Origin of the sequence: Rhodococcoides corynebacterioides NBRC 14404 (assembly GCF_001894765.1) — a bacterium.
In the GTDB taxonomy this organism is placed as follows: domain Bacteria; phylum Actinomycetota; class Actinomycetes; order Mycobacteriales; family Mycobacteriaceae; genus Rhodococcoides; species Rhodococcoides corynebacterioides.
On the sequence record NZ_BCWV01000006.1, the window covers coordinates 230,686 to 282,629 of the forward strand.

The 51,944-nt window shown below is 70.1% G+C and carries 46 protein-coding genes (1 of these 46 running past the window's edge); 20 read left to right on the forward strand and 26 right to left on the reverse strand.

The genetic code is table 11. From position 1 onward, the window contains the following. Nucleotides 1-521: the 5' portion of a CPBP family intramembrane glutamic endopeptidase gene (locus RC2_RS15365; RefSeq protein WP_068148653.1), read on the reverse strand. Its footprint begins 190 nt before the window's first position; 521 of the gene's 711 nt are visible here — the first part of the coding sequence; it begins with the start codon at nt 519-521; its stop codon lies off the left edge, out of view. A 25-nt stretch (nt 522-546) separates the two neighbouring features. Continuing rightward, the gene (locus RC2_RS15370) at nt 547-1,713 is read right to left on the reverse strand and encodes an NAD(P)H-binding protein (RefSeq protein WP_068148650.1); all 1,167 of its coding nucleotides are present in this window, start codon (nt 1,711-1,713) and stop codon (nt 547-549) included. A gap of 99 nt (nt 1,714-1,812) precedes the next feature. On the opposite strand from RC2_RS15370, the gene RC2_RS15375 reads away from it, so the two are divergent. Genes RC2_RS15375 through RC2_RS18730 form a run of 4 tightly spaced genes read left to right on the forward strand, consistent with a single transcriptional unit; the run spans nt 1,813 to nt 8,803 of the window. Further along, on the forward strand, nt 1,813-2,397 hold the full coding sequence (locus RC2_RS15375) for a hypothetical protein (protein WP_082895519.1): 585 nt from the start codon (nt 1,813-1,815) through the stop codon (nt 2,395-2,397). Between the two features lie 36 nt (nt 2,398-2,433). Then, entirely contained in the window at nt 2,434-6,993 is a 4,560-nt protein-coding gene (locus RC2_RS15380; protein WP_218017971.1) for an ATP-dependent helicase, read from the forward strand. Continuing rightward, on the forward strand, nt 6,994-7,788 hold the full coding sequence (locus tag RC2_RS15385; RefSeq protein WP_068153553.1) for a DNA-formamidopyrimidine glycosylase family protein: 795 nt from the start codon (nt 6,994-6,996) through the stop codon (nt 7,786-7,788). Nucleotides 7,789-7,798: 10 nt separating this feature from the next. Next, a complete protein-coding gene (locus RC2_RS18730; RefSeq protein WP_072681584.1) occupies nt 7,799-8,803 on the forward strand; it encodes an AfsR/SARP family transcriptional regulator in 1,005 nt (334 codons plus the stop codon). Here the strand turns inward: RC2_RS18730 and RC2_RS15395 are convergent. Further along, on the reverse strand, nt 8,770-9,624 hold the full coding sequence (locus tag RC2_RS15395) for an IS3 family transposase (protein ID WP_245811137.1): 855 nt from the start codon (nt 9,622-9,624) through the stop codon (nt 8,770-8,772). The two genes, RC2_RS18730 and RC2_RS15395, sit on opposite strands and share 34 nt — an antisense overlap. A gap of 20 nt (nt 9,625-9,644) precedes the next feature. Then, on the reverse strand, nt 9,645-9,932 hold the full coding sequence (locus RC2_RS15400) for a transposase (RefSeq protein ID WP_068151775.1): 288 nt from the start codon (nt 9,930-9,932) through the stop codon (nt 9,645-9,647). 90 nt (nt 9,933-10,022) lie between these two features. On the opposite strand from RC2_RS15400, the gene RC2_RS18735 reads away from it, so the two are divergent. Continuing rightward, the gene (locus RC2_RS18735) at nt 10,023-10,310 is read left to right on the forward strand and encodes a hypothetical protein (RefSeq protein WP_139277421.1); all 288 of its coding nucleotides are present in this window, start codon (nt 10,023-10,025) and stop codon (nt 10,308-10,310) included. Between the two features lie 581 nt (nt 10,311-10,891). Here RC2_RS18735 and RC2_RS18740 read toward each other — a convergent pair. The 3 genes from RC2_RS18740 to RC2_RS15410 form a co-directional block, all read right to left on the reverse strand. Next, entirely contained in the window at nt 10,892-11,596 is a 705-nt protein-coding gene (locus RC2_RS18740) for an AMIN-like domain-containing (lipo)protein (protein ID WP_139277422.1), read from the reverse strand. A gap of 411 nt (nt 11,597-12,007) precedes the next feature. Beyond that, nucleotides 12,008-12,451, reverse strand: a complete 444-nt coding sequence (locus RC2_RS15405) for a DnaB-like helicase N-terminal domain-containing protein (protein ID WP_068144349.1) — start codon at nt 12,449-12,451, stop codon at nt 12,008-12,010. Between the two features lie 47 nt (nt 12,452-12,498). After that, a complete protein-coding gene (locus RC2_RS15410) occupies nt 12,499-12,942 on the reverse strand; it encodes a hemerythrin domain-containing protein (RefSeq protein ID WP_068144353.1) in 444 nt (147 codons plus the stop codon). Between the two features lie 148 nt (nt 12,943-13,090). On the opposite strand from RC2_RS15410, the gene RC2_RS15415 reads away from it, so the two are divergent. Continuing rightward, complete coding sequence (locus tag RC2_RS15415) at nt 13,091-14,161, forward strand: spore photoproduct lyase family protein (RefSeq protein WP_068144356.1); 1,071 nt, start codon at nt 13,091-13,093, stop codon at nt 14,159-14,161. A gap of 18 nt (nt 14,162-14,179) precedes the next feature. Here the strand turns inward: RC2_RS15415 and RC2_RS15420 are convergent, their stop codons facing one another. Next, entirely contained in the window at nt 14,180-15,544 is a 1,365-nt protein-coding gene (locus RC2_RS15420) for a dihydrolipoamide acetyltransferase family protein (RefSeq protein ID WP_068144359.1), read from the reverse strand. A gap of 224 nt (nt 15,545-15,768) precedes the next feature. Here RC2_RS15420 and RC2_RS15425 point away from each other — a divergent pair, with 224 nt between their 5' ends. Beyond that, nucleotides 15,769-16,380, forward strand: a complete 612-nt coding sequence (locus tag RC2_RS15425; RefSeq protein WP_139277423.1) for a GyrI-like domain-containing protein — start codon at nt 15,769-15,771, stop codon at nt 16,378-16,380. 5 nt (nt 16,381-16,385) lie between these two features. Here the strand turns inward: RC2_RS15425 and RC2_RS15430 are convergent, their stop codons facing one another. After that, nucleotides 16,386-17,789, reverse strand: a complete 1,404-nt coding sequence (locus RC2_RS15430; RefSeq protein WP_068144366.1) for an NAD(P)H-quinone dehydrogenase — start codon at nt 17,787-17,789, stop codon at nt 16,386-16,388. Nucleotides 17,790-17,921: 132 nt separating this feature from the next. On the opposite strand from RC2_RS15430, the gene RC2_RS15435 reads away from it, so the two are divergent. Beyond that, entirely contained in the window at nt 17,922-18,386 is a 465-nt protein-coding gene (locus RC2_RS15435; RefSeq protein WP_068144369.1) for a gamma-glutamylcyclotransferase family protein, read from the forward strand. Between the two features lie 24 nt (nt 18,387-18,410). On the opposite strand, the gene RC2_RS15440 is transcribed toward RC2_RS15435, so the two are convergent. The 3 genes from RC2_RS15440 to RC2_RS15450 are packed head-to-tail and all read right to left on the reverse strand — an operon-like array spanning nt 18,411 to nt 21,494. Further along, nucleotides 18,411-19,577, reverse strand: coding sequence for a M20 family metallopeptidase (locus RC2_RS15440; RefSeq protein WP_068144372.1), 1,167 nt, complete (start codon nt 19,575-19,577; stop codon nt 18,411-18,413). Next, complete coding sequence (locus RC2_RS15445) at nt 19,574-20,758, reverse strand: M20 family metallopeptidase (protein WP_068144373.1); 1,185 nt, start codon at nt 20,756-20,758, stop codon at nt 19,574-19,576. The genes RC2_RS15440 and RC2_RS15445 overlap by 4 nt, the downstream gene beginning before the upstream one ends. 34 nt (nt 20,759-20,792) lie before the next feature. Beyond that, a complete protein-coding gene (locus RC2_RS15450; RefSeq protein ID WP_068144376.1) occupies nt 20,793-21,494 on the reverse strand; it encodes an enoyl-CoA hydratase/isomerase family protein in 702 nt (233 codons plus the stop codon). A gap of 67 nt (nt 21,495-21,561) precedes the next feature. Here RC2_RS15450 and RC2_RS18975 point away from each other — a divergent pair, with 67 nt between their 5' ends. Genes RC2_RS18975 through RC2_RS15460 form a run of 3 tightly spaced genes read left to right on the forward strand, consistent with a single transcriptional unit; the run spans nt 21,562 to nt 24,173 of the window. After that, entirely contained in the window at nt 21,562-21,717 is a 156-nt protein-coding gene (locus RC2_RS18975; RefSeq protein WP_156509716.1) for a hypothetical protein, read from the forward strand. A 27-nt stretch (nt 21,718-21,744) separates the two neighbouring features. Continuing rightward, a complete protein-coding gene (locus RC2_RS15455) occupies nt 21,745-22,569 on the forward strand; it encodes a purine-nucleoside phosphorylase (protein WP_068144378.1) in 825 nt (274 codons plus the stop codon). Further along, a complete protein-coding gene (locus tag RC2_RS15460) occupies nt 22,566-24,173 on the forward strand; it encodes a phospho-sugar mutase (protein WP_068144381.1) in 1,608 nt (535 codons plus the stop codon). The genes RC2_RS15455 and RC2_RS15460 overlap by 4 nt, the downstream gene beginning before the upstream one ends. Before the next feature lie 3 nt (nt 24,174-24,176). Here the strand turns inward: RC2_RS15460 and upp are convergent, their stop codons facing one another. Further along, nucleotides 24,177-24,800 (reverse strand): uracil phosphoribosyltransferase, encoded by a 624-nt coding sequence (gene upp, locus RC2_RS15465; RefSeq protein ID WP_068144383.1) that lies wholly within the window; start codon nt 24,798-24,800, stop codon nt 24,177-24,179. Between the two features lie 127 nt (nt 24,801-24,927). Here upp and RC2_RS15470 point away from each other — a divergent pair, with 127 nt between their 5' ends. From RC2_RS15470 to RC2_RS15480, 3 genes are read left to right on the forward strand one after another with little or no spacing between them, the layout of a single operon-like run. Then, nucleotides 24,928-25,230: a type VII secretion target gene (locus RC2_RS15470; RefSeq protein ID WP_068144386.1), complete on the forward strand. Its 303-nt coding sequence runs from the start codon at nt 24,928-24,930 to the stop codon at nt 25,228-25,230. Beyond that, nucleotides 25,227-26,384: a C40 family peptidase gene (locus RC2_RS15475; RefSeq protein ID WP_082895316.1), complete on the forward strand. Its 1,158-nt coding sequence runs from the start codon at nt 25,227-25,229 to the stop codon at nt 26,382-26,384. Before RC2_RS15470 ends, RC2_RS15475 begins: the two co-directional genes overlap by 4 nt. Nucleotides 26,385-26,436: 52 nt before the next feature. Then, nucleotides 26,437-27,747: a SatS C-terminal domain-containing protein gene (locus tag RC2_RS15480; RefSeq protein ID WP_068144391.1), complete on the forward strand. Its 1,311-nt coding sequence runs from the start codon at nt 26,437-26,439 to the stop codon at nt 27,745-27,747. A gap of 88 nt (nt 27,748-27,835) precedes the next feature. Here RC2_RS15480 and RC2_RS15485 read toward each other — a convergent pair whose 3' ends face one another. Together RC2_RS15485 and RC2_RS15490 are read right to left on the reverse strand one after the other, a co-directional pair. Beyond that, the gene (locus RC2_RS15485) at nt 27,836-29,062 is read right to left on the reverse strand and encodes a lipase family protein (RefSeq protein ID WP_068144393.1); all 1,227 of its coding nucleotides are present in this window, start codon (nt 29,060-29,062) and stop codon (nt 27,836-27,838) included. 25 nt (nt 29,063-29,087) lie between these two features. Continuing rightward, nucleotides 29,088-29,429 carry a DUF2200 domain-containing protein gene (locus RC2_RS15490; RefSeq protein WP_068144397.1) on the reverse strand — a complete coding sequence of 114 codons (342 nt, stop codon included), beginning with the start codon at nt 29,427-29,429 and terminating at the stop codon, nt 29,088-29,090. Nucleotides 29,430-29,655: 226 nt separating this feature from the next. Between RC2_RS15490 and RC2_RS15495 the strand changes: the two genes are divergently transcribed. After that, entirely contained in the window at nt 29,656-31,011 is a 1,356-nt protein-coding gene (locus tag RC2_RS15495; RefSeq protein WP_068144400.1) for a flavin monoamine oxidase family protein, read from the forward strand. A 32-nt stretch (nt 31,012-31,043) separates the two neighbouring features. Here RC2_RS15495 and RC2_RS15500 read toward each other — a convergent pair whose 3' ends face one another. Beyond that, nucleotides 31,044-31,970, reverse strand: a complete 927-nt coding sequence (locus RC2_RS15500) for an acyl-CoA thioesterase (protein WP_245811138.1) — start codon at nt 31,968-31,970, stop codon at nt 31,044-31,046. 133 nt (nt 31,971-32,103) lie between these two features. Between RC2_RS15500 and RC2_RS15505 the strand changes: the two genes are divergently transcribed. Beyond that, entirely contained in the window at nt 32,104-34,266 is a 2,163-nt protein-coding gene (locus tag RC2_RS15505) for an acetate--CoA ligase family protein (protein WP_082895317.1), read from the forward strand. Nucleotides 34,267-34,334: 68 nt separating this feature from the next. Here RC2_RS15505 and RC2_RS15510 read toward each other — a convergent pair whose 3' ends face one another. The 8 genes from RC2_RS15510 to RC2_RS15545 all read right to left on the reverse strand — a co-directional run bounded on the left by RC2_RS15510 (nt 34,335) and on the right by RC2_RS15545 (nt 44,560). After that, entirely contained in the window at nt 34,335-35,135 is an 801-nt protein-coding gene (locus tag RC2_RS15510) for an SDR family NAD(P)-dependent oxidoreductase (protein WP_068144405.1), read from the reverse strand. After that, on the reverse strand, nt 35,132-35,704 hold the full coding sequence (locus RC2_RS15515; RefSeq protein WP_245811139.1) for a carboxymuconolactone decarboxylase family protein: 573 nt from the start codon (nt 35,702-35,704) through the stop codon (nt 35,132-35,134). Before RC2_RS15515 ends, RC2_RS15510 begins: the two co-directional genes overlap by 4 nt. Then, complete coding sequence (locus RC2_RS15520; protein WP_068144407.1) at nt 35,701-37,761, reverse strand: 3-hydroxyacyl-CoA dehydrogenase NAD-binding domain-containing protein; 2,061 nt, start codon at nt 37,759-37,761, stop codon at nt 35,701-35,703. Before RC2_RS15520 ends, RC2_RS15515 begins: the two co-directional genes overlap by 4 nt. After that, on the reverse strand, nt 37,758-38,921 hold the full coding sequence (locus RC2_RS15525; protein ID WP_068144410.1) for an acyl-CoA dehydrogenase family protein: 1,164 nt from the start codon (nt 38,919-38,921) through the stop codon (nt 37,758-37,760). Before RC2_RS15525 ends, RC2_RS15520 begins: the two co-directional genes overlap by 4 nt. Before the next feature lie 85 nt (nt 38,922-39,006). Beyond that, complete coding sequence (locus RC2_RS15530; protein ID WP_068144413.1) at nt 39,007-40,161, reverse strand: ABC transporter substrate-binding protein; 1,155 nt, start codon at nt 40,159-40,161, stop codon at nt 39,007-39,009. A gap of 49 nt (nt 40,162-40,210) precedes the next feature. Further along, complete coding sequence (locus tag RC2_RS15535; RefSeq protein WP_082895319.1) at nt 40,211-41,980, reverse strand: ABC transporter permease; 1,770 nt, start codon at nt 41,978-41,980, stop codon at nt 40,211-40,213. Continuing rightward, the gene (locus RC2_RS15540; protein ID WP_068144417.1) at nt 41,977-43,116 is read right to left on the reverse strand and encodes an ABC transporter ATP-binding protein; all 1,140 of its coding nucleotides are present in this window, start codon (nt 43,114-43,116) and stop codon (nt 41,977-41,979) included. The genes RC2_RS15535 and RC2_RS15540 overlap by 4 nt, the downstream gene beginning before the upstream one ends. Nucleotides 43,117-43,171: 55 nt before the next feature. Beyond that, complete coding sequence (locus RC2_RS15545; RefSeq protein WP_072681604.1) at nt 43,172-44,560, reverse strand: MmgE/PrpD family protein; 1,389 nt, start codon at nt 44,558-44,560, stop codon at nt 43,172-43,174. Nucleotides 44,561-44,827: 267 nt separating this feature from the next. Here RC2_RS15545 and RC2_RS15550 point away from each other — a divergent pair, with 267 nt between their 5' ends. Together RC2_RS15550 and RC2_RS15555 are read left to right on the forward strand one after the other, a co-directional pair. Beyond that, nucleotides 44,828-45,529, forward strand: a complete 702-nt coding sequence (locus RC2_RS15550) for a GntR family transcriptional regulator (RefSeq protein WP_068144420.1) — start codon at nt 44,828-44,830, stop codon at nt 45,527-45,529. Nucleotides 45,530-45,574: 45 nt separating this feature from the next. Next, nucleotides 45,575-46,750, forward strand: a complete 1,176-nt coding sequence (locus tag RC2_RS15555) for an MFS transporter (RefSeq protein ID WP_068144423.1) — start codon at nt 45,575-45,577, stop codon at nt 46,748-46,750. A 46-nt stretch (nt 46,751-46,796) separates the two neighbouring features. Here RC2_RS15555 and RC2_RS15560 read toward each other — a convergent pair whose 3' ends face one another. Both RC2_RS15560 and RC2_RS15565 read right to left on the reverse strand, forming a co-directional pair. Beyond that, a complete protein-coding gene (locus tag RC2_RS15560; RefSeq protein WP_068144426.1) occupies nt 46,797-48,218 on the reverse strand; it encodes a sensor histidine kinase in 1,422 nt (473 codons plus the stop codon). After that, entirely contained in the window at nt 48,215-48,949 is a 735-nt protein-coding gene (locus RC2_RS15565; RefSeq protein ID WP_068144512.1) for a response regulator transcription factor, read from the reverse strand. The genes RC2_RS15560 and RC2_RS15565 overlap by 4 nt, the downstream gene beginning before the upstream one ends. Before the next feature lie 135 nt (nt 48,950-49,084). Here RC2_RS15565 and RC2_RS15570 point away from each other — a divergent pair, with 135 nt between their 5' ends. Together RC2_RS15570 and RC2_RS15575 are read left to right on the forward strand one after the other, a co-directional pair. Further along, nucleotides 49,085-50,341 carry a glycosyltransferase gene (locus RC2_RS15570; protein ID WP_068144431.1) on the forward strand — a complete coding sequence of 419 codons (1,257 nt, stop codon included), beginning with the start codon at nt 49,085-49,087 and terminating at the stop codon, nt 50,339-50,341. Then, nucleotides 50,338-51,944, forward strand: a 1,607-nt coding sequence (locus tag RC2_RS15575; RefSeq protein WP_072681588.1) for a glycosyltransferase family 39 protein, incomplete at its 3' end; no start/stop codon positions are given. The genes RC2_RS15570 and RC2_RS15575, both read left to right, overlap by 4 nt.

A 51,944-nucleotide genomic window follows, 5' to 3' on the forward strand; every position in this document is an offset into this window, starting at 1 on the left:
AGCACCGGGCGTCCCCGGCCGATCGCGGCGAACAGCGCGCCGCGGAAGAAGATCTCCTCGGCCAGGCCGTTGAACAACGTGATGAACACGATCAGGGCGAACGGTCCGACGCGCGCGTGATCGAGGACGTTCGCGGTGAAGTCCCGCAGGGGCGGGATCTCCCGGACGATCAGTGCGCCCAGGACGAAGACCGCGCCTGCCGCCAGTCCGATCGCGATGGGGGTCAGGATGGGCCGACGCAGATGGCCGCGGAACGGGATCCGTCCGAGGTGCAGCGGCCCGGACAGGAACCCGCCGACGATCCACACCAGGGCGAGCGCGATCGTCAGCGTGTAGAACAGCGGGTCGCCCGGCTTTACCGACAGCGAGATTCCGAGGAGCGTCGCCCCCACCACCAGCACGATGCCGACGACGATGCGACGGCGCAGGAACGCACGATCGGTCTCGGTGTGGTCGCGGTCGACCTTGTCGACCAGGGCGGATCGGACGACGCTCTCCATTCGGGTCTGCCAGGACACCATGGACAAACCTCACCGTCCTTTCGGGTCAGCGGTGCAGGAGGGACCGTACCCGTGCGGAGACGGTGCCAACCACGCTCGCGGCCACGTCGAGGTTGGTCCGCACCACCGGCGCGATCGGCCACGAGTAGAGGACGGCACCGGCGCCGAGCGCCTCGACCAGCTTCCACCCGTCCTCGCCGAGAAGCTCGGCGCCGTAGCGACGAATGGTCCGGACGTCGCCGCCGGTCCACTCGGCGTCGGAATCGGCCAGCCGCAGCGCATCGGGATTCCGGCTCACCGATCGCGGGTGACCCGCACCCAGAAGACTGCGGCGCATCGCGTCGTCGACGCCGGTGAGTCCGCCGTCCGGATCGGGAACGTAGCGCTCGATGCGCTTCTCCGACGCCGTCATCGAGTTGACCAACGACTGGACCAGGTCGTCGGCGAGCAGTCCCGGAACGGGGATCAGGCGACCGATGACGAACCCCGCCAGGGCGGTGGGCACCGGCGGCGTCGGAACACCGAGCCGGTGGAGCCGCGCCGCGCGCACGTACGCGAAGACGAGGTCGCGGTACGGCAGCACCTCGGGACCGGCGATGTCGTACGCCCCGGCCGGCACCGACTCGTCGGCCGTCGCCCGCAGGTAGTACACGACGTCGTCGACGGCGATGGGCTGCACGGGCTTGTTCAGCCACGTCGGCAGCGGGAGGACCGGCAGACGGTCCGCGAGGTAGCGCATCATCTCGAACGACGTCGAGCCGGCACCGATCACGATGGCGGCGCGCAGCCACACCACCTCGATGCCGTCGACCTGCAACGCCTCCCCGACCTCGGCCCGGCTGGCGAGGTGCTCGGACAGCTCCTCGCCCTCGGGTACGAATCCGCCCAGGTAGACGATGCGACCGATGCCGGCGTCGCGTGCCGCCTCCGCGAAGTGCCGGGCCGAGTCGAGGTCCGTGCGGCGGTACCCGGACTCGCCGATGGCATGGACCAGGTAGTAGGCGACGTCGACGGAGGACTCGCCGAGTGCGTCCCGGCAGGAGTCGGCGTCGGTGACGTCGAGTCGAACGGCGTCGACCGTGTCGTACCAGTCGAACGAGCGCAGGCGTTCCGGTGTCCGCGATCCCACCACGACGTCGACGCCGTCTGCGACCAGGGAGGCGACGAGCCGAGAACCGATGTAGCCGCTGGCGCCGGTGACGAAGACCTTCATGGAACCGAGATTACGGACGTCGCGCGCCAGGGCTCGATCCTGTGACCCCCCTCACGCGTCCTCGCCGATCCCGGGGACGGGAGGTGACATAGTTGGGCGATGGCGTCGGACCGAGAAGTCGAGGTACAGACCGTGCGACTGCCGGTGCCGTCCGTGGGCACCGCGGTCGCGCTGATGCGGGCGACGGTGTCCTGGTCGGTGGACACCGTGGTGCTCGTCGCCGCCCTGCCCTCGCGGATCGACGACTTGTTCTCCCGCGTCGATGCCCTGATCGCGTCCATCGAGGAGATCACCGCGCGCGCCGGCGGCGTGATCGAGGCGGCCGCGCGCACCACCGACGACGCGGCGGAGGTGATCGTCGGGGCCGGTGACGCGTCGGAGCGCGCGCGGACCATGATCGCCGACATCCAGCCGATCGCGGACCGGGGCATCCCGCTCGGGCGACGGTTCGTGGACAACTTCTCCGAGCACGAGCTCGACGCGTCCATCCGCATGGTCGACCATCTCCCCGAGCTCATGGAGCGGATGGAGGCGATCATGCCCATCCTGGCCACCATGGACACCGTCGCGCCGGAGATCCACCAGCTGCTCGAGGTGACCAAGGACGTGCGCAAGGCCGTCATCGGCATCCCCGGGTTCAAGTTCTTTCGCAACCGCGGCGAGGAGAAGCTCGAGGACATCTGACGCCGCCGTGTCGGTGGGTCGGTGCACTATGGACCGGTGAGCACTCCCCCGTCCGACGAGGTTCTGGCCCGGTTCTCCGCGCCCACCCGCGCGTGGTTCGAGGGTGCGTTCCCCGCACCCACCGGAGCCCAGCTCGGCGCGTGGGACTCCATCTCGAGCGGGGCCCACACGCTGGTCGTGGCCCCCACGGGGTCGGGCAAGACCCTCTCGGCGTTCCTGTGGGCGCTCGATCGGCTGGTCCAGCGCGATGCCGCCGCCGACGACTCCGTGCGCGGAACGCGCGTGCTGTACGTCTCGCCGCTCAAGGCGCTGGCCGTCGACGTCGAGCGGAACCTGCGCTCTCCCCTGGTCGGGATCACGCAGACCGCCAAGCTGCAGGGGGTCGCACCGCCCGAGATTTCCGTGGGCGTTCGCTCGGGTGACACCAGCCCCGCCGATCGGCGCGCCATGCTCAAGACGCCGCCGGACATCCTCATCACCACGCCGGAGTCGCTGTTCCTCATGCTGACGTCGGCCGCCCGGGAGACGTTGCAGACGGTCGACACCGTCATCGTCGACGAGGTGCACGCCGTGGCCGGGACCAAGCGCGGCGCCCATCTCGCCCTCTCGCTCGAGCGGCTCGACGCCGCGTTGGAGCGTCCCGCGCAGCGCATCGGACTCTCGGCCACCGTGCGTCCCCACGAAGAGGTCGGACGGTTCCTCACCGGCAGCGCACCCATCCGCATCGTGGCTCCCGCGTCCCCCAAGACCTTCGACCTCTCCGTGCGGGTGCCGGTGGAGGACATGACCGAGCTCGGCACGTCCGAACCGCAGGAGGGCTCCGCCTCGGCGGCGCCGCAGCAGGGGTCGATCTGGCCGCACGTCGAGGCGCAGATCGTCGACCTCGTGCTCGAGCACCGGTCGTCGATCGTGTTCGCCAACTCCCGGCGCCTGTCGGAACGGCTCACCGCCCGCCTCAACGAGGTATACGCCGAACGGCTCGGCGAGGGGGTGCCCACGGACCACGCGCCGCCGTCGCAGATCGGATCCTCCGGCGAGGTGGTCCACGGATCGGAACCCCTGCTCGCGCGGGCCCATCACGGCAGCGTCAGCAAGGATCAGCGCGCCCTGATCGAGGACGACCTGAAGTCCGGCCGCCTCAAGTGCGTCGTGGCCACCAGCAGCCTCGAGCTCGGCATCGACATGGGTGCAGTCGATCTCGTGGTCCAGGTGGAGGCGCCGCCGTCGGTGGCCAGCGGCCTGCAGCGGGTGGGCCGCGCGGGGCACCAGGTCGGCGAGATCTCCCGCGGTGTGCTCTTCCCGAAGCACCGCACCGATCTCATCCACTGCGCCGTCACGGTCCAGCGGATGACCGAGGGTCACATCGAGGCCCTGCAGGTACCGGCCAATCCGCTCGACATCCTCGCCCAGCAGACGGTCGCCGCGTGTGCTCTCGAACCGATCGACGCCGACGAGTGGTTCGACACCGTGCGTCGCACCGGGAACTTCGCGACGCTGCCGCGGTCCGCGTTCGAGTCGACCCTGGATCTGCTGTCCGGGCGGTACCCCTCGGACGAGTTCGCCGAGCTCCGCCCACGCCTGGTGTGGGATCGCGACGGCGGCTCGCTCACCGGCCGGCCCGGTGCCCAGCGGTTGGCCGTCACCTCCGGTGGCGCCATCCCCGACCGCGGACTCTTCGGCGTCTTCATGGTCGGGGAGAAGGCCAGCCGAGTGGGCGAACTCGACGAGGAAATGGTCTACGAGTCGCGGGTGGGCGACGTGTTCGCCCTGGGCGCCACCAGCTGGCGCATCGAGGAGATCACGCACGACCGCGTTCTGGTCAGCCCCGCGTACGGCCAACCCGGCCGACTGCCGTTCTGGCACGGGGACGGGCTGGGGCGTCCGGCCGAGCTCGGCGAGGCCCTCGGCGGCTTCCTCCGGTCCGCGACGGACGACGACGCGATGCGCGAGAGGTTGTCCGCCGGCGGTCTGGACGCCAACGCGGTCACCAACCTGCTGGCGCTGCTCGCCGAACAGCGTACGGCCACCGGCCATCTCCCGACCGACCGCACTCTCGTGGTGGAGAGATTCCGCGACGAACTCGGTGACTGGCGGCTGGTCCTGCACTCGCCCTACGGCCAGCAGGTGCACGCACCGTGGGCATTGGCCGTCGGCGCGCGGTTGATCGAGCGGTTCGGCATCGACTCCCAGCCGACGGCGTCCGACGACGGCATCATCGTGCGGCTGCCCGACACCGAGGACGAGCCGCCCGGCGCCGACCTGTTCGTGTTCGAGCGCGACGAGATCGCCGACATCGTCACCGAGCAGGTGGGCGGGTCCGCGCTCTTCGCCTCCCGGTTCCGCGAATGTGCCGCGCGCGCACTGCTTCTGCCGCGTCGTAATCCGGGCAAGCGGGCGCCGCTGTGGCAGCAGCGGCAGCGCGCCGCCCAGCTGCTGGACGTCGCGCGGAAGTACCCGACGTTCCCGATCCTGCTCGAGACGGTCCGCGAGTGCCTGCAGGACGTCTACGACCTGCCGTCCCTCGAGGCGCTGAGCACCCGCATCGCCCGGCGCCAGATCCGCGTCCTGACGGTCGACACCGACACGCCGTCGCCGTTCGCCACGTCGCTGCTGTTCTCGTACGTCGGCCAGTTCATGTACGAGGGCGACTCGCCGCTGGCCGAACGCCGTGCTGCCGCACTGTCTCTCGATGCCTCGCTGCTCGCCGAGCTGCTCGGGCGGGTGGAGCTGCGCGACCTGCTCGACGCCGCCGTGGTCGCGGACACCGAGACCGAGCTGCAACGGCTCGCGCCGGACCGGAAGGCCCGCGACAAGGAGGGCGTGGCCGACCTGCTGCGCCTGCTCGGCCCGCTTACCACGGCCGAACTCGAGGCACGATGCGAGACCCCGGAGGCCGCGGCCGGCTGGGTGGCGGACCTGGTCTCGGACCGGCGCGCCCTCGAGGTGTCCTTCGCCGGGTCCTCGTGGTGGGTGGCCATCGAGGACGCGAGCAGGCTGCGCGACGCCCTCGGCGTCCCGCTCCCGATCGGCGTTCCGGACGCGTTCATCGAACCCGTCGAGGATCCGATGGGCGATCTGGTGAGCCGGTACGCCCGCACCCACGGCCCCTTCTCGGTGGCCGACGTCGCCGGCCGGTTCGGCGTGGGTTCCGCGGTGGCGCGTGACGTCCTGCTGCGCCTCGCCGCGGCGAAACGTGTGGTGGAGGGCGAATTCCGGCCCGGCGGGTCGGGCAGCGAATGGTGCGACGCCGAGGTGCTCCGACGTCTGCGACGGCGTTCCCTCGCCGCGGCCCGTCAGGACGTGGAGCCCGTACCCACGCACGTCCTGGGCCGGTTCCTGCCGCGCTGGCAGCACGTCGGCGGAACCCTGCGCGGACTCGACGGCGTGGTCACCGTGATCGATCAGCTCGCCGGCGTTCCGATCCCGGCGTCGGCGTGGGAGTCGCTGATCCTGCCGCAGCGCGTGCGGGACTACTCGCCGGCGATGCTCGACGAGCTCACCGCCACCGGTGAGGTGGTGTGGTCAGGCCACGGGTCCATCTCGTCGAAGGACGGGTGGGTGTGCCTGCACCCGGCCGACGCCGCTCCGGTGACCCTCCCCCTCCCCCGCGACGACGAGCTCAGCGACCTCCAACACGCCGTCCTGCAGGCCCTGTCGGGCGGCGGCGCGTTCTTCTTCCGCCAGCTCTCCGACACCGTGGGAACGGTGCTGCGCGAACGCGCGGTCGACCCGCCGGACGACACGACGCTCGCCGCCGCGCTGTGGGACCTCGTGTGGACCGGACACCTGACCAACGACACGTTCGCGCCGCTGCGGTCACTGCTGCACGGCACCACGCGGTCCGCGCCGAGTCACCGGCCGGCTCGTCGCTCCCCCCGCTCCCGCTCCTACCAGCGCTACGCACGGCCCACCCTGCCCACCCGCACCGGTCCGCCCACCGTCGGCGGTCGGTGGGCTCTGGTGCCGGAGGTCGACACGGACCCCACCGTGCGCGCCCACGCGACGGCGGAGATCCTGCTCGAGCGCTACGGCGTCGTCACGCGGGGGTCGGTGATGGACGAGGGCATTCCCGGCGGCTTCGGGGGGGTGTACAAGGTGCTCACCGGGTTCGAGGATTCGGGGCGCGCGCGGCGGGGGTACTTCGTCGACTCCCTCGGCGGCGCCCAGTTCTCCACCTCCGACGTGGTGGATCGCCTGCGCAGCGAGTCCGAGCGCAGCCTCGGTGCCGTCGCGTTGGCGGCCACGGACCCGGCCAACCCCTACGGCGCGGCCCTCCCGTGGCCCAAGAGCGAGATCGAGGGCGCGTCCGGCCACCGCCCGGGACGCAAGGCGGGCGCCCTCGTGGTGCTGGTGGACGGCCACCTGGTGCTCTTCGTCGAACGGGGCGGCAAGTCGATTCTGACGTTCACCGCCGACCGCGACGCACTGTCGGCGGCCGGTGCGGCGCTCGGGTCCCTGGTGACCACGAGGTCGGTGGACCGCCTGCTGGTCGAACGCACCGACGGCGAGGACATCCACGGCACCGTGCTCGCGTCCGTGCTCGCCGAGTCGGGGTTCACGGCCACCCCGCGCGGCCTCCGGATCAGGGTCACCTGAATGCCCGAGGGCGACACCGTCTGGCGCACCGCCAACACCCTGCGCGACGCGCTCGACGGCAAGGTTCTGACCGTCTGCGACGTCCGCGTGCCGAGGTACGCCACCGTCGACTTCTCCGGTCACCGGGTGCAGGCCGTGCACTCGGTGGGCAAACACCTGGCCATCGAAGTCGCGCATCACGTCATCCACTCGCACCTGAAGATGGAGGGCGCCTGGCACGTGTACCGGCCCGGAACCCGCTGGCGTCGCCCCGCGTACCAGGCCCGCATCGTCCTCGCCACGGACGACCGCGTGGCCGTCGGGTTCGAGCTCGGCGTGGTCGAGATCCTGGACACTCTGGACGAGGCCGTGGGCTATCTCGGCCCCGACCTGTTGGGACCGAGCTGGGATGCCGCACTCGCGGTCGCGAACCTGGCCGCGGACCCGGGTCGACCGATCGGACTCGCGTTGTTGGATCAACGCAACCTCGCCGGTCTGGGCAACGTCTATCGCAACGAGATCTGCTTCGTCCGCGGGGTCGACCCCCGCACACCCGTCCGCGAGGTCGATCTCGCGCCGATGGTCGACCTGTCGTACCGCAGCATCGTCGCCAACAAGGATCGGAACGCCCGCACGTTCACCGGGGATCTCCGCGCGGGGCGTCACTTCTGGGTCTACGGCCGAGAGGGCAAACCGTGTCGGCGGTGCGGCACGGCAGTGCAATTCGGTCTGCTCGGCGACGACCCCACCGAGGAGCGGCAGATCTACTGGTGCCCGCGCTGTCAACCGCCGGTGGGGGTCACCGCGGCGCAGTAGCCTGTGCGGCGTGGCGACGCTGCACCCGGACGCGCTCGGGGACACCGGCTTCGGTCCGGTCACGGTCTCCGTCCTGGGCCCCCTCGTGGTCACGGTCGACGGGCGCGAGGTCTCGGCGGGCAGCCGCCGCCAACGAGCGTTACTGCAGCGCTTGGTGATCGGCGGCTCCGACGTGGTTCCGGTGGACACGTTGATCGACGATCTGTGGACCACACCTCCCCCGCGTGCGCTCGCGGCCCTGCAGGTGCACGTGTCCAACCTGCGCCGCATCCTCGAGCCGAACCGCCCCGCGCGTGGGCGGCCCCGCCTGCTGGTCGGCGCGGCGCCGGGCTACGGCCTCGTGCTCCCCGAGGACGCGGTGGACGCCCGCCTCGTCGACCGCGCGCTGACCCTCGCCCGCACGTCGCCCGACGCGGCCGATGCGCGACGACTGCTCGCCGACCACGCGGCGGTCATCGCTGAACTCACCGGCATCGTGCGGGATCGGCCGGACCGCGAGGAGAGTGTGCGTCTGCTCGCCACGGCGCTCTACCGCTCGGGTCGTCAACTCGACGCACTCGATGTCCTCGCGCGCAGCCGCCGTCACCTGGCCGACGAGTTCGGTGTCGATCCCGCGCCGCCATTGCGGTCGCTGGAGTCCGACATCCTGGCTCACCGGGACGTCTCGACACCTCCGCCCGACCACGAGGAACCGTCGGCCCCGCCCGTGGTCACGCTGCGGTCGCCGCGCCCGCGGACGGCCGCCGTGCCCGCGGTGGACGCTCGCCCGGCCGAGTCGGCCCGAGTGGCCGCGGTGCTGGCGCGGACGAGGGCGGAGTCGCGCGCCGCCACGATCTGGGTGACCGGCGAGGCCGGCGACGGCAAGACCACCCTGGCCGCGCTCGCCGCCGACGAGGTCCGCGCCCACGGCGCGACGGTCGCGACGGGACGATGCTCGGAGGGGAGCTTGACCCGGTTTCCCGGACAGTTCGGGTTGGGTGTTCAGGCCACGTCTGAGGTGACCCGTCGATGGTAGGCGTGTTCGTAATCCACTGGCGAGGAGTAGCCGATCCCGGAGTGCCGGCGGTGCGGGTTGTACCAGGCTTCGATCCATTCGAAGATCGCGGAGGCGAGCTGATCTCGGGTGTCCCATGATCGGGTGTCGAGCAGCTCGCGTTGCATCGTCGACCAGAACGATTCCATCATCGTGTTGTCGACGCTCGAGGCCACCCGACCCATCGACCCGAGCAGTCCTGCCGTGCGCAGTCGTTGGCCGAAAACCCAGCTGGTGTACTGGGATCCGCGGTCCGAGTGCGTGATCGTCCCGGTATCGGGGTGGCGGCGCCACAGCGCCATCTGCAGTGCGTCTACGACGAGGTCGGTACGCATGTGATCGGCGATCGACCATCCCACGATGCGCCGGGAGAATGTGTCGAGGACCCCGCAGCAGTACACCTTGCCCGTGCCGGTGGGGTGTTCTGTGATGTCGGTGCACCAGATCTGATCGGGCCGCTCGGCGACGAACCGGCGGGCGACGAGATCGTCGTGCACCGCTGGTGCGGGTCGGTGGCGACGCTTGTGGCGGACACCGATACCAGCAACGCCGAGTAGCCGCATCACCCGTGCGACACGTTTGCGTCCGACCGAGATGCCACCGCCGAGACGGAGTTCGGCGTGGACCCGCGGCGCGCCGTAGCACCCGCGTGAGCCTTGGTGGATATCACGGATGCTGTTGGCCAACAGTGCATCCGACATATCACGCTCGGACGGTGGTCGATGTCGCCAGTCGTAGAATCCGGACCTCGACACCTCGAGGGTCCGGCAGGTCACCGCGACGGGGAAGCCGTCCGCAGCCAATTCGTGGACCAGCCGGAAACCTATTTCGGGAGGATGTTCTCCCGCGCGAAATAGGCGCTTGCGCGTTTGAGGATCTCGACCTCGGTCTCGAGGCGCTTCTTGTCTCGGCGCAACTGTGCCAGCTCGGCGCGTTCGCTCGTGGACAGACCGTCGACGCGGCCGGCATCGACGTCATCGAGTTTCATCCACCTGCGCAGACACGACTCACTGATGCCGAGGTCGGACGCGATGCGCATGACACTCGCCCCCGGCTGACGTGTCAGGTCGACCGCCCGGCGGCGGAACTCCTCGGGATGGGCAGCGGGCATAGCTCGGACTCCTCTCCTGCAGCAGCAACGCTACAGATCAGGTGTCCGGGAAACCGGGTCAAGCTCCCATTGAACAAACGCGGCGACGCAGTGAACTTCCCCAAGGTGGCACGCGAAGGCAAAGTCAGCCTCGACTTTCTCTACCGCAACACCGAACTGCGCGAGATGATCACCCGTCTACGAACCCGCAACCAACCGACAACGGCCACCCCGATCGCCACAGACACCCACAGCACCATCGTGCTCAGCCTCACCCGCCAACTCGGTGAGGCCAAAACCGAAATAACCCGATTACAAGCAGCGCTCGCCGCGGCGCACGGCGAAAACCTCGCGCTACGCCGAACCCCGCCCCCGCCCCGATACGAGCCCGCAACGTAAAAAGTGAGGCCGGCGAACGGTTACTCCAGACTTCGTTCGCGTTCCTTGCGCTTAAATTGGTCCCGCAGGCAATTGCAGATTCAGGTCTCGAACCGACGGAAGTAGAACGGCGCGCCAAAGTTACCCATTTGCGGTTACTCCCCTGGTCGGCAAACCAGGCAAAAACTCACCGATCGCGCCAAAAACGGGAAATTGGACGAAATTGCAGTCGAGTTCGAGCCACTGCAATTCGAGTTGGACCACACGGTCCCACCTGTCGCTGCTCCATTACTCAACCCAGACCTATTACCAGGCAAGTTGACGCAGCCCACACCACTGTTCACTAGAACGTCGACCTGTGATCCCGTGTAATTCGAGCCGCTGAAGAATCAGGCCCGGCCGCTGGAACATGTTGCTGCGTCAGCAACACCCGGCGTCATGACTGCTAGCCCCAAAGCTGCAACAGTGGCGGCGAACGCGGATGCGAATTTTCTGGACATGGAGCCCTCCTGGGTAGCCGATTCAAACCCGACGTATCGACCTTGCTCCCGTGACTGCCGCTGCCGTTACCACTTAAGACCGATCGTTACGTAAATGAATCCTTAGTTTTCGCTGCTCGTCACGATCTCCAAAGACGAACCTTCACCCGATTGGCCGATACGCACAACCGGTTCGACTGATCTGAATCCGATGAACGACTGTGTGACTGCATCACCCGTCGTGGGTCCAAACGTCACGACTTCGACAACATCGTTTGATTCGGTGGTGGTCAACCGCGACTGATAAGGAGGCACATCACTTTCCGAGGTCGTGGGAAATCCAGTGAAGTCAACCTGCAACAAGCACGTGCCGGCCACGGGCACGGGTTCTGAATTGGCATGGCGCAACGGAAGCGATGTGTACCGCGCAGACCACCCGATCTGGCCGTCTCCGATGAACTCGTAGCCGATCCTCAGCGCGGATTGATCATCGGACCCAGGACTTAGTGTCACTTCCTGCAAGGCAACGTCACCCACAATCGCCTGACCAGGTAAGTCATCGGTATCCGGTGGGGCGAGCACCGGCCCGGGCGGGAGCTTTCCATCGCCCACCGTCACCGTCCCCGACCACGCATCCGTCACAGAACAATCGCGTGTCACAGGATCAAGTGCAGAATCCACCGGTCCGCCGACTTGCGATCCGGTTCCGCACGCACTCAAGGACATGACCACGGCGAAAGCCGTAAACGCGACAATCGCGTGGCCCGTGACAGTACGCACCTCGCCGAAAGGCGAGCGTATATCTCGAAGTTTGCGCAGGGTCTGCATGGTCGACGCGCCTTCCTGTTCATACCTGCGCGGATTACAGAGTCTCAATCAGCCAGGACGGAGCCCACCACCAGTGCTGACACCGATGGGTGCCGCGAACCGAGCACCGCCATCGGCATCGGCATCACGGTAACCGAACTCCACCACCGCGCTCGTTACGCGCAGACTCATGACTGATCGATTGTCGCTCCAGTGCGGGTCCAATTCTGTGACATCTCAGCCCGAGCATCCGACCGCGCCGCGACAGCAAATTCTCCAGACGGGGTTGTCCAATGTCGTCACAGACATTACCGCCACGTGTTGATCTGGGCACTCGTTTCAGCTACTGCACACGAGTGAAGATAACTCGTCCTCGGGGCCTTGTTCGGCGGCCTGGATGAGTCGCTGCCCAGTGATGTGGAACGACCGCCGTTAGGACTGTGAGAGGACGATGTCGGCGTAGTGCACGGCGGCGGAGGATCCGGTGGTGTCGGCGGTGACGACGTCCGCCCGTGCTCGGCGCAGCGGTACGTCTTTCTGCCCTCCCCCGGCTCGGTGCAGGACGGCGGCGATGGAGGCGGGGTCGTGTGGTTGTCCGCTGGTGACGAGTTCGGCGATGACGGTGAACAGTTCCGCGTAGGCGGGCTCGGCGAAGTCGGCCGGCACCAGGGCACCGGTGACCCGGGCGGCGGCGGCGGTGTCTGTAGACCACATGAGCGTGCAGAGGGTCAACGATTCCGGGTCGGTCCGCGGGTCGAGGCCGGCGCTGGTGTCGACGCCGGGGTCTGCGGCGTCGGGTGCGAGGTCGAGGACCGGGTCGGTCGGGTTCTGCTCGGGTTCGGGGACTGCCAGCAGTGCACGCGCAAGGGGCGCCATGACATTTTCTCTTTCGATCGGCAGCAGGGATGCGACGATGCGGGCGGTCAGGCTGCATCAGACGACAACGTTGCCGCTTCCGCGATGTGTTCGGTGAGCAGATCGCGCAACCGGCCGAGATGGCCCGCGAGCGCCGCGGTCGCCGTGCGGTCGGGCAGCTGTGGGGCGAGCTCGCGTATGCCTGCCAGGATCGGATCGAGGGCGTCGTGGTCCTCGGTGAGCTCGGACAGGTCGACGTGGGGGCCGGCGGTCTCGACGAGAATCGGCCACAGGACGTCGTCCTCGGTGCGGTGATGGTGCTCGATGCTGGTGCAGAACAGCTGCAGGTACTCGGCGACGGCCGCGCCGTGCCGGGCATCGGTGGGTGCACCCGCGACCAGGCCGGCCAGCAGATCGGTGAGTCGACCCGCGTCGGCGATCATCGCGCGGTGCGACAGCCGCATCCCGAGGGTGTCGTCGAACGTGGTGGGGCGGGCGGGGCTGGTGCCCATGGCAGTTCCTCTCGTCGGGGGCCGGACCCGGGAGGTCGGGTCGGCCGTCACGAGGACTGTGCGCGGCGCCGCTTGCAGTTCGCTTGTACTCGACTTCTCGGGGCGTTACCGACGGTCCGGTGTCGGTCGGCCGTGATAGCCCGGGGAAGTGAATGCTCGCACCCACGCCCTGCTCGACCCCCGCCGCATCTGGGCCGAACCGGGGGCGATCGCGGACCTGCGCGGCCAGGAGGTGCTGGCCCGCTTCCCGACCGCCGAGGTGATCGAGGTCGACTCGCACTGGCAGATTCCGTCGCTGCACGGCAACGAGGGCAACATCGACCGATGGGTGCGGGTCAAGACCGAGGACCTGGTGCTCGGCGTGAAGAAGTCGCTGACCGCGCGGCCGAACGGACGGTCGGCGGACTGGATCGCGCCGTCGACGGCCAACGGGTGCGCGATGGCCTGCGCCTACTGCTACGTGCCCCGCCGCAAGGGCTACGCCAACCCGATCACGGTGTTCACCAACATCGACAGGATCGTCGGCTACCTCGGGCGCCATGTGGCGCGGCAGGGTCCGAAGCCCGCGCCGAACCAGTGCGATCCGACGGACTGGGTCTACGACATCGGCGAGAACAGCGACTGCAGTGTCGACGCCACCGTGAGCGACAACGTCGCCGACCTTATCCGTGCCTTCGCGGGGTGGGACGGCGCGAAGGCCAGCTTCGCCACCAAGTACGTCAACCGGGACCTGCTGTCGCTGGACCCGCGCGGGGGCACCCGTATCCGCTTCTCGCTGATGCCGGAGCAGGAGTCGCGCCTGCTCGACATCCGCACCTCACCCATCGCGGACCGGATGGGAGCGCTCGACGACTTCGTCGCCGCCGGCTACGAGGTGCATCTGAACTTCTCCCCGGTCGTGCTGGTCGAGGGGTGGGAGGAGCGGTGGACGACGCTGATCGACTCCGTCGCCGCCGCGACGGGTGACGACTTCAAGAAGCAGGCCGCCGCGGAGGTCATCATGCTGACCCACAACCGCGATCTACATCAGGTGAACCTCGGCTGGCACCCGAAGGCGGAACGGGTGCTGTGGACCCCGGAGACGCAGCAGGCCAAGCGATCCCAGAACGGCGCGCTCAACGTCCGCTACCGGAACGACGTCAAGGCCGCGGCGGTGGCCCGGTTGACCGACATCATCGCCGAGCGCGCACCCTGGCTCACCGTGCGGTACGCCTTCTGATCCGGCCGGCCAGGGCCATCAGCCCAGAGCGACCAGCGCTACGGGATCCGACAGCATCGCGGCGACGTCGGCCAGGAACCGCGACCCCTGCTCGCCGTCCACCAGTCGGTGGTCGAACGAGACGCTCAGCGTGGTGACCTGCCGCAGGGCGATCTCACCCTCGAACTCCCACGGCTGCCGCCGGATCGCGCCCATACACAGGATCGCCGCCTCACCCGGGTTGAGGATCGGAGTCCCGGCGTCGACGCCGAACACGCCGACGTTGGTGATCGTGATGGTGCCGTCCTCGAGGTCACGCGGACCCGTCTTTCCCTCCTTGGCGACGGCGGTCAGGTCGGCCAGGGCGATCGCGAGGTCGCGCAGGCTCATCCGGTCGGCGTCCTTGACGTTCGGCACCATCAGTCCGCGCGGGGTCGCGGCGGCGATGCCGAGGTTCACGTAGTGCTTGGTGACGATCTCCCGGGTCTCCTCGTCCCAGGCGGAATTCAGCGACGGGTTCCGGCGGACCGCCGCGAGCACGGCCTTCGCGACCAGGACCAGGGGTGTCATGCGCACGCCGGCGAGGTGATCGGACTCGCGCAGCCGGTCGAGCAGGTCCATCGTCGGCGTGACGTCGACGGTGACGAACTCGGTCACGTGCGGCGCGGTGAACGCGCTGCGGACCATGGCGTCCGCGGTGTGCTTCCGCACCCCCTTGATCGGCGTTCGGGTCTCCCGCGCCGGGGCGTCGAGCGGCACGTCGTCGGTCGATCGAGCGGTGCGGTCGAGATACGCCGTCACGTCCTCGCGGGTCACCTCACCGTGCGGACCGGTCGGCGGCACGTCCGCCAGATCGATTCCCTCCTGCCGCGCGAGGAAGCGCACCGGCGGCGCTGCGAGCGGTCGAGACGAGTCCGTTGACGGTGCGGGCGCTGCGCTCGATGCGGCGTTCGCCGCGGACTCCGTCCCAGGTCGGGCGCCGCGTCGGCCGGCCGTCTCCCCCGTGACGCCGTAGCCGACGAGCACCGGCACACGGCCGTCCCCGGAAGCCTCGTGTCCGTTCACGGCAGGGGGTGCCGTCGGACTGTCGGCCGGCGCCTCGTCCCGGACGGTGGTCGGGGCCTCGACCGACGGGACGGTGGCGGTCGGCTCCGAGTCGTCCGGCCCGTCGCCGATGTCGATGATCGGTGTGCCCACCTCGACGGTGTCCCCGGCATCGACGTGCAGGGCCAGCACGACGCCCGCGTACGGCGACGGCAGTTCCACGGAGGCCTTGGCCGTCTCGACCTCGGCGATGACCTGGTTGAGTTCGACGGTGTCGCCCGGAGTCACCGACCAGCTGATGAGTTCTGCTTCGGTGAGGCCTTCGCCCAGATCGGGAAGGAGAAAGCTGCGGGCGCCCATGGTCGGGTCCTCTCGTCGTCGTCGCACCCGGAGAGATCGTCCCCGGTGTGATCCACACAACTCAAACAAGACAAAGCAGTCCGCGCAACACATGACCGCGGGATTGCGCACGGTGACCATCGAGTCGCGCAGTCGTTGGTGTAAGACGTACCGTCTGCGTCACGCGGTCGCGAGATCGGGCGGTCCCGTCGACCCGTCCACCGTGTCCCGGTCCGGAGGTGCCCGTGCCGTTCGATCCCCGCCGAGAGCTTGCCGGCTACACCGCGCGACGCGGCCGCATCGATCTCCTCGACCTGCCCGCACGTCGCTACCTCGCCGTCGACGGATCGGGCGACCCGAACACGTCGTCGTCCTACGCCGACGCCCTGGCGTCGCTCTATCCCGTCACGTACGGGCTGAAGTTTCTGTCGTCCCGAGAACTGCAGCGCGAGTACCGCGTACCACCGCTCGAAGCACTGTGGTGGGCCGACGACCTGGAGGCGTTCACCTCGGGCCGGAACAAGAACAGGTGGCACTGGACGGTGCTCACCGTCGTCCCCGAGTGGATCACCGCCGAGCACCTCGACACCGTGCTCGGCCGGGTCCGGGACCGCGCCGGGGGCCCGCCGCCACGCCCCGTCGAGCTGCGCACGATCGACGAAGGCACGGTCGTGCAGAGCCTCCATGTCGGACCGTACGACGCCGAGGGCCCGGTCATCGCGGCGATGCACGACGACGCGACGGCCCGCGGCCGGTCGCTCACCGGCCGCCACCACGAGATCTACCTGAACGACGCCCGTCGTACCGCGCCCGAGCGCCTGCGGACGATCCTGCGCCAACCGGTCACCGGGAGCTGACGACCTCAGTCAAGATCGTCGTGGCTGATGAGCTGGCGTGCAGCCTCCGTGATGGACCCGGTGAGCGACGGGTAGACCGAGAAGGTCTGAGCGAGATCGCGGACGGTGAGGTTGTTCTGCACGGCGATCGCGATGGGCAGGATCAGCTCCGACGCCGTCGGGGCGACCACGACGCCGCCGATCACCACGCCGGTGGCCGGGCGGCAGAAGATCTTGACGAAACCGCGCCGCAGGCCGGACATCTTGGCGCGCGGGTTGGTGTTGAGCGGCAGCATCACCGTGCGGGCCGGCACCTCGCCGTTGTCGATGGCCGATTGCCCGACGCCGACCGTGGCGATCTCGGGGCGGGTGAAGACGGCCGAGGCGACGGTCTTGAGCTTGATCGGGCTGACGCCCTCACCGAGCGCGTGGTACATCGCGATCCGACCCTGCATCGCCGCGACGGAGGCGAGCGGCAGCAGGCCGGTGCAGTCACCGGCGGCGTAGATGCCGGGCACGCTGGTGCGCGAGACGCGGTCGACGCGGAGGTATCCGCCGCGGTCGAGTTCGAGCCCGACGTTCTCGAGGCCGAGATCCGCGGTGTTGGGCACGGAACCGACCGTCATGAGCGCATGCGATCCCTCCACCGTCTGCCCGTCGGAGAGGGTCACCACGATGCCGTCGTCGGTGCGCGTCACCGAGTCCGCGCGTGCCTGCTTGACCAGCGTGACACCACGCTCGGACAGCACGTCCTCGAGCACGAGTGCCGCGTCCGCGTCCTCGCCGGGGAGCACGCGGTCACGGCTCGACACGACGGTGACCTTGACGCCCATCTCGGTGTACGCCGAGACGAACTCCGCGCCGGTCACGCCGGATCCGACCACGATCAGATGCGACGGGAGCTCCTGCAGGTCGTAGAGCTGGCGCCAGGTCAGGATGCGTTCGCCGTCCGGCTGCGCCCCCGGCAGCACCCGCGGGCTCGCGCCGGTGGCGACGAGCACCACCTCGGCGTCCATCCGCTCGGTCTGCCCCGTCGACAGGGCAGCCTCGACGGTGTGCGCGGCGAGTCCCGGCTGCGTGTCCACCACCTTCGCCGTCCCGGACAGCACGCGCACTCCGACGGTCTGCAGTCGCGCCCGAATGTCCGAACTCTGCGCTTGCGCAAGGGATTTCACGCGGTTGTGAATCTGCGGCAGGTCGACGACCGCCGACGACGGGTCGAGCTCGATACCGAGGTCCGTCGCGCGCCGCATGTCCGTCCGGATGCCGGTGGAGGCGATGAAGGTCTTGGAGGGGACGCAGTCCCACAGCACGCAAGCTCCACCGACCCCGTCGGAATCGACCAGGGTGACCGACCCGCCGTGTTGTGCGGCGACCAGAGCGGCCTCGTAGCCGGCCGGTCCGCCGCCGATGATCACGATGCGGGTCATGAAGCCTCCGTGGTGGATGTGCGGGAGAAGAAGCAAGCGTGAGGGTCACTCACACCGTCCAACCTAATTCACCGCACCGACGGTCCGCTCCCCGACCCGAGCCCGCTGCGCGGACGGATTAGGCTGACCGCCGTGCCGATCTACGCCGCCTACGGTTCCAACATGCATCCCGAGCAGATGCTCGAGCGGTGCCCCCACTCGCCGGTGGCCGGAACCGGATGGTTGCAGGGCTGGCGCCTGACCTTCGGCGGCGGCGACATCGGCTGGGAAGGCGCGCTGGCCACGGTGGTCGAGGACCCCGACTCGCGCGTGTTCGTCGTCCTCTACGACGTGCCGCCGGAGGACGAGGACCGCCTGGACCGGTGGGAGGGGTCGGAGCTCGGCATCCATCGCAAGATTCGCCTTCGCGTGGACACCGACGACGGGCCGGTCCTGGCCTGGCTCTACGTTCTGGACGCGTACGAGGGCGGCCTGCCCAGTGCGCGCTACCTCGGCGTGATGGCCGAAGCCGCCGAGATCGCCGGTGCCCCCGCCGAGTACGTGCGCGACCTGCGCACTCGCAACTCTCGCAACGTGGGGCCGGGCACCGCGCCCTGATCGTCCGTCCCGGCCGCGGACGGTTCAGGCGTGCTCGGGCCCGTCCAGTCCCAGCGCCAGTGCGGTCATGACCCGGACCCCGACGGCCAGCGCCCGCTCGTCGAGGTCGAACGTCGGTTGGTGGATGTCGAGCTGCGGACCGTGACCGGACCACACACCCAGACGGGCCATCGCCCCCGGCACGTGCTCGAGGTACCAGGAGAAGTCCTCCCCGCCGCCCGACTGGGCCGTGTCCGCGAGCGCGTCGGGACCGATCGTGCGAATGGCCGCCTCGAATCGGCGCGTCGCGTGCTCGTCGTTGACGACGGGCGGCACGCCGCGGCGGTAGTCGACCTCGAACTTCACGCCGGTCGGGGCCAGGACCCCGGCCACGATCTCCTGCACCAGCGGCTCGAGCAGTTCCCAGGTCTGATGGTCCCCGGTGCGGACGGTGCCGGTGAGCATGCCCGTCTGCGGGATCGCGTTCGGCGCCTGGCCCGCGACCACTGCACCCCACACCATGACGGTGCTGGTCCGCGGGTCCACCCGGCGGCTCAACAGTCCCGGCAGCGCCGTGACGACCGACCCCAGCGCATAGACGAGGTCGGAGGTCAGATGCGGGCGGGAGGTGTGCCCACCGGCGGAGTGCAGTCGGAGTTCGACCGTGTCCGCGGCCGAGGTGATCGCCCCGACGCGGATGCCCACCTTGCCCACCTCGAGGCGGGGATCGCAGTGCAGGGCGTGGATCTGGGCGACGCCGTCGAGCACCCCGGCCGCCACCAAATCCAGCGCGCCGCCGGGCATGACCTCCTCGGCGGGCTGGAAGATCAGCCGGACCCCGTGCGGAAGACTCGGCAGCGACGCGAGCACCACGCCCGTCGCCAGCAGGACGGTCGTGTGGGCGTCGTGACCGCAGGCATGGGACACCCCCGGCACCGTCGACGAGTACTCCGCGCCCGTGAACTCGGTGAGCGGCAGCGCGTCCATGTCCGCCCGCAGCGCGATCCGCGGGCCCGCGGGACCGATGTCGCACACCACGCCGGTGCCGCCCGGCATCACCGTCGGCGACAGGCCGACAGCGCGGAGCGTGTCGACGACCAGCGCGGTGGTCGCGAACTCCTGCCGCGCCAACTCCGGATGCGCGTGGATGCGACGACGCCACGCCACCAGATCCGCACCGTGTGCATCGATCCAGGCGTCGGCGGGGTTCATGGTCGTCTCGTCCTCTCGTGTGCCGCCGCGACGAGGCGGTCGCGGTGGTGCGTGTCGGTGGCCGCGAGCGCGGCGACCCGCGCCAGAGCTCGGGCACCGTCCACCACGGCGCGGTCGGCGGACTCGGTCGCGCACGCCGCAGCGAACTGTGGTTGGTGGGTGACGGATCCCTGCGAATCCAACCCGATCACCGGGTGGATGCCCGGGACGCGGGCAGTCACGTTACCCATGTCCGTACTGCCGAACGGCCGCGACGTCTCGAACTCGCGGGGTACGGCGGTGCGTCCGAGGTCGCCGACCACGTCGCGGTAGCGCTCGACCAGCCACGGGTCCGGCGTCAGTTCCGTGTACGTCGGCGACACCGTCACCACGTCGTGCGTGCATCCGGTGGCCACCGCGCCGGCCTCGAAGCAGCCTCGCGCTCGCCGATCCAGATCGGCCAACTCGTCCGCGGTGTCGGCCCGGAGGTAGTAGAGCAGTTCCGCCGACCCGGGAACGATGTTGGGCGCCGTCCCCGCGTGCCCGACGATGCCGTGCACCTGCTGACCGGGCCGCAGATGCTGCCGGAGGAGGCCGATGCTCACCTGCGCGACGGTGGCGGCGTCGGCGGCGTTGATCCCCCACTCGGGCGCCGCGGACGCATGGGCCTCCCGGCCGGTGTACCGCACCGCGATGTCCGCCAACGCGAGCGAGCGCGCCGCCACGATGTCGAACGGCCCGGGATGCACCATCATCGCCGCGCCCACGTCGTCGAACAGCCCGGCCTCGAGCATGACCACCTTGCCGCCGCCGGTCTCCTCGGCCGGCGTGCCGAGCACCCGGACGGTCAGACCCAGCTCCTCCGCGACGGAGGCGAGTGCCAGGCCCGCTCCGACCGCCGATGCCGCGATGATGTTGTGCCCGCACGCGTGGCCGATCTCCGGCAACGCGTCGTACTCCGCGCACAGGGCGATCACCAGGTCACCGGAGCCGTATTGCGCGTCGAACGCCGTCGGCAGCCCCGCCACACCGCGGGTGACCTCGAAGCCGCCGGAGGCCAGGAGATCGGCCGTGGCCGCCGAGGCGAAGGTCTCCTCGAACGCCAGTTCCGGACGCGCGTGGATCGCGTGCGACAGCGCGACGAGGTCCGATGCGGCGGCGGTGACGACGCCGTCGAGGGCGTCGGCCGGGGAGAAGGTCACGCCGGACAGTCTGTCACCGGTCGGCTGTCACCGGTCAGGAGCCGAACGAGAACGAGCTCTCACCCGTCTGCACCGACAGCGCGGCCAGCGTCCTGGTGTGAATGCTGTCCTTGATCGACGTCATGTTCGGGCCGTGCGTCGCGGTGCGCGCGGCGGCGATCTCGACCGCTCGGGCGACGACGGCGTCCTCGGCCGCGCTCTCCCCCACGATGTGGTGCGCGACCGCGTCGGCGGCGCCGTAGCGGCGGCCGGTGGTCATGGCCTCCACGGCCGTGGCGTTCGGCAGCCGTTCGAGCAGCAGCGTGGACATGCCCTCGGTGAACGGCATGCCGAGGTTGACCTCCGGCAGGCAGAAGAAGCCGCGGTCGGCCCGCATGACCGACGTGTCGTGGCACAGCGCGAGCATGGCCCCGGCACCGAAGGCGTGGCCGTTGATCGCGGCGACGGTGGCCATCGGGAACCGCAGCAGGCGCGTGTAGACCGTGTGCACGAGGTCGAGGTACTCCGGAATGCGGTCGGCGTGGGCGAAGAGATAGTCCGTGTCGAGCCCGTTGGAGTAGAACTTGCCCGCACCGACCGTCACCAGAGCGGCCGGCCCGTCCACCGCGTCGACCTCGTCGAGCAGGCCGTGGACCTGCTCGATCCAGTCCGGATGGAAGCGATTCTCCGGATTGACACCGTCGGCATGGGCAAGGCTGAGGACGAAGACGTCCCCGTCGCGCTCGAGTGCAGGCATGATCGGATGGTACTCACCGGTAACCCTCCACGGCGGCGCCGGTCGACAGCGAGAGGAGCGGTGATCGGTGCATCTCGCGGCCGTTCTGCAGACCGTCGTCATCGTCCTCCTCGTGGCGGCGTCGGCGATGTTGGTGTCGGTGGGCGCCTACGGCTCCGGCGTGGTCCTCGGATCGGCGGCGTCGGTGTGGTTCTGGCGGCTCTACCGGACGTACGCGGATTGACCGGGCGATCGCACTAGGGTCGGTCGGGTGAACACCCCCCACGCAGCCGCCGACCCGGAACTCGACCCCACCGCCGCCGCCGAGGCCGCCGCCGCAGCACTCGCGCGGATCACCGGCGTCGAGCGTCATCCCGTCGCCGTCGTCCTGGGATCGGGATGGCAGCGGGCCGCCGAGCAGTTCGGCGACCCGGACCACGTCGTCCCCATGTCCGAGCTGCCCGGCTTCGCGGCGCCGCGCGCCCTGGGGCACAGCAACTCCATGTGGTCGGTCCGGGTCGGCGAGACCCCGGTGCTGATCCTGTTGGGCCGCACGCACGCCTACGAGGGACATCACCTCGCGCGAGTGGTCCACCCGGTGCGGACGGCGGCCGCGGCGGGCGCGCGGACGGTCGTGCTGACCAACGCCGCCGGCGGCATCCGGGACGGCATGGCCGTGGGCGACCCCGTCCTGATCTCGGACCACCTGAACCTGACGGGCCGCTCGCCGATGATCGGCGCGCAGTTCGTGAACCTCGTCGACGCCTACTCCGCCGAGTTGCGCGCGGTGGCCCGGTCCACCGACCCGACGCTCGCCGAGGGCGTCTACGCCGGACTGCCGGGCCCGCACTACGAGACGCCCGCCGAGATCCGCATGCTCCGTACCCTCGGCGCGGACCTGGTGGGGATGTCGACGGTCCACGAGACCATCGCCGCGCGGGCCGTGGGGGCGCGCGTGCTGGGTATCTCCCTGGTGACCAATCTGGCCGCGGGCATCACCGGCGAGCCGTTGGACGGCGAGGAGGTCATCGCCGCCGGCGCCGCGTCGGCCGTCCGGATGGGAACGCTGCTGCGCGACCTGGTTCCGCACCTGTGACCGCCTTCGACCGGGACCGTCTGGACCGCTGGCTCGCCGACGATCCCGATCCGGACGCGCGCGCCGAGCTGCTGGCGGCCTCCGACGACGACCTGGCCGATCGTTTCGCCGCCACCCTCGCCTTCGGCACGGCCGGCCTGCGCGGTCCGGTCCGAGCGGGCCCGAACGGCATGAACGTCGCCGTCGTCGTCCGCGCGAGCGCCGGTGTCGCCGCCTACCTGTCGGCGCGGCACGCACCAGGGTCCGAGATCGTGGTCGGCCGCGACGCCCGTCACGGCTCCGCCGCGTTCGCCACCGCCGCGGCAGAAGTGTTCGCCGCGAGGGGATTTCGCGTCACGCTGCTCCCCCACCCGCTGCCGACGCCGATCCTGGCGTTCACGACCCGCGCGCGCGGCGCCGTCGCGGGCGTGCAGATCACCGCGTCGCACAATCCGCCCGCCGACAACGGCTACAAGCTCTACCTCGACGGCGGAGCGCAGCTGGTCTCCCCCGCCGACCGCGAGATCGAGGCCCTCATCCGGTCGGCGGACGGGGCCGCCCGGATCCCCCGGACCGCCGTCGCCCCGACCACCGACGACGTGGTCGGCCCGTATCTCGATCGCCTCCGGCACCGGGTTCCCCCGCGAGAGAGCCACTCCCGCATCAGGATCGCGTTGACTCCACTGCACGGTGTCGGCGGCGACCTCGCCGTCGAGGCGCTCCGCCGCGCCGGGTTCGACGACGTCGTCACCGTCGACGACCAGTTCGCCCCCGACCCCGACTTCCGGACGGTCGCGTTCCCGAACCCCGAGGAGGCAGGAGCCGCCGATCTCCTGCTCGCGCTGGCCGAGCGATCCGACGCGACCCTCGCCGTGGCCCTGGACCCGGATGCCGATCGGTGCGCCGTCGGCGTGCGCGGGCCGGACGGGTGGCGGATGCTCAGCGGCGACGAGACGGGCGCCGTGCTCGCGGACCACATCCTGCGGTCCAGCGCACCGGGCGCCCTGGTGGCGTCCACCATCGTCTCGTCCACGCTGCTGGGCCCGCTCGCGGCCGCCCGCGGCGCCCGCCACCGTCGGACGCTCACCGGGTTCAAGTGGCTCGTGCGCGCCGGCGACGGTCTGGTCTACGCGTACGAGGAAGCCATCGGCCACTGCGTCGACCCGGACGCGGTGCGAGACAAGGACGGGATCTCCGCCGCCGTTCTGCTCGCCCATGTCGCCGCCGAACTGGCCCGCGACGGGCGGACTCTGCTCGACGTCCTGGACGACCTCGACGTCGAGTTCGGGGCCCGTGTGGGCGCTCAGGTGTCCCGACGCGTCGAGGAGCTCGCCGAGATCACCGCCATGACCGGACGGCTGCGGTCGAACCCGCCGACCACCCTGGCGGGGTCCACCGTCACGACGTCGGACCTGAACGACCGCACCGACGAACTGCGCACCGACGCACTGGAACTCGTCGGCGATCGCTTCCGCGTGATGGTGCGGCCGTCGGGAACCGAACCGAAGCTCAAGGCCTACCTCGAGGTGATCGAACCCGTGGACGGCCGCGCGGACCTCGACTCGGCGCGGGCACGCGCGCGGGCCGTGCTCGCCGAGCTCGAGGAGTTCGCCCGGACGTTCTGACCGTCAGCGCGGTCCGAACTGCCGATCCCCTGCATCGCCCAGACCCGGCACGATGTAGGCGTTCTCGTTCAGGCCCTCGTCGACGGCGGCCGCGATCAGCCGGACGGGCAACCCCGCCGCGCCCAGCGTCTCGACGCCCTCCGGTGCCGCGACGACGCAGATCGCCGTGACGTCGTCGGCACCGCGTTGGACGAGCAGTTCGATGGTGTGCACCATCGACCCGCCGGTGGCGAGCATGGGATCGAGGACGTAGACCGGGTATCCGGCCAGATCGTCGGGCAGCGATTCCATGTACGGCGTGGGCTGGTGCGTCTTCTCGTCGCGGGCGATGCCGACGAATCCCACGCGCGACTGCGGAATGAGCGAGCTCGCCTTCTCCACCATGCCGAGTCCGGCGCGCAGAACCGGGACCAGCAGGGGCGGCGAGGCCAGGCGGTGGCCCGTGGTCGTCGCGACGGGGGTGTCGACGTCGAACGTCTCGAGCGGTGCGTCGCGCAACGCCTCGTACACCAACATCTGGGTGAGCTGTCGGAGCGCCGACCGGAAACCGGGGTTGTCGGTGGCACGGTCACGCATCTGGGTCAACAGCGCGGACGCGAGGGGGTGGTCGAGGACGATCGTCTCCATACCGGGGGTGGTGGTCACGCCGTCGACCCTAGAGGGGCGGAACCGGAACCGGGGGCGCGGCGTCCAAGACGACAGCGGCCCCTCCGTGCTCGGACGGTGCCGTGACCGCTCACGAGAGGACTCGCCCATGATCACCCCCGCCGTTCACGTCGACCCGGAGCATCTGCTCACCCTGGCCGCCTCGCTGCACCGCACCGCCGCGGCGACGGCGGACGTCGCCGGCGCCGGGCGCGCGGCCGCCGTCGTGGGTCCGGCCCTGGGGCCGATCGGAGGCGCGTTCGCCGCCGTCTTCGGTACGGCCGTCGGTCGTCACTGCGGGTCGCTCGACGCCCTCGCCGAGGTGATCGACACCGTCGGCGCGCGGGTCGGCTCGGCGGCGCACGCGTACACCGAGGGTGACGACGCCACGGCCGCGGACTTGCGCGGATGAGGGCGTCCACCGAGCCGGTGTCCCCCGTCGCCGCTGCAGCCCCTGCCACCGCTGCAAGCCCTGCCACCGCACTGCCGGCCGATGCGGCACCGGACTCGATCACCCTCACCCTCACGGTGCCCGGACTCGACTCCCTCCTCGCTCCGATCGACGGGGTGCTCGCCGAGCTGGGCCGCGGGGTCCTGCCGCCCGGCTCCGTGGACACCGTCCTCGCGGGCGGGGCGCAGGCCGCCGATGCCGTCGGCTCCTCGTTGCGCTCCGCTCTCGACGGGATCCCGTGGTCCGGTCCCGCCGCGACCGCGGCCGGTGAGGTGGTCGCCCGCGCCGCCGAGGCGGCGACGGCGCTGGCGCGGGAATCCGAGGCGTTGTCGGTGCTCGCCGGACGTGCCTGCGAGGTGGTGGCGCGGGGAACCGCGGAGGTGGAGGCGATCGCCGCCTCGTTCGTCGCTACCGCGGCGCCGCTGCTGCCGACCGCCGTGACTCCGGCCGGTGCCGCGGCACTGGCGGCACTGGCGCAGTCGGCCGTGACGGAGGCGGGTGCGGTCGCGGCGCGGGTGCGGGCCGAACTCGATGCGCTGGGCGCCGAGGTGTCGGCTCTGATCCCTCCGGTCGTGCCGGCGGTACCGGGGGCCTCGTCCGCCGTCACCGATGCCGAGCGGTTCCTGCGCGGCACGCTCGACCCGTCGCCGGCCGCTCCGGACGCCGGACCTGCCGACTCGGCGCCCGGCCATCGGGCGTACGACCCCGCCGCGGGTGGAACGGGCCGCGAGGTCGTGCTCCCGGACGGGTCCACGGCGCTGGCACCGAACGCGCGGGCGGCCGAGGCCGTCCGCTTCGCCCTCGCGCAGCAGGGCACCCCGTACGTCTGGGGCGGCACCACGCCCGGCCAGGGCCTGGACTGCAGCGGCCTGACGCAGAGCGCGTACGGCCAGGCCGGGGTGGACATTCCCCGTCTCGCTGCCGAGCAGTCGGTCGGGAGCCCGGTGTCGGTGGAGAACCTGATGCCCGGAGATCTCGCGGTGTGGGACGGCCACGTCGCGATGGTGGTGGGCAACGGGCAACTGGTCGAGGCGGGTGATCCGGTGTCCGTGTCGCCCGTCCGAACCACCAACGCGGGCATGACCTTTCACGGGTTCTATCGACCCACGGAGTGAGGCCTCGGTGCGCGGCCCGCCGCCGCTCGGGCGCTGAGATAGGCTCGCGCGCATGGCACAGGACATCGTCCCGATCGAGCTCGGAGTCACCGCCGGCGACCTGGTCACCCTGTGGGCGCCGGAATGGCGCGAGGACGGCGAGGAGTGGGAAGCCTTCCTCGGCCGCGACGACGCCTTGTTCGCCTTCCCGTCGGTCGCCCACCTCGCGGCGTTCATCCGCGCCGACGACGACAACGATCTGGTCGACCACCCGCAGTGGCGCACGGTGCGAGCCCTGTCCGCCGAGCACATCGAGCCGGACGACGATCACGTGTACGACCTCGTCGGTGTCCCCGAGCTCGCGGCGGAGGAGCCGACCGAGGAGAACGTGATCGAGCTGGCCCGCGCGCTGGGGATGGCGCGCACCCTCGGTGAGGTCTGTGAGCTCGACACCGTCACGCGCTACTTCTCGGCGAACCACCTCTTCGCGGTCCTCGGGCGCGGCGCCGACGCGTTCGTCGGCCGCGAGGGCAAGCAGCTGTGGAACCGCATCGGCGCGGCCCTGGCCACCGGGTGGGACGACGTCCTGGACGAGATCGACGGCGTGCTCGTCACCCCCGAGGTCGACGACAAGGCGGTGGCGGATGCGGACGCCGAGATCGTCGCGGCCGCCGAGAACATCGTCGACGCGGACGCACCCGACGAGACGGACGATCCCGACCTCGACGTCGAGCCCCGCACCGACGCCGCCGCGATTCCTGCCGTCGGCGGGGTGTCGGCGGACCGGGACGACGACTCGGAGGACGAACTCGACGACGAGGATCTCGACGAGGACGACTTCTGGGCCTCCGTCGGCATCGACCCCATTCGCATCATCACCGGCGAGAACACGTACTACACGCTGCGCTGCTACCTCGACGACGAGCCGATCTTCCTCGGGCGTTCGGGGGCGATCCTGGTGTTCACCAGTGAGCGGGCACTGGCGCGCTACCTGGCCGACGACCACGAACACGACCTCGCCTCCCTCGAGACGTACGACGACGTGCGGACCGCGGCCATCGACGGCTCTCTCGACGTCGTGGTGACCGACGAGAACGTCTACGTTCTGCCCGGGATCGCGGACGATCTGGCTCGCGGCCCCGAGGCCGTCGACGCCGATCAGCTCGATCTGGCCGTCGAACTCGTCTCGGACGCAGCGGATTTCGCCGGGGACACTTCGGTCGAGGAAGCGCTGGCACCGTCCACCCCGCTGGGCTGGCTGGTGTCGGGGATTCTCGAGCCGACGCCCGGCCGGATGGCACCGAGCCCGCCGTTCGACGCCGAGGCGGAATCCTGGCGCGACCTCGAGCGGGAGTTCGAGACCCGGCTGCGCGTCACCACCTGACCGTCCTGCCTCAGCGCACACGAGTCGCACCGATCGACGGGATCCCACCCATCGGATCGACCTGTGTGCGCCAGGGCATGTCCGCCCGTCAGGCGCAGGTGGTCGCCGTCGGCGTTCCGGCGAACCGGTCGGCGAGGAACTGCGCGGCGTCCGCCTCGAAACGGGGGAACGCGTCCGTGTGGCTCGCCCCGTCGTACTGGTGGTAGACGACGGGGACACCGCGATCGCAGTACTCCCCCGCCAGGTCCCGCACGTCCGCGGTGATCATGACCGAGTCGCCGGTGCCGTCGATGTCGCCCACCGCCAGAAACATCGGGATTCGCGGCGTCCCCGCGGTCCCCATGACGTTGTCGCCGACGGCGGCGACGACGGCAGGCACGTCCAGCAACGATCGGTACGGCGGTCGCACCATCGCGGCGTCGGTCAACCCCGGATACGACGCGGCGAACCCGGCGATACAACGGTCCTGAACCTGCGCGGTCACGGTGCGCCCCTCCTCGGAGAGGAACGCGTCGGTGTCGAGTCCGTACGTGCGCTGGTAGGCGACGACGAGGGCCGGGATGACGCCCGCCCAACCGGCCGAGCCGCTGACGTAGGGCAGGTTGTGCGCGAGGTTCACGGGAAGTCCGCCGGCGGCCGCGCCCACCAGCGCGAGCTCCGGGGCATAGGTCGGCGCCACCTCCGCCCCCCACTGCGTGGGGACGGATCCGCCCGAGTAGCCGATCATGCCCACGGGTGTCGACGGCGGCAGGGACAGGAAGGACTGTGCGGCCCTGATGCCGTCCAGCGCGGCGTAGCCGGACTGTCGACCGATGGTCCATTCGGACTGCTCGCCCTCGTAGACCGGGACGACCACGGTGTAGCCCGCCGCGAGGTACCCGGTGATCAGGCCCTGCTCGATCACCGCAGTCTCGCTGGTGCCGCGACCGGTGAGAGTCCACGACGGATTGCAGTCGGGTCCGAGCCCGTCGTACGCCGTGTGGAAGGAGATCATTCGCGTCGGTCCGGGCACGAGTGGGCGGAGCACCGTCGCGACCGTCACGGCGGGGCGGTCCTGCTGATCGGTGGTGCGATAGAGCACCTGAGTGGACGCGATGGGCGTCGCGAGGCCGGGGGCACCGTAGGGCACCGGACGCGACCGCAGGATCTCCCCCGGCGCCCGATCGGTCAGCGGCGCGGACCACTCGCGAAACGGGTCGGTGGACGGAGGCGGCGGCGCGGCCGGCTGCGCCGCGACGGGGCCGAGACCCGTCGCGGTGGCAGCAGCCAGGACGAGGCCCACGACGAACGTTCGCAGAGCAGACGATGCGCGCACGGCAGTCCTCGGGATCGGTGGGCGGTCAGGACCGCAGGATCTTCTCCATCGGGCGCCCCTTGGCCAGCTCGTCGATCAGCTTGTCCAGTCGGCGGATGTTCTGCATCAGCGGGTCCTCGACGTTCTCGACCCGCACCCCGCACACGGACCCCGTGACGAGGGGAGCGTTCGGATTGAGGTGCGCCGCGTCGAAGAAGTCGAGGAACGTGGTGTCCCGGTCGAGGTGACGCGTCAGCTCGTCGTCGTCGAATCCCGTGAGCCAGCGCAGGATCTCGTCGACCTCGGCCTTGGTTCGACCCTTCCGCTCCGCCTTGGTGACGTAGTGCGGATAGACCGAGGACACCGGAGTGGTGAAGACGCGATGCACCGCCCGAGTGTAGATCCGCAGACCGCCGCCGGAAAGGGATGGCGAATCCCGGGCGGCACACGGCGAGACCTGTCGCAGACGTGGTGTCGATGCTCGTCGGGAGGCACCTCCGCCGTTCCCGACCGGCCGGCCAACGTTCACCTACAGTGTAGAATCTACGGTGTAGAATAAATCTGGAAAGGCCCCGAGGAACAGCCCTCGCGGCCGACACAGGAGGACGAACGTCGTGAACGCCCGGAACGAGAAGGTCGACACCGTGGTCATCGGAGCCGGATTCGCCGGCCTGGCCGCAGCACGAGCACTGGCGGACGACGGCATCGGCGTCGTCGTGCTCGAGGCCCGCGACCGCGTCGGCGGCCGGGCCCACACGGTCCATCTCGACGACGGCACCTCCGTGGACGTCGGCGGGCAGTGGATCGGTCCGACGCAGGACGCGATGTACGCGTTGGCCGCCGAGCACGGCGTGGAGACCTACCCACTGCCCGCGCACGGGGCCCCCGTCTACCGCGTGGGCGACGCACTGCTGCACGAGCTCCCGGCGGGCGCGATCCGACTCCTCGACGAGTTCGACGCGCTGGCCGCCACCGTCGACACGCACGCCCCGTGGGATCACCCGCAGGCGACGGCACTCGACGCCCTCACCCTCCAGGCCTGGCTCGACACTCGGGACACAGGCACTCCCGACGAGAAGGCACTGGTCGGGCGCCTCCTCGCCGGCGGTCTGAAGACCGTGTCCGCCGGCGAGGCCTCCGTGCTGGATCTCGCGTTCTACGTGGCGAGCGGCCACGGTGTCGGCACGCTTCTCGACGCCGAGGGCGGGGCGCAGCAGGACCGCATCGTCGGCGGCCCGCACGCCGTCGCGGAGGCCATCGCCCGGTCGCTTCCGGCGGGCAGCGTGCGGCTGAACGAGCCCGTGCACGCCGTCGAGCTCGTCGACGACGTCGTCGTCGTGCACACCTCCGCCGGCACGCTTCGTGCCGATCACGTGATCGTCGCGATCCCGGCCGCCACCGTTCCGTCGGCGATCCGATTCACCCCGGACCTGCCCCTGCCCAAGCGACTGGCGCTCGGCCGCCTGCACGGCGGCATCGGCATCAAGACCAACCTGGTCTACGACCGACCGTTCTGGCGCGACGCCGGATTGTCCGGGCAGAGCAACCATTCCGCCGGCGTGGTGACCGAGACCGCCGACGGCACCACCCCCGACGCCGTCGGCGGCGTCCTCACGGCGTTCGTGTACGGCGACGAGGCGATCGCCCTGCGCCGATTGTCGCCCGACGCCGCGGTCGACGCGATCGTCGAATCCCTCGCGGACGTCTTCGGTCCGCAGGTGCGGGAGCATCGCGACGCGGTCACCCTGGACTGGGCCGACGAGCGCTGGACCGGAGGCTGCTTCTCGGCCGGATTCGGCGCAGGCGGACTCAGCCGCGTGGGAGAGGATCTGCGCCCCGCCGCCGGCCGCATCCATTTCGCCGGAACGGAGTACGCCCACACCTGGAACGGCTACTTCGAGGGCGCTGTCGGATCCGGTCGCGAGGCCGCCGCGGCGGTGGCCGCCGACCGTCGCGCAGCCGCAGCCTGATTCCTCGTCCGGGTGCTCGAGCCGGATGGGTGTCAGGACCGCGAGTTCCGGGCCGGGCGGTCGTCGACGATCAGTCCCTGCTGCATGACGGTGGCGACGAGCTCGCCGTCGCGCCCGAGGATGCTGCCGTGGGCGAGTCCGGATCGAGCCGTGTGGAACGGTGAATCCTGCACGTAGAGAAACCATTCCCCCGCGGTCACGTCGGCGTGGAACCACAGCGCGTGGTCCACGCTGGCGGTGCGCATGAGGTGGGCGGTCTCGAGGTCGCCGCGAGCGTGGCCGATGACGGGCAGCAGTGACCGGTCACTGGCGAAGGCGAGCATCGCGCGGTGCACGTTCTGCGGTGCGCCCTCCGCCGGGGCGGTACGGAACCAGAAGGTGCGGTCGTCGGTCCCGTCGACGTAGCGGATGTCGACCGGACGCGAGGCAGTCCACCAGTGTTCCCGTGCCGGCAGCTTGATGCCGTCCGCAGGCAGGCCGAGAGCCCGTCGGCGGTGCAGCGGTTCCAACGTGTCCGGCGCAGGCACGTCGAGCGGAACACTCGACGACGACGGGGTGCCGTGGGCTGCGGTCGTGCAGAACGTGATCGACAGTCGCGCGAGTTCGCGCCCGTCCTGACGAACGGCGGTCTCGCGGACCGAGAACGATCGGCCGTCCCTGATGCGGGACACCGTGTACTCGAGCGGACGCTCGTGCGTTCCGATGCGAAGGAACGAGCAGTGCAGCGAGTTCACGACCCGATCGGAGTACTCGACCGTCTCGGTCGCGGCGAGGATCGACTGCGCCACCAGGTGCCCGCCGAAGGTGCGCTGGACGAAACCGCGCACCGGATGTCCCACGTAGGTGTCGGCGGCGCGCGCGCTCGCGTGCCGAACGACGGCCAACCGCTCGACCAGCGTGTCACGGTTGATCACACCGGGCTCGGACGTGTCGTCGCCGTCGGTCTCCCATTCGGTCACGATGACCTCCCATCCTGATAGACAGTAGTCTATAGAGTGTGTAATGTACGTCATGTCGGCCCAGTGGTGTGGTCCACCCCACCGCGCGACGCCGTCACGCCACCCCCGACCGCTGCTCGCAGGAGTTGAGCCCATGACCGACCACCGCACAGACCGCTCGTTCGCCGAACGACTCATCGACCCGGCGTCCATCGCCATCGTCGGTGCCTCCGACGACCCGACGAAGACGACGGCTCGCCCGCAACAGTTCCTCGCGCAGGCCGGCTACCGAGGCAACGCCTACTTCGTCAATCCCCGACGCGAGACGGTGCAGGGCGCCAAGGCATGGCCGAGCCTCACCGCGCTGCCGGAGGTTCCCGAGCACGTCTACATCATGACCGGCGCCGAGGCCGCGATCGCCGCGGTCGAGGAATGCGCCGCACTGGGCGTCACGGCCGCCACCGTGTTGTCCTCGGGCTTCGCGGAGGACGGCCCCGAGGGTGTCGAGCGCGAGGAGCGCCTGCGTGCCGCCGCCGCCGCGGGCTCCGTCCGCGTGATCGGCCCGAGCAGCCTCGGGGTGGTCAACCCCCGCACCGGCGTGATGCTCACCGGTAACGCCGCCTTCGGCGAGCCGAACATCCCGGCCGGCGGCATCTTCGTCGCCTCGCAGTCCGGCAGCGTCATCGGCTCCCTCGTCAGCCGCGCCCGCGGCCGCGGCATCGGTTTCGCCGGACTCGTCTCCACGGGCGGCGAGGCCGATCTGTCGCTCGGCGCTCTGTGCGAGTCGATGGTCGACGATCCGGGTGTCACCTCCTTCGCCCTGTTCCTCGAATCACTCCGCCACTCCGAGGATCTCGCGTCCTTCGCCCGCGCCGCGGCAGCCGCCGGCAAACCCGTCGCGGTCTACAAGCTCGGCCGCTCCGACGAGGCCGCCGCGCTTTCGGTCTCGCACACCGGAGCCCTCGCCGGCGAGGACAGTGAATCCGAAGCCTTCTTCCGTGCTTGCGGATTCGCGCGCGTCTACACCTTCGAGTCCCTCGTGGAGGCGCCCGGACTGCTGCTCCGCGTCCCCACCTCCTCCACTCCCGTCTCGCCGCGCGTCGGCGTGGTGACCACCACCGGCGGCGGTGCCGCGATCATGGTCGACCAGCTCGCTCTCCACGGGTTGACGGTCGTCGGCCCGAGCGAAGACCTCGTGGCCATCATGGCGGAGCGCGGCGCACCGATCCCCCACAGCGGCATCGCCGATCTGGGTCTCGCCGGCGCGCGACACGACGTCGTCACCGCGGCACTCGACGCCATGCAGAACAGCCGCGAGTTCGACCTGATCGTGTTCGTCATCGGATCCTCCGCTCGCCTCAATCCCGAATTGGCCGTGCAGGCGATCTCCGAACGCGGCGACCACGAGGTGCCCATCGTCGCCTTCGCCCTCCCCGAGGCCCCGGACGCCGCCGCGTTGCTGAACACCTCCGGCGTCCCGGCGTTCCGCACGCCCGAGTCCTGCGCCGACGTCATCGCCGCCACCTACCAGCGCGTCCCGGCCACCATCGGCGGCGGCACCCGATTCGCGGTGGACGCCGACGCCCCCACCGCGGTGCTCGACGAGCTCGAGTCGGGGCAGCTTCTCGGTCGGCTCGGAGTGGCGGTGAGCCCGTCCGTCGCGCTCGACACCGCGAGCCTGGCGGACGACGGCGTCGAGCTCGATCTCCCGTTCGACTACCCCGTCGTCGTCAAGGTGCTCTCGGACGAGGTTCCGCACAAGTCCGACGTCGGCGGAGTCGTCCTGAACGTCACCGACGCGGAGGGTGTCCGCGCCGCGGCGCGGCGCATCGTCGCGAACGTCGCCGACCACGCACCCCACGTCGTGGTCGACCGAGTGCTCGTGCAGCAGATGGCCTCTCGCGGTCTCGCCGACGCGCTGGTCGGCTACCGGGTCAGTCGCGACGTGGGTCCCATCGTCGTCCTCTCCACGGGCGGCGTGCTGGCCGAGATCTTCGCGGACTCGTCGATCAGGCTGGCGCCGGTCACCCGCGAGACCGCCCGCGAGATGATCGGCGAGGTGAAGGGACTGTCCGTGGTCACCGGGTACCGCGGCCTTCCCGAAGGGGACCTCGACGCTCTGGCCGACACCATCGTCGCCCTCTCCACCCTTGCCGTGTCGAACACCGAGGTGCTCGAGGCGGAACTGAACCCCGTGTCGGTGCAGCACCGGGGTCAGGGGGTTCTGGCGCTCGACGCGCTGGTTCGGACGGCGGTGTCCCGTGATCACCAGGCCGCCGCCCCGCGAACGGACGACACGGTCGCTGCACAGAACTGACGGTCGACACGCCGAAGGCCGGCCACCGAATTCGGTGGCCGGCCTTCGGCGTGTCGCTCGCGGTGCGGTCAGTCGCAGCGCGCCGACATTCCCCCGTCGACGACGATCTCGGTTGCCGTGACGAAACGCGCGTCGTCGCTGGCCAGGAACAGCGCTGCGTTGGCGGTGTCCCGCCCGTCGCCCATGAAGCCGAGCGGGATACGCGCGAGACGCTGTTCGAGCAGAGCGGCCACGTCGCCGCCGGCCCGCTGTCCGGCGAGGCGGGTTTCCACCATCGGGGTGTGGAGCTGTCCCGGCACGACCGTGTTGGCCCGGATCCCGAACGGCGCGTGCTGGACGGCGATCGATCGGGTGAATGCGACGATGCCCGCCTTCGCGGCGGAGTACGCCGACTGGGCGGCCCCGGTCCATCGCAACCCGGACGTCGACGACGTGTTCACGATCGCCCCCGAGCCGGCGGACTTCATGTGCGGGAGAACGTGTTTGCACAGCAGGAACGTCGTCGTGAGATTGAACTCGAGCTGTGCCGACCAGTCGTCCTCGCTCATCTCCACCGGGCCACCGGCGCGCGAGCCGCCGACGTTGTTGACCAGGACGTCGAGACGGCCGGCCTCGACCATGCACCGCCTCACCACGGCCTCCACGGCGGCGCTGTCGGTGACGTCGCACTGGACGGGAACGATCGACCCGCTGTGCTCACCGGACCGACGCACCGTCTCGTCCAGTGCGGTCGGGTCGAGATCCACGGCGAAGACCGTGGCTCCCTCCTCGGCGAATCGGACGGCCGTGGCCCGTCCGTTCCCCCATCCGGGCCCGACGCTTCCCGCGCCCGTGACCACGGCGACTCGTCCGTGCAATCGTCCCGTCATGGTGACTCCCGTCGGATCTGCAGTGGGGTCTCCGGCCGGCCGCGTCCGATGTCCAGCGCGACGAGGAAGCGGGAGACCATGTTGTACGCGGCGATGGTGCCGGTGAGCTCGACGGTGCATGCGACGCCGAGCTCGTCCAGAACCGCGTCGAAGAGCTCCTGCGGAACCGCCACCGCGCGGGTCATGGCGTCGGTGTAGGAGACGATCAGGGCGAGCTCGCCGCCGAGCGCGGCGCCGTCGACCTCGCGATCCCGCAAGGCCGACAGCTGGGCTGCCGTGACGCCCTCGCTCCGCGCGAGCGGTGCATGCGCGTTCCACTCGTAGGCCGCGCCGTTGAGCACGGCGATCCGGCAGATCGCCGCTTCCCGGAGGTCGCCGCGGAGCGTCATCGACGAGCGCACGGCACCCAGGAGGGTGTTCCATCCGTCGGCGAACGGCGGGCTGTGCAACAGCGCCAGGTCGAGGGGGGTCAGCACGCCGCCGCGCCGGGCCCGCACCCGCTCGGCGACCTCACCGGTCGGGGCGGCGGGAGGGATACGGCCCGGTCCGTCGGACGCCCCCGGCGTCACCGAAAGACGCCGAGATCGGCCGTCACGAAACCCGGACCGGTGACGGCCGCGAGGTCCGCCAGACACCGGTCGAGCTCGGCGGCGTCCTGTCCGCGCACCCACGGACCGACTCCACCGATGTGTCGGGGGAATCCGTAGGCGGAGGTGAGCATCAGGTCCACGTCACCGGGACGGTCGGCGATTCCCTCCGCCAGCAGCAGAGCGGCCTCGTTGGTCATCGACAGGAGGGCGCGATCGACGATGTCCTCGTCCGAGAACGGTCGTCGTGCGATTCCCTTACGACGCGACGACTGCTCGACGAGCCGGGTGACCTCGGCGTCCTCGACGGGCTGCCGCGATCCGTCCGGGTAGCGGTACCACCCCGCGCCGGTCTTCTGACCGAATCTGCCCATCTCGCACAGCGTGTCGGCGACATCGGGGTAACGCTCGGCGGGATCTCGCACCGCATCGCGAGATCGACGCATCCGCCAGGCGATGTCGAGACCGGACATGTCCGAGACCGCGAACGGTCCCATGGCGAAACCGAACTCGACGAGGGCGCGGTCGACCTGCGCCGGCATCGCGCCTTCTTCGAGCATCAGTTCGCACTGTCGGCGGTAGGCGTTGTAGATCCGATTGCCGACGAACCCGTCGCAGACACCGGCGACGATGGGCAGCTTCCTCAGCACCGCCGCCGCGGAGAGGGCACGGTCGAGGGACGCCCGCGAGGTCTGCTTCCCTCGCACCACCTCGAGTACCGCCGCGCGGTGCGCGGGACTGAAGAAGTGCATGCCCACCAGCCGCTCGGGTCGGTCGAGCGCCGTGGCCAGCTCGTCGACGTCGAGGTACGACGTGTTCGTGGCCAGTGTCGAGTGTGACGGCACCACGCGCTGGAGCCGTCGCAGGAGATCCTTCTTGACGTCCATGTCCTCGAAGACCGCTTCGATCACCAGATCGCATCCGTCCAGCGCGGTCACGGATCTCCCTGCCGACAGCAGGAGCAGAGCCGACTCGGCGTCGTCCCGCTGCATCCGTCCCCGCGCGACCGCGGCGTCGTACGTCGCCCGTAGGCGGTCGATCGCACCGGTCGCAGCCTCGGGGTTCCGGTCGACGAGGATCACCGACCGGCCGGCCTCGACGAAGGCCCGAGCGATGCCGGCACCCATGGTTCCGGCACCCACGACGCCGATCGAGTCGACCTCGCGCGGAAGCGAGGGCTTGTTCGCCTTCGTGGTCGCCCGCCGAGCGAAGAACAGATGACGCAGGGCGGCCGCCTCGGATCCGTGACGCAGGCGGGTGAACTCGCTGCGCTCGAAAGCCAACGCCTGCCGCGCGGGGAGAGCGACGCCGGACACGACGGCCGCCACGGCCGCCGCGTACTGCGGTCGCCCCCGCCCGGACGACACGACACGAACAGCGGCCCGCTCGAATTCGGCCGAGGGGGAATCCGCCGCGACGGGAAGGTTCTGCAGGACCCGCTTCACCGCTCGGCTCCCGGCGAACTCGACGGCCGCCGCCCTGAGCGGTCCGGCAGCGATGTCGTCGACGAGACCGTGCTCGACCGCCCAGCGCACCGGCATGCGCTTGCCGGAGGTCGCGAACTCCAGTGTGCGAGCGGGGCCGAGGATGCGGAGCGGCCGTTGCGTTCCGCCTGCGCCGGGGATCATGCCGAGCGTGACCTCGGGCAGACCGACGACGGTGTCCGGGTGCGCGATCCGAGCGTCGCATCCCAGGGCCAATTCGAGTCCACCACCGAGCGTGGCCCCGGACAGGGCGGCCACGACGGGCTTCGGCGACGCCTCGATCGCCTCGATCACGGTGGGCAGCGTCGGCTCCGGTACCGGCCCGTCGAACTCCGTGAGGTCGCTGCCGGACACGAAGTTCGCTCCCGCGCCGATCACGACCACGGCGCGCACATCGGTGTCGGACAGCGCCCGGTCGAGTCCGCCCAGCAACCCGGACCGCACCGCCGCGCTGCTGGCGTTGACGGGCGGGTTGTCGATGGTGAGCACCGCCACCGACCCGTCCACGTCGTAGCCGACCACCGATGTCATGGGCGCACTGGTGGTCAGGGTCATCGTGCGGCCTCCGGGCGAGGTGCGCGCTGGCTGAACTTGCGGTCGAAGACCTCTTCGGCGATGCGGTTCTTCAGCATCTCCAGCGAGCCGCCGGCGATCATCCATCCGCGGGTGCGCCGCATGCAGTACTCGACCAGCGATTCCTGGCTGTATCCGAGCGCGCCCATCGCCTGCATGGCCTCGTTCGCCGCAAGGAAACCTGCCTCGTTGGCCGCGAGCTTGGCGACCGAGGTTTCGTAGGCACTCGGCAGCCCGGCGGCCGCGTTGGTGACGGCGCGATCGAGCAGCAGTTCGGCGCCGTCGAGTGCGACGGCCACCTCGGCGAACTTCCACTGCAGTCCCTGGAATTCGTTCAGGGTGCGTCCGAACTGCGTGCGCTCGCTCACGTGGGCGCGGGCGGTGTCGAACGCCAGACGCCCCAGAGCCAGCGCGCGCGAGGCATTCCCGATGCGCTCGACGTTGAAGCCGCTCATCTGCTTCTTGAAGCCGCCGGGCCCGAGGAGGACGTTCTCCCGCGGCACCCACACGTCGTCGAAGTAGAGCTGGCACCATTGCTCGCCGCTCATGTAGTTCGAGGGCTGTCCGAGCGTGAACCCCTCGGCACCCCGCTCGACGAGCACGGATCCGATGTTGCGGGTGCCCGGCCCGAAGCGGACGTACACGAGGAAGAGGGTGGCGTCGACGCTGTGCGTGCCCCAGATCTTGGTGCCGTTCAACCGGTAACCGTCACCGTCCTCGGTGACCGAGGTCTGCAGCTCGGTCGCCGCGGACCCGGCCTCGGGCTCGCTCATCCCGAGGCTGATCAAGGCGTTGCCGGACAACAGGTCCGGCAGATACTTCGCCTTCTGTTCCTCGGTGCCGAATTCCGCGAACGTGCGGATCGCGCCGAAGTTGCCGGCTTGGAGGATGTCCGCGCTCTTCGGGCAGAACTGCGCCACCTCCTTGATCACGGCGACGGCGTCGGCCAGGGTCGCCCCCTGTCCCCCGTCCTTCTCCGCGATGGTCAGGCCGAGGAGGTCCTGGGCGCCGAGGAGGCGGGCGATGTCCCAGGAGTAGGCCGGATCGTGCGCGCGCTCGAGCGCACCGCTCGCGAGGTGACGCTGGGCGAACGCACGAACCGAATCGACGAGCGCCTCGCGCTCGGTCATCACTGCAGTCATGGAATGTCCTCTGAGTATTCGAGATTCGATAGGTTATAGAGTTGGTGGTCGGCGACGGTGGCGCGACTTGTCCACACCCCGGGGGTCAGCCCATGTAGTCGAACGCCTGCTTCCACCATTCCTCGTCGCGTGCCGCGTACTTCTCGTAGTCCTCCTCGGAGAACAAGTGGAACTGGGGCGAATCGGCCTGCGGCAACTGGTATTTCCCGCCGGCCTTGACCGGCTCCATGTCCGTGCGAGCGGGCACGAATCCTTGGGCCGCGGCGAACGACTGGCCGGACTTCGACATGGTCCAGTTCATGAATACCTGCGCGGCGGGATTCTGCAGACCGTTCGCCGTCATGCCCATGAGATTCTCCGACGCGGAGACGCCCTTGTACGGAATCACCAATTCCAGCGGGGCTCCGGCCAATTCGGCCGCGAAGGCGTTGTTGAAGCTGAGCGAGGCGACGGAGATCTCGCCGCGGGCGAGGGCGTCGACCTCGGTGGACGTCGAGTCGAAGATGCGCGGGTTCTGCCGGCCCTGCTGCTCGAGGAATTCCCGTCCCAGCGTGGGGATCTGGAAGTGCGCCAGAGCGTTGAGGGTGCCACCGGTGGTCACCGCGACCACGCCCAGCTTGCCCGCGTACTTCGGATCGACCAGGTCCTCCCATTGGGTGGGCTGATCCTCCTCGATGATCGCGTCGTTGTATCCCATCGCGTTCACGAAGTAGTAGCAGTTGAGGTAGGTGTCACGTACCCCCGTGTTCTGCTCGCGGAGAAGCTGATCGAACGGCGTGGTGTACGGCACGAACACCCCCTGCTCGGAGAACTCCCGTGCGACACGCGGATCGGTGACCCGAGCGATGTCCGCACCGAGCTTGCCGGCGCCCTGCTCGGAGAGCACGCGCTCGGCGAGTTTGTTGGTGGGCAAGCGGGTGAGCTCGATGTCGAGTCCCGTCTCCTGCGCGAACCGGGCCGCGGTGAGATCCTCCGCCTCCTTGCCGGTTCCCGAGTAGAGCTTGACCACCTGGCCCTGCGCTGCCTCCCAGAGCTCCTTGTCGGCCACGAGCTCGCCGTCGATGACGAGACCGTTGCTGGTGTCGACCTCGGAGGGAGGCAGCAGCTCCCGAGCCTGCTCGTCCTTGCCGCCACCCTCCTGCCCGCAGGCGACCGTGGAGACCACCAGTGCCGTGGCCACGGCCAGGATCCCCGCCAACCGGGTGGTCCGTCGTCTCGCAACCCGTCGCGGTGTGCTCACGGTGCGTCCTTTCGAAGTCGAAACCGGGGTGTCGGCACTCGGATTCGGGTCAGGCATGACCGACTCCGCTCTTGGCGCCGATCCGGCGGGGCAGGTAGCTGAGGAGGAACATGATCGCGCAGTAGACGAGGGCCAGAGCCGACGCTTCGCGGAGGGCTCCGCCGTTCTCGAACTGGTCGTAGATCGCGATCGACAGGATCCGGGTGTCGGTCGTGTAGAGGAACAGCGGCACGGTGAGCTCGCGCATGCTGAGCATGAGGAGCATGAGGAAGGTCGACGAGACGGCGACTCGCAGCAGGGGCAACGTCACGAAGGAGATCGCCCGCGAACGTCGCGCCCCGAGCAGAACGGCACTGTCCTCGAGATCGCGATCCGTCGACTGGATGGCCGCGGCGATACCGCGGAAGCCCTGTGGCATCTGCACCGCGACGAAGCCGATGATGAGCACCCACAGGGTGCCGTAGACCGGCACCGGCATGACCAACCAGGTCCACAGCAGACCGATGCCGAGCACGATCGCGGGGATCGCGAGCGGAACCATCGACAGCGCTTCGAGGAGACCCCGGGCGTAGGAACTGGTCCGGTAGACCGTGTACCCGACCAGGAAGGCGAGCACCGTGCCGCCGGCGGCGGCCATGATCGACACCAGGACGCTGTTGGTGGCGGCGGTGTGGAACACGTCGGACGACAACACATCGGAGAACGAGGTGATGTCCAGCGCGCCGGGCTCGGCCAGGCTCGAGAAGGACTGCATGTACGGCGAACTGCGGATCGCGGAGAGGAACAGCGCCAGCAGCGGCAGCACGATCGCGAGGACGAAGTAGACGAGCGCGAGCAGCAGCGCGGGCGTCCGGAGCTTGCCCAGGTCGAGAGTGCGGGCCTTGACGCCCTTGCCCGAGACGGTGGTGAAGGAGCGCTTCGCCAGGACCTTGCGCTGCACCACGGTGATCGCGATGACCGCGGCCACCAGCACGATCGCGATGACCGAGGCCTCGTTGCCGCGGGACGGCGAGGTGTTCATCAGGCGGTAGATGAACGTGGGCAGGGTGTCGATCTGACCCGGTGTCGCCAGAACCTGTGCGACGGGGAAGTTCTCGAGGATGAGGATGAACATCAGCAGACCCGAGCCCATGATCGCCGGCAGGGCGAGAGGGGCGGTGACGGAGCGGATGGTGCGCCACGTCGAGGCGCCGTGCACGGTCGACGCGTCCTCGAGATCGGGGTTCATCATCGACATCGACGCGTGGATGAGCAGGAATGCGTAAGGCGCGTAGTACATGGCGAAGACCATCACCACGCCCTCGACCGAATACATGTTCACCGGGCTCCCCATGCCCAGGTCACGGGTGCCGACATTGATCAGGCCGGCGCCGGGACTACCGAGGATGGACCAGGCGAGCGCGCCGACGTACGACGGCAGGAACATCGGCATGAGTCCGATCAGGAACACGAACCCCTTGCAGCGCACGTTCGTTCGCGCGGTGATGAAGGCCAGGAAACCGCCGATGCAGAGGGCCAGGAACGTGGCCGAGACGGCGATGAGGATCGAGTTGCCCGTGGCCCCCAGCACGCCGGCCTCGAGGAGCACCTCGACGTTGCGCAGCGTCAGATCGAACGAGATGCTGCCCGGGCGGGGCACCGATTCGCTGAAGGCCGCGAGGAGCACGAACCCGGCGGGTACGAGAACGAGGAACGCCACCACGGCGAGCAAGGGGATACTGGCGAGTTTCCCGCGCCGACCGATCCTGCGGTTGCGTGTACGGGCCGGCGGCGGCGTGGGCACGTCGGCGGCGGGTCGGTCGAGCACGGCCTGACTCATGCCGCCACCGCCGACCGGGTCTCGGCGGACGGAACCTCGTCCGGGAGGACCTTCACGGCGTCGGCGTCGACGGACACCGTGACGCGAGCACCGGGAGCGAGGACACCGGTGGAGGGCGGCGGGCACACCGCGTCGAGCTCGATACCGCCGTCGATCTCGACCTTGCATCGAATGGTCGAACCTTGGAACACCGCGATGCGAACGACGCCGCCGAGGTGGTTCGCGTCGCTGCGCTTGCCCGACAGATCGCTGACGTCGCCGCCGGGATCGAGGGTCACCGTGATGTCCTCGGGGCGGATGCAGGCACTCGACGCCACCGTGGGAACGGCCCGGTCGGTGCGCAGGACCACCGTGGAGTCGGTGAGCGCGAGTGCGCGCGAGGTGGACCCCGAGGCGACCGGGAAGACGTTGGTCACGCCGAGGAAGCTCGCGATCGATGCACTCACGGGCGATCCGTAGATCTCTTCGGGAGTGCCGAGTTGGCTGATGCGGCCGGCCTGCATGATGGCGATGCGATCGGCCAGGGCCAATGCCTCCTGCTGGTCGTGCGTGACGTAGAGGCTGGTGAGTCCGCGCTCGGTCTGAATGCGGCGGAGCTCGACGCGCAGGTCGTCCCGTAGCCGAGCATCGAGGTTGGAGAGCGGCTCGTCGAGGAGGAGCACGCTCGGCGACATCGCCATCGACCGAGCCAGCGCGACGCGCTGCATCTGGCCACCGGACAGCATGCTCGCTCCCCGATCCGCGAGATGGGCGAGCCCGACGAGTTCGAGAACGGCCAGCGCCTCGGTGCGGCGGCGGGACTTCGCGACGCCCTTCATCTTCAGCGGGAACTCGACGTTCTCGAGCACCGTCTTGTGCGGCCAGACCGCGTAGGACTGGAAGACCATGCCGACGTTGCGCTTGTACACGGGAACGACACGACCGGAATTGCCGTCGAACACCGTCTTGTCGCCGATCGAGATGGTTCCGCCGGTGGGCGTTTCGAGACCGGCGATGCACCGCATCGTGCTCGTCTTGCCGCAGCCGGATTGACCGAGCAGCACGACGGATTCGCCGTCGGGAATGGTCAGATCGAGACTTCTGATCGCCGTGAAATCGCCGTAGGCGAGATCGAGATCGTGAACTGCAACCTCCATGAGAGGTCCTTTCTGGTGTCCGGCGGCTCGTGGGCGCCGGAGTAGGCGTGAGGGGTCAGGCGGGCTTCGCGGAGCGGACGGCCGAATCCAACTCGTCGAGGAAGTCGAGGGTGTCGAAGTTCCAGCAGGCCTCGACGAGGGTCTTGGCCCCGGCGAGTCCGATCACGGGTTCGAGCAACCCGTACGCCTTGACCTCGAGATCGGCATCCGACATGGGGTTGGTCGGTTCGCCGTAGGGCTGCTCGACGCGGTGCTGGTAGCGCGCGCCGTCGGTGGTGACGACCGTGACGTCGGCGGGACGCCCGGTCTTGGGGTAGGAGGCGTCGGCGGCCTCGTCGAGACGCACGACGACCTTGTCCATGAGAGCGATGGTTCGCCGATCCCGTCGGGCGGTCTCGGAGAAATCGGTGAGCGTGACCGATCCGGTGAGGGCCGCGACGGCGACGGTGTACGGCAGGCTCAGCTGGCCCTGCAGAACCGTGTCGAGGACGCGACCGGCGTGGCGCGTCGCGATCGCGAAGGTGCCGACCTCGATCGAGGCGATCGTGTCGGGGTCGAGGTCGAACTCCTCCCGCAACGCCAGCATCGCGTCGATGGCGCCGTGCAGGTGGCGGCAGCAGGGGTAGGGCTTGACGTAGGTGCGCAGCAGCACCCACTCCGCGCCGAGCCCGCGGGTGACGGTGTCGGCGAACCAGTCGGTGCCCTCCTCCCCCGCGAAGGCGGCGAAGTAGCCGTCGCGACCCTCGAGGATCGTGGTGGGACCGGTCAGGCCCGCCTCGGCGAGGTCGGCGCTGGTGATGCCGTCGCGGGCGGCCTTGCCCGGGTGGAAGCGCTTGACCTCCGCCGAGCCGCCGAGGAACTCGAACACGCCGCCGGCATGCGAGCCGGCGAGTCCGAGAGCGTTGGCGACGCCGTCGGAGTCCAGGTCGAGCAGCACCGACACGGCAGCCGCGGCGCCGAAGACGCCGGCGACGGGCGTGTTGTGGAAGTGGCGGTTCCGGGTGGCGGGGTGGCCGGCGTCGGCGAGCCGGCAGGCCAGTTCCATGCCGATCGCCGCGGCGCGCAGCACCCGCTCGCCGCTGATACCGCGCTCCTGGGCGACGGCGAACACGGCGGGGAAGACGACCGACGTGGGGTGCATCGACCCCGGGGTGTAGCCCTCGTCGGACTCGATGCCGTGTCCGTTGGTGCCGTTGAGGACGGCGGCCCCGAGCGCCGAGGTGCGGCCGTGGCCGATCGCGGTGGCCGTCGACCCCTGGTAGGTGCGGGCGACGTGGACGCCGACCGCCGCCGAGACCTCGCCGACCGAACTCGCCGCGACGCCGGCGAGGTGATCGAGGAGCATGCGGCGAACGTGGTGATTCGTCTCGTCGGGCAATGCCGTCGCGCCCTGGTGGACGATCCACTCCGCGACCGTGCGGGTGAGGGTGGCGTGGGAGCTCATGTGCATCTCCGTTGTGTCGGTGAGGGTCATCGTCTCGCTGCGGCGATCGACGGGACAGACGTTTCGGGTCACGAGGTGGCGGTCACACCTCGCGGGCCTCGTGACGCACGTTACACACTCTATAGAATGTTGTCTACCGGATAGAGAAGGCTGACTTCATGCCTCCTTCGGACGTATGCTCGGCACTCGATGGGGTAGAGAATGTAGAACGCAGACGAACGGCAGCCCTGCTGTCGACCATGCAGCACACGCGAGAAAGGGTCCGGCATGAGTGTCGAGAGTTCCGCTCCCCCGGTCAGCCGGACGCAGTACGTCGTCGAGCGACTGAAGGAGGATGTCGCCAGCGGCGCCATCAAGCCGGGTGAGCTGATCAAGCAGACCGTTCTGGCCAAGCGGTACGGGGTCAGCGCGACACCGGTGCGCGAGGCACTGCGCATGCTCGAGGCCGACGGCGTCGTCTCCTACGACGCGCACAAGGGCGCGTCGGTGCGTGAGATGACCCCGGACACGGCCCGCGACCTCTACCGGCTCCGCGCCGCCGCCGAGCGGACGGCCGCGGAGATGGCCGTCGAGCGCATGACGCCCCGTGGTCTCGAGGAGATTCGCGCCGCACACGCGGCACTGGCGACCGCGCAGTCGGCCGGCACGGCCGCACCGGCGGAACTGTCCGTGCTGAACCGCGCGTTCCACTTCGCCATCTACCGGCAGACGTCGCCGCTCATCGTGCAACACCTCGAATTGCTGTGGGCGCGTTTCACTCCCGGCACCACCGTGTGGCGCCACCCGGCGGACGCGGCCGAACTCCAGGCCGACCACGACCGCATCCTCGACGCCATCGAACGGGGCGACGCAGAGGCGGCGGGACAGTTGACGGCCGACCACGTCGCGCGCGCCAGTCGAATCCGCGAGCAGCAGCCCGATCTGCGCGCATCCGGGGCGGACGAAACCGAGAACTTCTCGAATGCCTGACGCCCCGACGGGGCGCCGCGGCGCCACGGCTCGGGAACACGTGCGATGACGCGATCGTGGTTCGTCATGCTGTGTGCCACCACGGCACTCATCCAGGCCGTGTACGCCGCGGTCCGCGTGATGATCACCTACAAGGCCCTCGAACTCGGGGGCGACGGCGTGACCGTCGGCATCCTCACCGCGCTGTACTCGCTGGTGCCCCTGGTGGCCGCGATGCGCATCGGCCGCGCGGTCGACGGCCGACGCGCCGCCACGATCCTCCGCGTCGGCACGGCCCTGTCTCTCGTCGCCGTGGCGATCGTGCTGGTGAGCTCGGCGATTCCCCTCCTCGCGCTCGGTTGTGTCCTGCTGGGCTTCAGCCACATCCTCACGATGGTCTCGAGCCAGGGATACGTTCCGGTTCGCTCACGGCCGGAGGACTACGACCGCCGGTTCGGCGGCCTCACCGTCTGGATCTCGGTGGGTCAGTCGATCGGCATTCCGGTGGTGGGCATCCTCGCCTCGCGCAGCGACATCGGGCACGTCGACACCACCGGCGCGCTGATCGCCATGCTGGGCGTCGCCGCCGTCGCGACGGCTCTGACCGCCGCACCCTCGCTGACCATCCGCCAGGACTCCGCACAGGTGCGCGCCGAGTACGAGACCCAGTCGACGCGCGCGATGCTCACCACGCGCGGCATGCGGCCGGCGGTCTTCTCCAGCCTCATCATCCTGACGTCGATGGACCTCATGATCGCGTACCTCCCGGTGTTCGGTGAGCACCACGGCTACAGCGTGCTGATGGTGACGATCATCCTGACCGCACGGTCCGTCGCCGCGATCGTCTCGCGCACCCTGCTCACCCGCCTGCTCGCGGTGGCGCCGCGGAACTGGCTCCTGGTGTCGGGAAGTCTGTGCTCGGCGCTCCCGATGATCCTCGTTCCCGTGCTGCCCCACCCCTGGGTGGTCGGCATCCTCGTCTCGATCGCCGGGTTCTTCTGGGGACTGGCGCAACCGTTGACCATGACCTGGGTGGCCGGCCTGGTGAACCCGTCCAACCGCGCGTCCGCCCTGTCGCTCCGGTTGACCGGAAATCGGCTGGGGCAGGTGGTGATTCCGCTGGCGGCCGGCGCCATCGCCGGATCCGCTGGCGAGGGTGCGGTGTTCGTCCTGACCGGAGGGCTGCTCGCGGGTGCCGCGGTCTCCACCTGGAGCGCCCTGTTCCGATCGAGACCGGCATGATCCCCGCACCGCGGAGCGACAACCGCCACCGCCGTCGGCCGTGTCCTCACTCCGCGGGAGCCGACTCGCGCTGCAGCAGTGGCAGTTCCACGGTGAACGTCGACCCCCGCTCCGGCGCCGAGTCGATCGTGACCCGACCCCCGTGCGCCGCGACGAGAGCCGCGACGATGGACAATCCGAGCCCGCTACCGCCGCTCTCACGGGTACGCGAGCGGTCGGCACGATAGAAGCGCTCGAAGACGCGGTCCGCGTCCTCGTCCGACAGACCCGGCCCCGTGTCGCGAACCCGGAGAACCGCCGTCTCCCCCACCGTGCCCACGGCCACGGTGATCGACGCGGAGTTCGGTGTGTGGCGCAGCGCGTTGCTCACGAGGTTCCCCAGCACCTGGCGCAGCCGGGCGTCGTCCCCGAGAACCTCGGGGACATCGCTGCCCGGCAGCATCTCCAGGTCCACCGTCCGATCGGGGGCCGCCGCGGCGGCGTCGTGGACCGCGTCGGCCGCGATCTGCAACAGGTCCACGGGTGCGCTGGCGACTGGGCGTTCCGCGTCCAGACGCGCGAGCATCACGAGGTCCTCCACCAGCATCCCCATGCGGGCGGCCTCGCCGCCGATCCTGGTCATGATCAGCTCGATGTCGGTGCTCGCGCCCTGCCGATAGAGCTCGGCGAAGCCCCGGATCGTCGTCAGCGGGGTGCGCAGTTCGTGCGAGGCGTCGGCGACGAACCGTCGCATCCGGTCCTCCGACGCGCGTGCAGTGCGTTCCGAGGCCGCGGATTCGGCGACTGCGCGCTGGATCTGCGCCAACATGCCGTTGAGCGCCGCCGACAGCCGGCCGACCTCGGTACGAGGATCCCGTTCGGGGACACGGCGATGCAGGTCTCCCGCGGCGATCGCTTCCGCCGTCGCCTCCACCTCCCGAAGCGGACGCAGACTGCGCCGCACCACCCACCAGGCGACGACGCCCAGGACGACCAGGACGCCGGCACCGATCGACACCTCCAGCACGACCAGGCGTCCGACGATCGCGGCGTTCTCCGCCAGGGACACCCCGACGGTGGTCGACCCGTTCCCGTTCGAGACGGTGACGACGCGCCAGTGCTCGTCGCCGCCGTTCGCCGACCCGACCGTCACCGGGGTCGGCGACGCGGCTGCGGTGAGATCCGGGCCCGGCGAGGAGTTGTCGTTGATCGACGTGCGGACGGTCCCGTCCGCGGTGACGGAGCGAACGTAGAACGACGTCGGCGGACGACCCGGCCCGATGTCTCCCGACGGCGGGGGCGGGCGGTCCTCACGCGGACGCGCCCAACCCGACGCCGCCTCCTCGAGTTGGGTGTCCACGCGGGCCAGCAGGGTGTTCTGCAGGGCGGTGGTCACCGCGAGTCCGGACGCCGCCAGACCCACCGCGACCAGCAGCAGCAGCGCCGCGACCAGGGTGACACGCAACGGCACGGCGTTCGGTCGTCTCACCGGCGCGGCACCCGCATCACGTAGCCGACGCCGCGAAGAGTGTGCAGCAGTCGGGGTTCCGTGGTGTCGATCTTGCGCCGCAGGTAGGACACGTACGACTCGACCACTCCGACTTCCCCGCCGAAGTCGTAGTGCCAGACGTGGTCGAGGATCCGAGGCTTGGAGAGCACCGTTCCGGCGTTGACCATGAAATAGCGCAGCAGCGTGAACTCGGTGGGCGACAGGGAAACCGGCTCCCCGGCCTTCCACACCTCCCTCGTGTCGTCGTCGAGTTCGATGTCCGCGAAGGTGATGCGCGACGGCTGCGATTCGGTCCCCGGGGAACGACGACGGAGAATCACCCGGAGCCGAGCCACGACCTCCTCGAGGCTGAACGGTTTGGTGACGTAGTCGTCGGCGCCCATCGTCAGCCCGGTGACCTTGTCTTCCACCGCATCCCGCGCGGTGAGGAACAACACCGGCGCCTCGATTCCGTCGGCACGCAGACGCCGGAGCAATCCGAACCCGTCCATGTCCGGCATCATGACGTCCAGAATCAGGGCGTCGGGCCGCAGGCTGCGGGCCACGTCGATCGCCTCCGGTCCGCTGCGGGCGGTGCGCACCGCGAAGCCCTGGAACTTCAGACTGACGGCGAGCAACTCCACGATGGTCGGCTCGTCGTCGACCACCAGCACCGTCGCCTCGGGGGCACCGGCGGCTCGGTCGATCGTCACCACGGCATTGTCGCTCATGCGTCCACGATCGACCGCGAGTCCGTGCAGTTCCCGGGACGAACCCGGGAACTTCCCGGGAGCCGTCGCGACTCCCGGGCGACTCCCGGGGAGCACCCGGGCCCACCCCGGGCGCGCCCACCACCGTCGGATCCCATGACCACCGAACAGCTCGCCACCGGCCGGCTCGTGACGCGACCGGACGGACCTCCCGCCACGGCCGTCACCGTCGACATCGTCGTCCCCGTGTACAACGAGGCCGCCGTCCTCGCGGACAGCATCCGGCGTCTCGACCGGCACCTCGCCGCCCACGTGCCCTACCGGGCCCGCATCGTCGTCGCGGACAACGCCAGCACCGACGACACCCCCGTCGTCGCGGCCGCCCTGGCGGCCGAGTTGGACCGTGTGGAGGTCGTCCGTCTCGACCTCGAAGGGCGCGGCCGCGCGCTCGACGCGGTGTGGCGGGCATCGTCGGCCACGATCGTCGCCTACATGGACGTCGACCTCTCGACGGACCTGCGCGCGTTGCTTCCGCTCCTGGCTCCGCTGGCGTCGGGACACTCCGACGTCGCCATCGGGTCCAGGCTCGCCCCGCAGTCGCGGGTGGTCCGCGGCCCGAAGCGCGAGATCGTCTCGCGCAGCTACAACCTGATCCTGCGGACGTCGCTCCGCGTGCGATTCTCCGACGCCCAGTGCGGATTCAAGGCCATGCGCACCGACGTCGCTCGCGAGCTGCTGCCGCTGGTACAGGACACCGGCTGGTTCTTCGACACGGAACTGCTGGTCCTGGCCGAGCGGGCCGGCCTGCGCATCCACGAGGTCCCGGTGGACTGGGTCGACGATCCGCACTCGACGGTGGACATCGTCGCCACCGCCGTCGCGGACCTGAAGGGGTGCTGCCGGGTCGGCCGCGCCCTGGCCACGGGTGCTCTCCCGCTCGGCGACCTCCGACGAAGCCTCGGTCGGGAACCGCTCGTCGAGGGTGTGCCGGTCGGCATGGTCGGACAACTGGTGCGCTTCGCCGGGATCGGGGTGCTCAGCACGATCGCCTACGGCGTGCTCTACCTGCTGCTCCACCCCGCTCTCGGGGCTCAGGTGAGCAACCTCCTCGCCCTCGCGATCACGGCCGTCCTGAACACCGCGGCCAACCGCGCCGTCACCTTCGGGGTCCGCGGAGCGGCCGGTGCCGTCGGCCACCATCTGCAGGGCCTGGCGATCTTCGCGCTCGGGTGGGCCGTCACGGCGGGATCGCTTCTGCTGCTGCACCGCTGGAGCCCCGACGCATCGAAGCATCTCGAATTGACCGTCCTGGTCCTGGCCAACGCCGTCGCCACCGTCATTCGATTCGTCGCCCTGCGCCGGGTGTTCCGCTCCCCCGCCACTCGTCCGTCCGGAAAGGACCTCGCTCGATGACCACCCTGCTGCCCTCGCGGCCCGCCGCCACCCCCGCGCCGTCCCGCCGGACACTCCACTGGGAGACACCCGCTGCGATCGCGCTCATCGTGGGCACCGCCGTGGCCTACCTGGTGAACCTGTCGGCGAGCGGATGGGGCAACTCCTTCTACGCCGCGGCCGTGCAGGCAGGATCGCAGTCCTGGACGGCGTTCTTCTTCGGGTCCTCGGATGCGGCCAACTCCATCACCGTGGACAAACCACCGATGTCGTTGTGGGTCATGGGATTGTCCGTCCGCCTGTTCGGTTTGAACTCCTGGTCGGTGCTCGCGCCGCAGGTGATCATCGGGGCGGCCTCGGTGGCGGTGCTGTGGCGCACGGTGCGCCGCCATGCGGGCCCGGCCGCGGGTCTGCTCGCCGGACTCACTCTCGCACTGACACCCGTTGCAGCGCTGATGTTCCGGTTCGACAACCCCGATGCCCTGCTGGTGTTGCTGATGATCGTCGCCGTCTGGGCCACGCTGCGCGCAGTGGACGACGGTCGCACCCGCTGGCTCGTCGTGGCGGGCGCCGCGGTGGGAGCCGGGTTCCTCACCAAACAGCTCCAGGTGATGCTGGTGGTGCCGCCGATCGCCCTCACCTATCTCGTCGCCGGTCCGGTCTCTCTGCCCCGCCGCGTCGGACAGCTCGTCGCCGCCCTCGGTGCCGCTGTCGTCACCGCCGGGTGGTGGATCGCCGTCGTCGAGCTCTGGCCCGCCTCGTCGAGGCCGTGGATCGGTGGATCGCAGAACAATTCGATCCTCGAACTCACGCTCGGGTACAACGGTCTGGGCCGTCTGAACGGCGAGGAGACCGGCTCGGTGGTCTCCGGCGGCGGCGGTGGAGCCGCCGGCCGGTGGGGCGACACGGGCATCCTGCGCCTGTTCGAAGCGGCTCAGGGCGGTCAGATCGCGTGGCTCGTCCCGGCCGCGCTGATCCTCGGACTCGCCGCACTGGTGTTCCGCGGCCGTGCCCCTCGTACGGACGGGTTGCGCGCGGGAGTCGTGCTGTGGGGTCTCTGGCTGGTCGTGACCGGCCTGACGTTCAGTTTCATGGCCGGCATCTTCCACGCGTACTACACCGTGGCGCTCGCTCCCGCCGTCGCGGCCCTGGTGGGTACCGGGGCGGTCGTGCTGTGGCGTCGACGTGACCGCATCGCGTCGCGACTCGTGCTCGCCGCGGCGATGATCGCGACCGTCGCCACCGCGTGGATCCTGTTGTCGCGCAGCGCCACCTTCGTTCCGTGGCTGCGCATCGTCGTCGTCGTTGCCGGTGCCGTGGCGCTCGTGGGGCTGCTCGCACCCCGGCTCACTGGGGGTCGCCTCGCCGCCGTCACCGTGACGGCCGCACTGATCGCCGGGCTGGCCGGCCCCACGGCCTACGCCGTGCACACCATCGCGACTCCGCACACCGGCTCCATCGTCTCCGCCGGCCCGGCTGTCGAGGGTGGACGCGGCGGCTTCGGCGGGCCCGGCGACGGACGGGGGCGCGGGGACGGCCAGGCCGCGGCGAGGTTCCCGGGTGCTCCGACCGGAGGCGGCCCGGCCGGCGGCGTTCCGGCGGGCGGCCCCGCCGGTGGTCCCCC

Excerpts from the sequence above, each read along its gene's own strand:
- RC2_RS15430 (WP_068144366.1), bottom strand. The coding sequence starts at position 17,789 with ATGACCCGCATCGTGATCATCGGCGGCGGACCGGCCGGCTACGAGGCC.
- RC2_RS15400 (WP_068151775.1), bottom strand. The coding sequence starts at position 9,932 with ATGCCCGCTGCCCATCCCGAGGAGTTCCGCCGCCGGGCGGTCGACCTG.
- RC2_RS15550 (WP_068144420.1), top strand. The coding sequence starts at position 44,828 with ATGAGTGTCGAGAGTTCCGCTCCCCCGGTCAGCCGGACGCAGTACGTC.
- RC2_RS15450 (WP_068144376.1), bottom strand. The coding sequence starts at position 21,494 with ATGCCTGCACTCGAGCGCGACGGGGACGTCTTCGTCCTCAGCCTTGCC.
- RC2_RS15540 (WP_068144417.1), bottom strand. The coding sequence starts at position 43,116 with ATGGAGGTTGCAGTTCACGATCTCGATCTCGCCTACGGCGATTTCACG.
- RC2_RS15405 (WP_068144349.1), bottom strand. The coding sequence starts at position 12,451 with ATGGCGCCCCTTGCGCGTGCACTGCTGGCAGTCCCCGAACCCGAGCAG.
- RC2_RS15370 (WP_068148650.1), bottom strand. The coding sequence starts at position 1,713 with ATGAAGGTCTTCGTCACCGGCGCCAGCGGCTACATCGGTTCTCGGCTC.
- RC2_RS15440 (WP_068144372.1), bottom strand. The coding sequence starts at position 19,577 with ATGAACCCCGCCGACGCCTGGATCGATGCACACGGTGCGGATCTGGTG.
- RC2_RS15475 (WP_082895316.1), top strand. The coding sequence starts at position 25,227 with ATGAGGGCGTCCACCGAGCCGGTGTCCCCCGTCGCCGCTGCAGCCCCT.
- RC2_RS15410 (WP_068144353.1), bottom strand. The coding sequence starts at position 12,942 with ATGGGCACCAGCCCCGCCCGCCCCACCACGTTCGACGACACCCTCGGG.
- RC2_RS15505 (WP_082895317.1), top strand. The coding sequence starts at position 32,104 with ATGACCGACCACCGCACAGACCGCTCGTTCGCCGAACGACTCATCGAC.
- RC2_RS15570 (WP_068144431.1), top strand. The coding sequence starts at position 49,085 with ATGACCACCGAACAGCTCGCCACCGGCCGGCTCGTGACGCGACCGGAC.
- RC2_RS15375 (WP_082895519.1), top strand. The coding sequence starts at position 1,813 with ATGGCGTCGGACCGAGAAGTCGAGGTACAGACCGTGCGACTGCCGGTG.
- RC2_RS15480 (WP_068144391.1), top strand. The coding sequence starts at position 26,437 with ATGGCACAGGACATCGTCCCGATCGAGCTCGGAGTCACCGCCGGCGAC.
- RC2_RS15385 (WP_068153553.1), top strand. The coding sequence starts at position 6,994 with ATGCCCGAGGGCGACACCGTCTGGCGCACCGCCAACACCCTGCGCGAC.
- RC2_RS15420 (WP_068144359.1), bottom strand. The coding sequence starts at position 15,544 with ATGGGCGCCCGCAGCTTTCTCCTTCCCGATCTGGGCGAAGGCCTCACC.
- RC2_RS15555 (WP_068144423.1), top strand. The coding sequence starts at position 45,575 with ATGACGCGATCGTGGTTCGTCATGCTGTGTGCCACCACGGCACTCATC.
- RC2_RS18740 (WP_139277422.1), bottom strand. The coding sequence starts at position 11,596 with ATGCAGACCCTGCGCAAACTTCGAGATATACGCTCGCCTTTCGGCGAG.
- RC2_RS15565 (WP_068144512.1), bottom strand. The coding sequence starts at position 48,949 with ATGAGCGACAATGCCGTGGTGACGATCGACCGAGCCGCCGGTGCCCCC.
- RC2_RS15520 (WP_068144407.1), bottom strand. The coding sequence starts at position 37,761 with ATGACCCTGACCACCAGTGCGCCCATGACATCGGTGGTCGGCTACGAC.
- RC2_RS15470 (WP_068144386.1), top strand. The coding sequence starts at position 24,928 with ATGATCACCCCCGCCGTTCACGTCGACCCGGAGCATCTGCTCACCCTG.
- upp (WP_068144383.1), bottom strand. The coding sequence starts at position 24,800 with ATGGAGACGATCGTCCTCGACCACCCCCTCGCGTCCGCGCTGTTGACC.
- RC2_RS15510 (WP_068144405.1), bottom strand. The coding sequence starts at position 35,135 with ATGACGGGACGATTGCACGGACGAGTCGCCGTGGTCACGGGCGCGGGA.
- RC2_RS15525 (WP_068144410.1), bottom strand. The coding sequence starts at position 38,921 with ATGACTGCAGTGATGACCGAGCGCGAGGCGCTCGTCGATTCGGTTCGT.
- RC2_RS15545 (WP_072681604.1), bottom strand. The coding sequence starts at position 44,560 with ATGAGCTCCCACGCCACCCTCACCCGCACGGTCGCGGAGTGGATCGTC.
- RC2_RS15535 (WP_082895319.1), bottom strand. The coding sequence starts at position 41,980 with ATGAGTCAGGCCGTGCTCGACCGACCCGCCGCCGACGTGCCCACGCCG.